The sequence below is a fragment of the Bacteroides sp. 224 genome (assembly GCF_010500995.1).
GTDB lineage: Bacteria > Bacteroidota > Bacteroidia > Bacteroidales > Bacteroidaceae > Bacteroides.
In genome coordinates this window covers 230686-288356 of the sequence record NZ_QVMK01000002.1, presented here as the reverse complement: position 1 = coordinate 288356, position 57671 = coordinate 230686, and the positions used below count along the sequence as shown (strand labels likewise).

Below are 57671 nucleotides of genomic sequence, written 5' to 3'. Positions count from 1 at the left end.
GTAACAGTCCCGAACCCTTCATGCGGGTAGTAGAATAAGGACTATTCCCCACCATAAAATCAAAGAATTGCTTGAGGCGTGGGTATAAGAACTGCAAAGCTTCCCGCGATTGTGTGTTATTCCATAAATCATAGTATGCATACATTTGTATGGGCAGTGGCGTTCCGTGATGAATAAATGCAGATTCGCTTCCTACCGGAGTGGTATAGGCACGGATGCATTCAAAAGCTTTGGTAATGTCGATGTCTATGAGTCCCAAAGCAATAAATCCCGAATCCCATGTATACAGACTGTTCCAGTTTTTACCGGGAGTGAAGTGTCGGATGTACTCTCCTTGTGTATGAACCGGATAAACAATATTAGATAACAAAGCCGATTGTAGCAATTGATGTCCAAATTCATATTTCTTTCCCTCTGTTAATGTCTTCTCTTCAGATTGAGTAGAATCTCCCTCGGCTTGTGAAATGAAATGATCTGGTGTGGCATGAAACGCGCGAATTCCTTCACTAACCTGCTCGGAAGTGCCGGTGCAGATGAGTGCATAGATTGTTTGTTCGGAATGAGGAGCCAATACGATAGGACGTAAAAAAGCATTGGAATAATGCCAGGCTCTATTACCGATTAATCTTGATGAAACATGATCATGCGTCTTTTTGCGGAAGAAGGATTCTAAATTATCATCCAGTACTTCTCGAATCTCAGATTCCGGAAAATTCCAGGCTAAGCCATAGTAATTGTCACATCCCGGATATTTCAATATAAAATCCTGTTTGGCTTTTCCTCGTTTAATTTCAGGAGTAAAGGATAAACCTCTTGGCACTATTTTGAGTTGATCCATTTCTTCTTCCGTACCTACAAAGAAACCATCCAAATCGGTGCTGTGTGTACCTTCGGAGTAAAGTTCTAAAGTGTACTTCCCGGGCTTTGGGCAGGAATAAGGAAGAGAGGCTATCGTATATTCGCCGGTTCCTTTGAGTTCCAGATTGCTCTCAACCATTCCTTTCACCTGAAAGGTAGCTGTCTTGCCTTTAGGGGTATGGTATCTGAATCCAATCCTTCCTTTTTCTTTTCCCGGAAGGATGTTTACCTCATAAACCACTTTGTCGCCTTTATCTTTTCCGAATCCTTTGCCCAACACAAAACCACCGAGAGATTGTGACGTTTTCATCTCGTTTCTTTTCCATCCGTCGTACACCAAATTATATTGGGGCGATTTCCGTACAGTTTCATTAGATACATAATCAGTAGCTTTGTACCATTGTAGTGCCGTATCTTCGGAAATTTTGAATTGAGGTTGTTCGGATTCATAATCCAAATAAGCCATCAAGTTAAGCACCAGATTCTGGTTGGCAGTTGTATTATTCACGCAACGCATGCCTACCAACGTGCGATGTTCGTCTAATATATAATAGGTGACATCTGTAAATACACGATCTTTCCATTCCATTTCATAGCGATAGGTAATGCGATTCATGGCTGCATTGATATCCCATGGATAGTAAGAAGACTCAAACAGCACATGTGGTATAAGTTGGCGATTGCGGTAGTAGCCCGGCATTACCGAAAAGTCAAAACGCATACCCGCTTGTATGTTCGGTATGTGAGAAATCCCCGCATAACGTTTGGAATAAGGTCCCCATACTTGTAAAGTGGTAATATCATGACTGTTGTTAAAACAGGAAGGGGGAATCGTTTCTTTTCCGAAGGCAGATGTTGCCTGGAAAAGAATGATTAGAAGAATTAATAAAGGTTGTTTAGTTTTCATATAGTGTGTATAAAAGTTGGTTGTAGCAAACTTAGATAAAAATTTACTATTTATAAGCGAGTCTGATAAAAGAATAGCTTATTTTATGCAAACAAGACCAACAATATGTATCTTCATAAAAAAGTTTCAACTCAATTCTTATGAATCAATACTGTGGTCTTGATGTACACAAAGATATTTTGGAGATTATAACTGACGAGTATAATAATTAAACTAAAATGTGACTTGTTTAAAATAGGGTCAGACCTAATGCTTCAAAAGGTCGGACTTAATGAGGCATTAGGTCCGACCTAAAAAATGCCCCCACAAATAACTGTTTTTACTGCAATTTAGCACTTCCACAATGCAGTTTTGGTTTCTACTATTTAATATTAAACGAATTGTTCAGGTAAATGCTGATTTTACTTCTGTTAAGAACAAAACAAACTGTTCAATAAAAGCAAAATATTGTTCAAAACAAGTGTAGAAAAGCGCTTTCCAGCCCCTCTCCTGTGCGTTTTTATAGGTTGAAGTGAGTTTGGGACTAATCTTCCATTTATTGACCTATTTTTATCATTATTAATATATGAAAACCCCTACATTTGTTTAACCCAATTGGGCTGGTATATAGTTTTTCAGGTTTAAATATCATTTGGTAGAAAGAATACAGAGTATTAGTATACGGTGAAAGACGGTTTGAAGGATAACACTTTTATGTATTGAAACACACTAAGTCTTACTTAAATCTATCATGTATAGTGAATAGCAAATTAACTAAAAGAAACCTTCAAAGGAATAGCACAATGTGCTTATTGATGGCAGGACTAATCCTAATCCTGTCTTGTGGTTCAGACAATGATGATCCGAACGGTGGAACCGGAAATGCAACCAACTTGTATTTACAGATTCAACCCAGTGGATTGAATGTGGTGGAAGTCTCCAGCAGAGAAGATAGTCACGTAGTTCCTCTCCAAGTAAAGGTGATAGGAAATGGCACTCATTCGGACTTTACGGCTCAAATAAACTCATGGACGGAGGATGATCTGGTAGCTTATAATAATAAGGAGAAGAAATCTTATGCACTTCTACCATCATCTTTATACTCCCTTAGTTCTAAAGAACTGGCTTTTAAGCAGGGAGAAACTGTGGTAGATGTGGAGATTAAATTCGCTCCCTCTAATGTGTTTAATGAATTTAAGAAACATGGATCCGAGTATGTAATAGCATTGAAACTTACTTGTGATAAACTGAAAATCAGAGATAGACAGGGAGATATTCTTTTGCCTATTTCTTTTGATTATCCTATCATTCATTTCGCAACCTCCGTTGCAGAGGTAAGTGTGACTAAAGATCAGGTACCTGTTACTATTAATACCGTTTTTGACTTTAAGGAGAACGGGAAAGCAATAACAAATCCATGGAATTTTGCCTGCAAGTTTAGTGTTCCGGCTAATGCCGAAGAACTGGTTGCTGCCTACAATCAAAGTTATAAAACCTCTTGCCAACTTTTGCCTGCAAATAATTACGATTTAGGTGAAGGCGCTTCTTTCCAAACAGGCAACAATCAAGGCACCGGAGAAATAACCATTAAGCGTGAAGGATTAGCCGTTGTGAGTTATCTGTTGCCTTTAAAATTAGACGAATGTTCAAATGAAGGAGTGGTTTGTCGCGACGAAATATGCTATCTTCAGGTAGGCAAAACCTATAGCAATCCGATTATAACTGATAAGAGTGTGCCCGATCCTTGTGTGATTCGTGCTAATGACGGTTACTTCTACTTATATGCTACTCATACCGATAAATACTGGATGCCTATTTACCGTTCAAAGGATTTGGTGAATTGGGAGTATTTACGAACAGCATTTACTAACGCCACCAAACCAACTCTACCAGGTGGAGGATCGTTTTGGGCTCCGGAAATTAAATATATCAATGGAAAATATGTACTCTATTTTTCTTGGGCTAAAATGAATGGAGCAGATGTTAGTTATACGGCTGTGGCAACATCGGATAGTCCTTTAGGGCCTTTCGTGCCCAGTATAGAATTGATAGGTAATGCCGAATTTGGCTCGAATGCTATCGATCAGTTCTACTATGAGGAGGATGGAAAGAAATATATGTTCTTCGGAAGCTTCAAAGGCATCTTTGTGGTAGAACTGGCCGACGACGGTCTTTCTGTGAAACGCGACATCAATGGAAAACCCGTTTTGAAGAAGCAGGTATGCGGAAACGCTTTCGAGGGTACCAATATATATAAAAAGGATGGCTATTACTATCTGTTTGCCTCTATAGGCAGTTGCTGTGCAGGTGTAAACAGTAGTTATAAAGTAGTGGTAGGTCGTTCCACAAATTTGTTAGGCCCTTATTTAGACAAAACCGGAAAAGACATGCTCAATAATGCCTGGGAACTTGTATTGGAGGGCGATGGGCAAAAATGGATCGGTCCCGGTCACAATGCAGAAATTATCCGGGACGACGAAGGCACTGACTGGATGATTTATCACAGTTATGTGAAGAAAAACAATGCAGTAGGAGGTCGCTTAGGCATGCTGGATCGCTTGCATTGGAGTGCTGATGGTTGGCCAACTATAAAGAAGTGTGTGCCATCCAGTTCGGATTTGATTCCTGTGTTTTATGATTAAACTAATTCTAATGAAAACAAATAATAATTTAATGAGAATTGCATTTATTAATTTTAAAATCAATGTATTATGAAAATGAAAACAAGAAATCATGGTTGGCGATTCCTGTTGGGAACGTTAGCATTGGTTAGTTTCTGCTTCGTGGGTTGCAGTGATGATAACGAAAAAGGGGAAGCACCTTTTGATCCGGGGAAACCGGTGGTTATCTCTGACTTTACGCCTAAAGAAGGTGGCTTAAATAGTCGTTTAGTTATCTATGGAGATAATTTTGGAAATGATGTATCTAAAGTGAAGGTAAGAATTGGTGGAAAGGAATCTGTAGTAATTGGTGTAAAAAATCAAAGTTTACATTGTTTTATTCCAGCCAAAGCATTTGATGGTGATATTGAAATTACGATCCTAAACGATCAAGGAGAAGAATTGGCTTATGCGGAAGCTGCCGAAAAATTTGTGTACCAAAAAAATGTGTTGGTAACGACTTTTCTTGGAACTACTTATGAGAATAATACAAAGTATGATGTAAAGGATGGACCTTTTGATGATTGTGGTGGGTTTGATCAGATGGGATGGATGGTTTTTGATCCGAATGATCCTGATATGTTATATATATGTGGAAATACCTCAAAAAAACATCGTATAGTCAATTTTAAAACAGAAAGAGTGGAATCCATTAAATTTTCTGGAGATGCAGCTGACGATTGTAATGTTTTTGAATTTTCTAAGAAAGGGGAACTTGTTGTCGTTAGAAATGCTACTAAGGATGGAATAAAGGGCATATTCTTTTATAACGGACAAGGTTATCAGAATCTAACAAAGGCTCTTAATGCCCGTGGTTGCAGAGCTGCTGCTACCCATCCTATCAATGGGGAAATTTATACTACCCGATATGATAAAGGTTGGATTGGTCGATATGATCCGGAAACTGATGTGTATGAACCGAGTAAACTACCTTTGCCTTACTCTTCTATTCAGGCTTGGCTTATGATTCACCCTACCGGGAAATATATGTATATGACAACAGGAGAAAGAAATGCTATATTCCGAAGTAATTATGACGAGGAAAATAAAACATTCACTGCACCTTATCTGGCTTGTGGGAAATATGACAAAGATACGAAAGATTGGAAAGATGATGTTGGTGGTAATGCACGTCTTCGTATCCCAAGACAAGGTTGCTTTGTGAAAAATCCAAAGTATGCAGGTAAGGAAGATGAGTATGATTTTTATTTCTGTGACAGAGATAATCATTGTATTCGTATTCTGACACCAGAAGGTAAGGTAAATACATTTGCCGGACGACCGAATGGAGATGGTACCAAAGGATATAACGATGGGGCATTACGTACGGAAGCCCGTTTTAATGAACCGGTATGTATTGTTTATGATGAAAAAAGGGAATGCTTCTATGTAGGAGATAATCTAAATCGTCGTATTCGTAAAATTGCCTTAGAAGAATAATAAATGATTAACACACATTATATGATGAGAAATTTTCTATTAACATGTATGTTACTGTTGGGTCTTGCTGTCAATGTGTTGGCGCAGGAGTACATTACAGTAACAGGAATCGTGACCGATACGAATAAGGAACCCATGATCGGTGTGAATGTATCTGTAGCAGATATGCCAGGGATGGGAGCAATTACAGATATAAATGGTAAATATTCTATCAAAATGCCGTCATATCGCACATTGGTATTTACCTATATTGGATTTGATAAGCAGGAGGTATTGGTAAAAGAGCAACGGGTGATGAATGTTGTGATGAAAGAGTCCGAAGCTAATATTATTGATGAAGTGGTAATTACTGGTACAGGAGCCCAAAAGAAGATTGCAGTAACCGGAGCGGTTACTAATGTAAATGTAGAAGAACTGAAGAGTTCTCCAAGTAGCTCAATGGCTAATGCTTTGGCAGGGGTGGTTCCCGGTATTCATGCAATGCAATCAAATGGTCGTCCGGGTACAGTATCTGAGTTTTGGATACGTAGTATTGCTACTTTTGGAGGAAATAGCTCGGCGTTAGTGCTGGTTGATGGTTTTGAGCGGGATTTGAATGAAGTGAGTGTAGAAGATGTGGCATCGTTTACTGTATTGAAAGATGCCTCAGCTACTGCTATCTATGGTAGTAAAGGTGCTAATGGAGTTATTTTGATCAATACGCATCGGGGAAAAGAGGGGAAAATTAATATCAATGTTAAGGTAGAAGGATTTTACAATACCTTAACAAAACTTCCGGATTTTGCAGATGGTTATAAGTATGCTTCTCTGGCTAATGAGGCGAGAATCACTCGTAATCAGGAACCAATTTATCGACCGGAAGAATTGGAAATTTTCCGATTGGGGCTTGACCAAGATTTGTATCCGACCGTAGATTGGATGGATATGATGTTGCGTGATGGAGCTTGGAGCTCTCGTGCTACTTTAAATATGCAAGGTGGGGGTAAAACAGCCCGTTATTATGTGGGTGGAAGTTATCAAGATGACCAAGGTATGTATAAAGTAGATAAAGCGATGAAGGATTATAATACCAATACCAATTTCCGCAAATGGACTTATCGTATGAATGTGGATATTGATATTACTCGTACTACCTTATTGAAAGTTGGTATTTCCGGTTCGTTGAGGAAACAAAATGATCCAGGTACAGGAACAGATAATATTTGGAAAGCATTAATGGCATATAGTCCGATCATGTTACCTTACGAATTTTCGGATGGAAAAGTACCTGCTTGGGTGAAAGAGGATAAAAACGATCCTTCGAAAGCATATTATGGTATCAACCCTTGGACACAGGCTACACAAACCGGATATAATGAAAGCTGGAAAAATAGTATTCAGACTAATGTGGTGCTGGAACAAGACTTGAAATTTGTTACAAAAGGATTAAAATTTATTGGTCGCTTTGGATATGATACCTATAATGATAACTGGATTAAACGTATTAAGTATCCTGAAATGTTTAATGCGGAAAAATCTCGGGAGTCAAATGGTGATATCCTTTATACAAAAATGTTTGAGGAAAGAAAAATGACTCAAAGTGCTTCGGGCTCTGGAGAGCGCAAGGAATTTTTGGAAGCAGAATTACATTATGATCGAGGAATTGCAGACCATCGTTTCGGAGCTGTTGTGAAATATACCCAGTCTTCGAAGGTTCAGACACAGAATATCGGATCGGAAATTAAAAATGGCATTGCTCGTCGGAACCAAGGGGTAGCAGGACGCGTTAATTATAATTGGAAATATCGATATTTTATTGATTTTAATTTTGGATATAATGGTTCTGAAAATTTCCATAAGGATCACCGTTTTGGCTTTTTCCCAGCTCTTTCCGGAGCATGGAATCTGGCAGAAGAGGATTTTATTAAAAACAATCTACCTTGGATGAACATGTTTAAAATTCGTTACTCTTGGGGCAAAACAGGGAATGACGATTTAAGAAATAATAATAATGATCCGGTTCGTTTCCCTTACTTGTATACTTTGGAAAGAATGTATGAAAGAGATGACAATGGAAATTTAAAAGATGGCAAATATACAGATACTGGTGGTTATCAATTTGCAGATAATGGATATGGTCGATATTATAAAGGATTGCGTTATTCACAATTAGCTTCTCAAGATGTTTCATGGGAAATTTCTACGAAACAGGACTTAGGTATTGACTTTAGCCTATTTGATGATAAGATTTCGGGATCTGTGGATTACTTTCATGAAAAACGTACAGGTATTTATATGGAACGTAGGTTCTTACCTTGGATTGTTGGCTTATCGGCAGTAAATACAAAAAATGCAGTACAGCATCCTTGGGGAAATGTGGGTAAAGTGAAAGCAGAAGGTTTTGATGGAAATATCGCTTTGAAACATAAAGTGGGCAATGTGAACCTGACCATCCGTGGTAATATGACTTATGGTAAGAATAAGATTTTGGATCGTGATGAAGAAAACTCTGTTTATGGGTATAAACAACAAGCAGGGCATCGCGTGAATCAAGCTATGGGTTTGATTGCATTGGGCTTGTTCAAAGATTACGACGAGATCCGCAACTGGCCAACACAGTATGGAGATGTAATGCCGGGTGATATTAAGTACAAAGATATTAATGGAGACGGTAAAATTAACGATGATGATAAAGTGGCGATTGGTGCAACTACCAAACCTAACTTAACGTATGGTTTTGGGCTATCTGCCCGTTGGAAAGATCTGGATGCAAGTGTGCATTTTCAGGGAGTAGGCAAATCGAGCTTTTTTATTGATGGCAAATCGGTTTATATGTTCTCGAGTGGTAATGCTTGGGGAAATGTATTAGACGAAATGACTGATAATCGTTGGATTTTGGGCGAAAACGAAGATCCTAATGCAAAATATCCACGTTTAACCTATGGTAATAATGAAAATAATAACCGCAACTCTACATTTTGGTTAAGAGATGGCTCTTATCTTCGTTTAAAAACCATAGATGTAGGTTATTCCTTACCAAAAGCATTAGTGAATAAATTCTACCTGAATAAAGTACGTTTCTTCTTTATTGGTACCAACTTGCTTACATTCTCTAAATTTAAGCTTTGGGATCCGGAAATGGGAAGCTCGAATGGAGAAAAATATCCACTTAGCAAAACCTTCTCTGTGGGTGTATCAGTTAATCTATAATAAGATAAATATATGAAAAAGATAATAATAATTTTATCCTTTGTGGCAGGATTAGGCTTTTCGTTAACCGGGTGTTCCGATTACTTAGATTCTGATTATCTGTTTGATGAACGTTTGTCCATAGAGGATGTGTTTACTAGTAAAGATTACACCAATGAGTGGATAGCCCGTGCTTATTCTTATTTGGCAAGTAATCATCTTCAAGATGTTTGTAGTAAAAAAAGCATGCCTTTTAATTTTGCCGATGATATGTATTTTGGTGATGAATCTGATGGATACAAAAAATGGAAAAGCGGACAATACTCCGAAACAGGAGTACTTGGCTCTAACAATCAGAGCGAGATGGTTTGGAAAAACGCTTATCAAGGTATTCGTCAAGTTTCTATCTTTCTGAATAATATTGATTTGAATAAAGAGTTCACCAAAGAAGAAATTGACGACTTCAAAGGGCAGGCTCATTTTCTGAAAGCCTATTTCTATTGGTTTATGCTACGTTTATATGGCCCAATACCTCTTCTCCCAGATGAGGGGCTTGATTATATGGATTCGTATGATAACTTGGCTTATCCCAGAAGCTCGTATGATGAATGTGTGGAATACATAACTGGTGAGTTGGTAAAAGCAGCAAATCTATTACCTCTTTCTCGATCTATACAAGATATAGCACGTCCTACGCGGGGAGCTGCTCTGAGCTTACGTGCAAAAGTATATTTGTTTGGTGCGAGCCCATTATATAATGGAAAAACCCCAAAAATGGCAGCTGATGCTTTGGTGAATAAAGATGGAAAGCGCTTGTTACCGGAAGCATACGATGAGTCGAAATGGGCGAAAGCCGCAGCCGCAGCGAAAGATGTGATGGATATGAATTACTATGAGCTATACACAGCTCCTCGTAGAGATATAGCTATTGATCCGTTTGCTTATCCTGCAACAATTACTCCCCCGGCTGATGGCGATTTCTCGGAGCATGCTTGGCCAAATGGTTGGAAAGACATTGATCCATTTGAATCTTATCGTTCTTTATTTAATGGGGAAATAGCTGCCAATGACAATCCGGAATTGATTTTTACTCGTGGTCAGAATCAGGGAGGAGAAAATATGAAAGTATTAGTTATGCATCAGCTGCCTCGTAAAGCTGCCGGTGGTTATAATTCGCATGGTATGACACAAAAACAGTGTGATGCCTATTATATGAATGATGGAAGTGATTGCCCGGGGATGAATGATATGTATGTAGGGCAAAGTGGATATGAGGGACGCACCAATGTACTTCCACGTCCGGCAGACTTTGTTGCAGCAGCAGACTTAGCTAACTATCCGGAATTGGGTCCTCAAGGGACTGGCGTTTCTAAACAATATGTACAGCGTGAACCACGTTTTTATGCTTCAGTAGCTTACAATGGAAGTACATGGAACTTACGAAATTATAAAAATGATGCTGATCATGAAGAAGAACCAAATGTGCAGATATTCTATTATAGAGGTGGAGGTCATGATGGATATAAAACTTCCACTTATTGGCTGCGTACTGGTATTGGTATAAAAAAGTATGTGCATCCGGATGATATCAGCTATACACATAAAACGGCTTATGATGTCAGTCGAATTAAATTTAAAGCAGACCCGGCAATTCGTTATGGAGAAATATTATTGATTTATGCGGAAGCTTTGAATGAATTAACTGGTACCCATAGTATTCCCTCTTGGGATGGTAGTAAAACGCATTCCATAAGTCGTAGTGTGGATGAAATGAAAAAAGGTATTCGGCCTATTCGTATTCGTGCCGGAGTACCTGACTATAGTGCAGATGAGTATGGTAATATGGATAAATTCCGTATAAAGCTGAAACGTGAACGTCAGATCGAGCTTTTTGCAGAAGGACATCGTTATTTTGACTTAAGACGCTGGATGGATGCTCCAGTGGAGGAAGCCACTCCGGTATATGGTTGTAATGCGTTGGCTACAGAATCAATGAAAGTGCAGTTCCATACACCTGTTATGTGTACAGATTTGCCAACTATTTTTGCAGAAAAAATGTGGTTCTGGCCCATTAATCATACAGAGCTTAAACATAATATCAATCTGATTCAAAACCCAGGTTGGACAAATCCTGAATAAAACATTAAGCGATTGAAAAGATGAAAAATATATATTATCTATTTTTAAGTGTGATGGTAGCTATAGCCTTTACATCATGCAATAATGAATGGGAAGATGAACAATATGTACACACGGTTTCTTTCAAAGCCAATCCAAATTCCCAGGGAGTAACAGAAGCGTATGTTCGTTATAAACCCGGAGGGGTGGTAAGGTATGATCTGCCAATGATTCTCAGTGGGTCTACTATGAATAACCAGAATTTGACAGTGAAAGTCGATTTGGATCCGGATACTTTGGCTGCATTGAATAAAGAGATATACGGACATCGTGAAGAACTTTATTTTGTTCAGTTGGATAAGAAATATTACGATATGCCGGAAACAATCGAATTTCCAGTGGGAGAATGTGCCACTACTTTTCCTATTGATTTTAAATTGTCAGGGGAGTTAGATCAGGCAGATAAATTTGTACTTCCATTACAAATTGTAGATAATCCGTCATTGGGTTATCAGGCTAATCCCCGTAAGCATTATCGGAGGGCTATGATGCGTCTTACTCCTTTCAATGATTACTCGGGTACTTATGATGCAGCTCAATATAAAATTTATATTGATTCTGATACAAGTACTCCTTTAACGATATCATCTACACGGGCATTTGTTGTAGATGAAAGAACTGTCTTTATTTATGCAGGAGTAAGGGATATCGACTATTTGGACCGTAAGTTATATAAGATTTTTATAGAATTTGCCGAAGATAAGGAAGATAAAAGATTGAAAATTTATACAGATAATCCAAACATTGAGTTAAATGTAGATGCACAATCTCCAGCCTATTATACGATGATAGACGAAATGGATGAACTGAAACCATATTTAAAGAAAGTCTATATTATGATTAATCTGAAGTATTCGTTTGTGGACTATACCACTATACCGGGTCAGAAGATCAAATATACAGTAGATGGTTCTTTGGCAATGCAACGTAACCTCAACACCCTCATCCCTGATGAAGATCAACAAATACAATGGTAAAATAAAGTTTGTTTTTATTTAAACTAACCCGAAAAGGAGGATTTGCCAATCCGGTAAATCCTCCTTAAACCAAGAATTATGAACGACATACCACGATACAAATTATTGAGGGGTGCCTGCTTTCTGGCAGGCATCCTTTTATTTTTTGCCTGTAGCACCGACTCATCGGAGAATAATACACCTCCCGGCGGTGAAGATGGACCCAAAACAGAAACACCTATGGAATCTGTTTCTGAACTTACAGCCAAAGAAACTAAGAAAGCCAATGAACTCCAGTTGGATTGGAAGAACCCAACCAATGCAGTATTGATAGAAATTTCATATATGTTGGAAGAAGGAAATAAAACTCCCATAATAACCAATGTACGAGTACAGGGCGAAAAGAACAGTACCTATACGCTTAAGTTACCGGAATATGCAACCTATCGGATTGGAGCGATAGCCATTGATAATTACGGAAAACGATCAAAAGAAGTAGTCATCTCTGCTACTCCGGCTAAAGAAGATGCTAAAGAACCGGTTGTTATTGTAGAAAGTAAACTGCCAATAGCCGATCCATATATACTCTATTGGGAAGGAAAATATTACGCTTATGGTACCCGTGTAAATGGTTTCGAAGTCTATATATCCGAAGATCTGAAACATTGGAAACGAAATGCAAATAAGGCATTAGCACCGGAAAGTTCCTGGGGTACCAAATGGTTCTGGGCGCCCGAAGTGTATTATGTGAAATCGAAAAACTTATTTTATATGTTCTATTCTGTGGAAGAACATATCTGCGTGGCAACGGCCATCTCTCCCGAAGGACCATTTATACAGCACGAAAAGAAACCTATTGTAGCAAACGAAAAAGGAATTGATACTTCGCTTTTTATTGATGAGGATGGCAAGGCTTATCTCTACTATGTGCGATTCACAGGTGGAAATGTGATTTGGGTGGCCGAGATGAATGATGATTTGACCGGCATAAAAACCGAAACGCTGACTAAATGTATCAGTGCTTCCGATGCTTGGGAGAAAAAACAAGGAACCATTGCCGAAGGTCCCTCTTTGCTGAAAATAGGGAAAACTTACTACCTGATTTATTCTGCAAATCACTATGAAAGTAAAGATTATGCGGTAGGCTATGCAACGGCAAGTTCGCCCAAAGGACCTTGGACAAAATATACCGGAAATCCGATCTTACGTAGAGACAAGGATGCCGCTAAATCGTTGGGATTGGTCGGTACCGGGCATGGAGCACCTTTTATTTGTGCAGATGGTAACTATAAATATATCTTTCATGCACATGGAAGCGAAACCAGTGTAGGACCTCGTACCTCTTATATAAGTAACTTTAATATCTCGAATCAGGGGGTGATTAGTATCACCGGAGAAACGATTGCACCGGTCAGAGTTGAATAATCAAACCCTATAAAAACAAATACCATGAAGTGTGTGAGCAGAGTCTATTTCCTTTTATTTCTTTTATTTATCTTGGGAGCTACATGGAGTAGCTGTTCCGATAAAGATGAAGCACCTGCGCCTCCTGCCCCGCAAGAGCCGGGTAATGTGGAAAAAGAAAAATACACCTATTCCTATTCTCTGAAGGAAGGTAATTATAATATGCCAACGGCAGGTACTATTTCTCCTGAATATAACGATTCTCCAGAAGGACAGGAAATTAGTAACTTGGTAGATGGAGACTGGAATTCCTCTTTTTATACTCCTAATCCTACCTTCTCAATGTTATGGAAAGGGAAAGAACCGGTGGTGGTACGTTATTATTCGATAATGGCAACCGGAAATAAAGAAGGAAATGCACCGACTGCCTGGTCTCTGTATGGATCGAATGATAATATAAAATGGATAGAATTGGATAATAGAGTCAGGCAGGAATTTGAAAAATCAGAGAAGAAGTTACTTTCCATACTTAATGAAGAAGCCTATTCCTACTATAAATTGACGATTCACCATAACAAGGGTGGAGAAGGCATAGAGATGCAAGAATGGATGTTGCAAACCAAACGAACCATTGATACCCCTTTATTAACTAACTTTCCGGCAGGAAGTACGCCTAAAGAGATTGGTAAGCGTTTGGGAAATCTTTTTGCTAAAGGAAAACATAACGGGAAGACGCTCGGTTATGCCGAAACATTTACCTGGAGCGGTGCTTTGAAGTATGCACAAGTAATGAAAGATGATGCATTGCTCAAACCTTTGAAAGATGGTTTTGAGTCTTTCTTTACAACAGACAAGAACTATCTGCCTGCTATGGATCATGTGGATCGTAATATGTTCGGTAGCCTTCCGCTGACCTTGTATTTGATAACCGAAGATAAACGGTATCGAGAGATGGGAATGCCTTATGCCGACTCTCAATGGGTGGCGCCGGATAACGCAAGTGCCAATGCAAAATCGTGGGCACAAAAAGGATATAGTTGGCAGACACGCCTGTGGATAGATGATATGTATATGATTACCATCATACAAACGCATGCCTATAAAGCTACAGGCAACTTGGCGTATGTGGTTCGCGCAGCCAAAGAAATGGTGTTGTATCTGGATGAATTACAACGCCCTAACGGGTTGTTCTATCATGCGCCGGATGTTCCGTATTTCTGGGGACGCGGAAACGGATGGATGGCAGCGGGTATGGCAGAGGTGCTTCGTTATTTGCCCGAGTCAAGCCCTTATTACCAACGTATTTTGCAAGGTTTCCAAACTATGATGGCCAGTCTCAAGGAATACCAAACCAGTGAGGGCATGTGGAGACAGTTAATAGATAAATCGGACTGTTGGATAGAAACCTCCGGAACGGCTATGTTTACGTATGCCTTTATCACAGGTGTAAAGTATGGATGGCTGCCGATGAAAGAATATGGTGAAGCTGCTCGCAAAGCGTGGTTGACAATGCTTACTTACATCAACTCGAACGATAAAGTAAGAGAAGTGTGTGTAGGCACCAACAAAAAGAATGATTTACAGTATTATTATGATCGTCCCCGAAATACAGGCGATTATCATGGGCAGGCTTCTTATCTTTGGTGTACGGTGGCCCTTTTAGAGAAGTAATGAGACTAATCTCTCATTTATTGACCAATTTCTTATATTTTGAATAAGAGTAAATCTTTATTTTTGCTTCTGGACTAAGACAATTTTATAATCATAATGCTTGAATATGTACAGTGTAATCAAACCTCTTTTTTGCTTGCTGCTATTGTTCCTATATTCTATAGGAGCAGTAGGGCAAACCAATGTGAATGAAACCCAAAAACCGGAACGTCTTTACCTCGATTCCGACATCACCCACCAGGGCAACTACCGGTGGAAAATGATAAAAGCAGGCGATGTTTCTGCCTCCGGCGAAAAGATTTCTCTTTCCGGTTATGGCACCGAAAGTTGGCTGCCTGCCATTGTGCCCGGTACCGTTTTAAACTCATTGGTGTACAATCAAAAATATCCGGAGCCTTATTACGGAATAAATAATAAAATAGAATCGAAATTGATACCCGATATTTCGGAAACCGGGCGTGACTTTTATACTTATTGGTTCCGTACCGATTTCACTGTACCTGAATCCTTTAAGGGAAAAACTGTGTGGTTGCAGGTAGATGGTATTAACTACCGGGCAGAAGTCTGGGTGAATGGCAATCTGCTAAGCACCATTAACGGAATGTTTTTGCAGGATTATATTGATGTAACGGCTTTTGTTAAGGTAGGAAAGGAAAATGGATTAGCCATCAAAGTGTATCCCGTAGATGTTCCCGGCAGTCCTAAACCTAAGTCCTGGGGAGCTGTTGGCGAGTTTCAGAACGGTGGAAACGGTAATATCGGCTTAAATACCACTATGTTGATGAGCGTAGGTTGGGATTTTACCTTTATGGATGGTATTCGCGACCGTAATACAGGTATCTGGAAAAACATCTCTCTCTATGCTACGGGCAGAGTGGCGTTGCGTCATCCTTTTGTAAAATCCGAATTGCGTAAACCGGGGTACGACCAGGCAAGCGAGACTGTATCTGTAGAAATTATCAACCCATCTACCAACAATCGCGTGGTTCAATGCAAGGTAAAAGGGGAGATTCTGGGAGAGAATATCACATTCGAAAAGACCTTTCCTGTAAAACGTGGTGAAGAAAAGCTTGCAGTTTTCTCTCCAAAGGAGTTTCCACAGCTCGTTATAGATGCTCCTAAACTGTGGTGGCCCGTTTATAAAGGACCGCAGAACTTGTACGACCTGAAACTGACAGTATCTGTGGATGGTGTAGCCTGTGATTCCGTACAAACCCGATTCGGTATTCGGGAGATTACTTCCGATACAAAAACTCCCGATAAATCGCGTGTCTTTTATGTAAATGGCAAACGATTGTTTATTCGTGGTACCAACTGGATACCCGAAGCTATGCTCAGAACCTCCAATGAACGTACGTATGCCGAGTTGAGATACACCCGTCAGTCCGGAATCAATTTGGTAAGAATGTGGGGAGGTGGTATTGCGGAGTCCGATTACTTCTTCCAACAGTGTGATGAACTTGGATTATTGGTATGGCAGGAATTCTGGATGACCGGAGATACACGTCACCCTCATGATAAAGGTTTGTACTTGAGCAATGTAGAGTCTACGATAAAACGTATTCGTAATCATCCTTCATTGGCTTATTATGTAGCTTCTAATGAGAGTACGGAAACAACCGGAACTCCCGAATTAGTGAAAAAGTTAGATGGTACTCTTGGTTACCAAATGCAGTCCGAATGTGATGGTGTACACGATGGTAGTCCTTATAAACAGGTAAATCCGATGCAGCACTACGAGAATACAGCTTCTCCGAGGGGGAGTCGTGTAGACGGCTTCAATCCGGAATATGGTGCGCCTACCCTTCCAACCGTAGAAATCCTTCGGGAGATGATGGATGAGAAAGACCTTTGGCCTATCAATAAAGAAGTGTGGGACTACTTGGATGGCAATGGCTTCCACCTGATGAGTACCATGTACACAGACCTGGTGAACAACTATGGGAAATCTTCTTCCATTGATGAGTTCGCGAAGAAAGGACAATTGTTAGGTGCAATCAATTCTAAAAGTATTTGGGAAGTATGGAACTACAACAAGTTGGATTATGGAGATCGCTTCTGCTCCGGGCTTTTATTCTGGTACCACAACTGTCCGGTAAAACAGGTATCTTCCCGCATGTGGGATTGGTCTTTGGAGCCTACTGCATCGCTTTATCACACAGCCAATTCGTTGGAACCTTTGCATGCTCAGTTCGATTATCTGAAGAATACGGTATCTGTGGTGAATGATTATTATCAATCTTTCAACAACTATAAAGTAACAGCACAGGTGTACGATATTAATAGCCGGAAGGTATTCGAAGAGTCTGCTACCGTTAACCTGCCGGAAGATGGGGTAGCCAACGATGCATTAACCATTCGCTTCCCTGAAAACATCTCTCAAGTACACTTTATTAAGTTGACGTTGAAAGATGAAAAAGGGAAAGAAGTATCTTCTAACTTCTATTGGCGTTCCAACGATAAGTACGAAGGTAAGAATACCCTGACCGGTCCGGCGGCATCAGGTTTCGAAGACTTGAGTAAGCTGAAACAAGCCAACGTAAAACTGTCTTATAAAGTAAGGGAAGATGCAGATAATTACTTTGTGGATATTGCATTGAGAAATACATCTAATCAGATTGCTTTCTTTAATCAGTTGCAGTTCCTGAATGGAAAGAAGAGTCCGATACGTCCGTCGTTCTATACCGATAACTTCTTCTCGATGATGCCGGGTGAAAAGAAAACAGTAACCATTGAAACGGCTAAAGGGAAATTGAAAGACGGAGCCATGCTGGTGCTGAAAGGGTGGAATGTAGATAGTCAGGAATATAAACTCAAGAAATAAAATGAAATTAAAGTTTATAATAACACTACTGACAGCAACTCTTCTTTGCCAAGTACAAGCGCAAGACTGGGCGATAGGACCTTTTATTCGTCCGGAGGGAGTGAACCCCGTTATTTCACCTCGCTCTACCGAATTCTATTGCCCCATGCAAAAGAAATTAATGAAGTGGGAAGAGAGTGACACCTTCAATCCGGGGGCTACCGTAAAAGATGGAAAGATTGTGGTGCTTTACCGGGCCGAAGATAACTCCGGGCAAGGAATTGGCAAAAGAACCTCTCGCATTGGTTATGCCGAGAGTAAAGATGGAGTTACCATGACAAGAATGGAAAGCCCTGTGCTCTTTCCTGCCGATGATGAATTTGTAGACATTGAATGGCCGGGTGGTTGCGAAGACCCCCGCGTAGCCATGACCGAAGACGGACTGTATGTGATGCTTTATACTGCTTGGAATCGCCAGAAACCGCGTTTAGCTGTTGCCACTTCCAGAGATTTGAAGAACTGGACCAAGCATGGACTTGCTTTTGCAAAGGCATACAATGGACGCTTTACCAAAATAGCCAGTAAATCGGCCTCCTTACTAACCAAAATGAAGAAAGATAAGTTGGTAATTGATAAAGTAGATGGTAAGTACTTCATGTATTGGGGAGAGTATGCCGTTCATGCAGCTACCTCCGATAACCTGACAGACTGGTACCCGGTATTGGATGAAAAGAATGAATTAAAGAAATTAGTCACCCCACGCAAAGGGCATTTCGATTGTATAATGACCGAATGTGGTCCTCCTGCTGTTCGTACCAAAAATGGCATTATATTGATGTATAACGGAAAGAACGCAGGGGCAAACAGAGACATGAGTCTACCATCCGGAGCATATTGTGCAGGACAGGTATTGTTCGACAACAACGACCCTTATAAAGTACTGGATCGTTTGGAAAAACCTTTCTTTGTGCCCGAAGCTCCTTTTGAAAGAAGCGGACAGTATAAGGACGGAACCGTATTTATAGAAGGGCTTGCTTATCACAAAAAGAAACTATATCTCTATTATGGTTGTGCCGATTCGCAATTAGGTGTAGCTGTAAGCAAAGACGTTAAGAAATTGAAGATTAAATAAAACGCATACCACCATACAAATCAAAGAATAATTATTAAGTAGATGCTCATAATTAGTTGTATGATACCCCCTCCGCCCTTCGGGCACCTCCCCCTTGCAGGGGAGGAGTCGATGCCGCAGGAATTCCTCCCCTGCAAGGGGGAGGTGCCCGAAGGGCGGAGGGGGTATTTTATAAATTAATTATGAATACCTACTTAAACAAATAAACCAATATATTATGAATAAGAAACTTCTTCTCCTACTATTCCTTTTACCCTTCCAACTGTTGATTGCTCAAAAGAGTCAACTTAAAAACTTCCCCGAGGGTTCTACTCCCGAAGAGATAGGCAAACGAATGGCATATCGGTTCCTAACCGAGAACCACGCCCTTCATATTGGGAAATGGATTGGCTATCCGGAAACATTCTATTGGAACGGTTCTCTCAGGTATGCGGAACTGGCAAAAGATAAACCATTAGTTAAACTTCTACAAGCTCGGTTTGAGCATTTGTTCACTACCGAAAAGGCCTTTTTGCCTATTATGAACCATGTAGATGTAAACATGTTCGGTAGCTTGCCCCTTGAGCTGTACCGGGTAACCAAAGATGAGCGTTATAAAACATTGGGATTACCATACGCCGATACCCAATGGCAAGTACCCGCCGAGGCTAACGCCAAAGAAAAAGAATGGGATGCTAAAGGATACTCCTGGCAAACCCGTTTGTGGATTGATGATATGTATATGATTACCATTGTGCAGACCAGAGCCTATAAAGTAACCAACGATCCGAAATACATTGACCGTGCAGCCCGCGAAATGGTGATGTACCTGGATGAACTGCAACGTCCGAACGGTCTTTTCTACCATGCGCCGGATGTGCCTTACTACTGGGGGCGCGGAAACGGATGGATGGCCGCCGGTATGACCGAACTGCTACAATGTCTACCCAAGAATCATAAAGACCGTCCTCGTATTTTGGAAGGTTACCTAAAGATGATGGAAAGCCTGAAGAAGTATCAGAACCCCGAAGGAATCTGGAATCAGCTGATTGATAAGTCCGATTGTTGGTCGGAAACATCCGGCTCGGCCATGTTTACTTTCGCATTTATTAAAGGGGTTAAGAACGGTTGGTTAGATGCTAAAGAATATGCACCTGCCGCTCGCAAAGCATGGATTGCCTTAACTACTTATCTTAATGAGAAAGGACAGGTAAGAGAGGTTTGTGTGGGAACCAACAAGAAGAATGAAGAGAAATATTATTATGATAGACCCCGTCGCACAGGCGACTATCACGGACAAGGTCCTTACCTTTGGTGTGTGGGTGCGCTTTTGGAAAAGTAATTGAGTACTAACAGAATCAGATATGTTGATTCGTATAAAGAGATCTATATGAATATAAAATGTTTACTTTGCGGAGTGTTTCTTATAACACATACCATCACTGCCGGGGCTTCTCATCCTGTGTCGGAGCGTATTTCCGCATCTATTTCTTTGAAGGTGCCGGGCAATCAGGCGAAGCAATATCCATTGACTCTCCAAAAGTCTCTGAATGATAACACGTATTATCTGGAAACCTCAGAGAAAATTCCGGTGACCATCTCTCAGAGTTTAGAGAAAGATAATGGGAAGTTGCGAACAACTGTGTCTGTAACAGCCACGGAAGATATCTACTTCAATTTCAGCCAATTGCTGGCTACAGGCTTCCGGCACGATGATTGTCAATTTTATATGCCCGGGTTCTGGTATCGTCGTAATCTGCGTTCGCCCAAGTCTGCTCCATCGTTCCATACATCGGATAGCTGGATTGTTCGCGAAGATAGGCTAAGCGCACCCCTTACCGGAATTTTCAGTGAGAATGGTAAACAGTTTATCACAGTAAATCGGGTAGATCCCTTTATGACTTGTGCCCTTTCTACACACCGAGAAGGAGAAATTATTCTTTCCGGCGACAATTCTTTAGGATTTACCGGATTCGAGAATAAGAATGGAGTAGCCGCACTTTCTTTTGGATTTCCTTACCACGAAGCCCCCAAAAGCTACATCCGCAAATTAACACTGGCTCCAGAAGTAACCGCTTTCCAGTACTTGAAGAAAGGCGAGAGCATTCTGTTGACTTGGGAAATCTTTGAAGGCAAGGCAGATGATTATTCGGATTTTGTGCGTCGCACCTGGGAATATTGTTATGATACATACAGTCCAAAGCCTGTGAATACTCCTTATTCCATTCCGAATATGAAGGAAACACTGAGCCAATACTTTGTGAACAGCTTGGTAGATAAGCATCCTTTGGTTTATAACTCGGGTGCGCATCTTCATATAGATCAGTGTGCACAGAATGGCCGCGCCGAAGTTGGCTTTATCGGTCGTGTACTTCTCAACGCTTTCAATGCGCTTGAATATGGAATGGAAACAAACCGGGACGAATTGAAAGCAAACAGCTATAAAGTATTTGATAGTTACCTGAAACACGGCTTTACCAATGCCGGCTTCTTTAAAGAATGGGTGAACTTCGATAATAATAACTCCGAAGAGTCGGTGCTTAGCATCCGTCGCCAGTCCGAAGGAGTGTACGCCATGTTCCATTTCCTTACTTATGAGAAAGAGCACGGACGTCGCCACCCCGAATGGGAGCAACGCCTGAAGAAAATGCTGGATATGTTCATGCAATTGCAAAACGCCGATGGCAGCTTCCCTCGTAAGTTCCGCGACGACTTTACCATTGTTGATAAAAGCGGCGGTAGTACCCCTTCTGCCACCTTGCCTTTGGTGATGGGATATAAATACTTCAAAGATAAGCGCTACCTGGCAAGTGCCAAACGCACGGCCGATTACTTAGAGAAAGAACTGATTTCCAAAGCAGACTATTTCTCGTCCACCCTCGATGCGAATTGCGAAGATAAAGAAGCTTCTCTGTATGCAGCAACAGCCACTTACTACCTTGCTTTAATTACAAAGGGAGAAGAGCAAAAGCATTATGCCGACTTAACCAAGAAGGCTTCTTATTTCGCTCTTTCTTGGTACTACGTATGGGATGTTCCTTTTGCTCCCGGACAAATGTTAGGTGATATAGGTTTAAAGACTCGCGGTTGGGGGAATGTATCCGTAGAGAATAACCATATCGATGTCTTTATTTTTGAGTTTGCTGATGTACTCCGTTGGTTGTCGAAAGAATACAAAGAACCTCGCTTCTCTGAATTTGCCGAAGTAATATCAACCTCAATGCGTCAGTTACTTCCTCACGAAGGACATTTATGTGGCATTGCAAAAACCGGTTACTATCCGGAAGTAGTGCAACATACCATCTGGGATTACGGAAAGAACGGTAAAGGATATTATAACGATATCTTTGCACCGGGATGGACGGTTGCTTCTTTATGGGAACTATTCACACCGGGACGTGCGGAAGTTTTCTTAGCAAAATAAGTGTAGCTATTAAAATTTATATTTCTGAACCGCAGAGTTGCGCGGAGTTACGCAAAGTTTAAATTTCTTAGGGTATTAAAAGTTAAAACTCTGCGTTAATCTGCGTAACTCTGCGGTTCAAACCTTATCATTACTCAAAGAATAGAATGAATTCAAGAAGAGATTTTTTAAAGAAAGCCGGTCTGCTTGGTGCAGCCTTTGCAGTTCCTGCGCTGAGTGTACAAGGAGAAACGGCTCAATCTGCGATTCGTTTAAAAAACTCGAAGATTGCAGTAGATGATCAATGGGATGTAATTGTAGTAGGTGGTGGTCCCGGTGGATGTGCCGCTGCTATCTCGGCAGCCAGAGAAGGAGCAAAGACCTTGCTGATTGAAGCCATGGGGCAACTTGGTGGCATGGGAACGGCAGGGATGGTTCCGGCATGGTGCCCGTTTTCCGATGGAGAGAAAATTATCTATAGAGGTTTGGCTGAGAAGATATTCAATGCCTCTAAAGCCGGAGTACCCCATGAACGAAAAGATAAATTAAGCTGGGTGCATATAAACCCGGAGCATTTAATGAGGGTATATGACCGCATGGTGGCCGAGTCCGGCGCACAAGTGCTTTTCTTTTCGCGAGTAGCCGCGGTGGAGATGGCTGCTAATGATAAAGTAGACGCCATTGTGGTAGCTAATAAATCCGGACTTGTAGCCTTCAAAGCCAAAGTCTTTATTGATGCAACCGGCGATGGTGATTTAGCCGCCTGGGCAGGTGCTCCATTCAAAAGAGGAGACGACAAAGGACAAGTGCAAAGCTCTACCTTATGTTTCTCTTTTGCTAATGTGGATACTTATAACTATTTGAATGGCCCTTCTTTGCATACAAGTAATAAGAATGGCCCTATCTATAAAGCATTAGCCTCCGGCAAGTACCCGCTACTGGATAAACATTTGTGCAGCAACCTGATAGGCCCGGATGTAGTACAGTTTAACGCCGGACATCTGGATAATGTCGATTCTACCGATCCTTGGGCTACCACCCGTGCCATGGCTACGGGTAGAGAGATTGCCGAACAATACCTGGAAGCCATGAAGGAGTTTCAACCCAAAACATTTGGCAGTGCCTTCTTGGTAAAAACAGCCTCTTTATTAGGAGTGAGAGACAGTCGCCGCATTGAGGGAGATTATACCTTCACCGTAGAAGACTGGTTGGCACGCAAATCCTTTGACGATGAAATAGGGCGTAACAGTTATTATATTGATGTGCATAAACCCGGTCATAAAGAAACACGCTACAAGAAAGGAGAATCTCACGGAATCCCTTACCGCTGCATGACCCCCAAAGGGCTGAAAAACGTATTGACTGCCGGACGTTGTATCTCAACCGACGAAGAAGCTTTCGGAAGTTTGCGTGTAATGCCTCCTTGTTTGGTAACAGGTGAAGCGGCTGGTATGGCTGCCGTACATGCCATGAAGCAGACAAAGAATGATGTTCACAAGATTGATGTGAAGCATTTGCGTAAAAGATTGAAGGAGGAGGGGCAGTATTTCTTGTAGTCTTCTACCCAGCCCAATTCTCCCTATCCAGATTCCGATAGCTAATTGCTTCTCCCAAGTGGTGACTCTTTATGTGTTCGCTACCTTCCAGGTCGGCAATGGTGCGCGAAACCTTCAATATTCTATCATAAGCCCGTGCTGAGAGATTGAGCCTTTCCATAGCGGTTTTTAAGAGGCTCAATCCTTGGTTGTCGGGTTGGGCAAATTCAGCCAGTAGCTTACTGGTCATTTGTGCATTGCAATGGATGCCCGGGTAATTGGCAAAACGCTTTTCCTGAATCTGTCGGGCAGCTATTACGCGTTGGCGAATGGCTTCACTGCTCTCTGCCTTGCGTTTATCCGATATTTCTTCGAAGGCTACAGGAACAATCTCTGCCTGTATGTCGATACGATCGAGTAGGGGACCGGAGATGCGGTTGAGGTATTTCTGAACCTGTCCTGTAGAACAAACACAAGCTCTTGTAGGATGATTGTAGTAACCGCAAGGGCAAGGATTCATAGAAGCTATCAGCATAAAGCTGGCAGGATACTCCACCGTCCATTTTACGCGAGAGATGGTAATGTTCCGATCTTCCAAAGGTTGGCGAAGCACTTCCAGTACGGTTCTGTTGAACTCGGCTAATTCATCCAAAAAGAGTACTCCATTATGAGCCAGACTAATTTCTCCGGGCTGAGGATAATTACCTCCACCCACTAATGCCACTGACGATATGGTGTGATGAGGATCTCTGAAAGGACGTTTGGTGATTAAAGATGAGTTACGCCCCAACTTCCCTGCTACAGAATGTATTTTGGTAGTTTCGAGGCTCTCGCTCAAAGAAAGTGGGGGTAATATAGAAGGCAAGCGTTTGGCCATCATTGACTTTCCGCTTCCCGGCGCACCAATCATAATCAGGTTATGTCCTCCGGCAGCGGCTACCTCCAAGGCACGCTTTACGTTTTCTTGTCCTTTTACTTCTGCAAAGTCGAAATCAAAAATGTTCTGTTGGGCAAAGAACTCTTCGCGTGTATTCACAATGGTTTCTTGCAGTTCCATCTCGTTGTTTAGGAAAGAAACCACCTCCTTGATGTTGGATACACCATACACTTTCAGGTTGTTGACTACGGCCGCTTCGCGGGCATTCTGTTGAGGAATGATAATGCCTTCGAAACCTTCTTCGCGTGCTTTAATAGCAATGGGAAGTGCCCCTTTGATGGGTTGTATGCTTCCGTCGAGGCTTAACTCTCCCATAATAAGGTAGCGCGAAAGTTTATCGGAAGCAATTGTTTCGTTCGCAGCAAGCATCCCCATAGCCAATGGCAGGTCGTATGCAGCCCCTTCCTTGCGGATGTCGGCAGGTGCCATGTTGATGGTTAAATTGCTGGTAGGCATTTTGAAGTTATTTACCTGTAAGGCTGATATAATTCTTCGGTGACTTTCTTTTACTGCCGAATCCGGTAACCCTACCAGGTAAAACATACAACCTCTGGAACTATTTACTTCGATAGTTATAATAGTGGCGTCGACCCCTTGAACGGCTGCGCCGAAAACCTTAATGAGCATAGTAATATTTGTCTTTTGTTTGCACAGGCAAGAATGGAGCGAGAAGGCTTATTTCTTGCTTTTCTTTTTAGCTTTCTCTCTTTCCTCTTCTTTCTTCCTTTCTATCTCCACTAACTCTTTGATCTTTTGGGTTAGCTCTTCTCCCTGAATACCGCGTGCAATAACGTTGCCTTCTACACTGATAAGTATATTATAAGGTATAGTGGTTATAGAGTAACTTTTAACGGCGGAATTATCCCATCCTTCAAAATCGCATACTTGTTGCCATTCTAATGTATCGGCTTTGATGGTCTCTTTCCAGGCTGTTTTGTCAAGATCCAGAGATATGCCGACCATAGCCAGCTTGTCATCTAACTCTTTCTGTTTATTCTTCCCTTTTTTAGTGTAGCTTTTATATAGCTGGCGCAGTTCTGCATTCGATGTTTTGCAGGAGTCGCACCAGGTAGCCCAGAAGCTAAGTAGTAACACCTTTCCCCGATAGCCATAACGGTTTATCTTTTCGCCTTCCGAATCTGTTAAAGTGAAATTGGGGGCTGTGCTAAGCAGAACACTCTTTTCTGTTTCATCAATCAGCGCTTTGATTTTTCCTATATAGGGCTTGTCTTGCAATTCTCCATAGAGAACAGAGATTAGTTCTTTTATCTTTTTTGTGTCGAAAGAGTCCTTTTGAATGAAGTACTTGTCTAATAAGTAAATAGATGGAAGAGAGGCTTTGTGCGTACGGATAAATTCTTCCGCTTTCCTTTCAATAAGGCTATCCGGCTGCTCGTTTATGGGAGCGAGTGATTGATAAAATCCGGTTAGTTCTTCGTTCTGGCTGTTTCCTTTTACTTCCGGGATGGGGGAGATGTTAAGATCTCCTTTGATCTCTATTTTACCCCCCTTGTTCAGGTAGATTGGGTATTCATTTTGATAATCCAATACCAACATGGTTTGCAGTAGCGTATCCATGGGCATGGTGTATGAGAATTTGCCGTCTTTTACAGGGATTTTCTCTATGAAGTTGCCTAATTCATCGTTCGCGTAAAGCAACAATGTATCTTTGTTAATACCATTGATGGTACCTTCGATAGATACGGTGTCGGGTGTTTTACTACATCCGAAGAGTGATATGGCAGTGATTAATAGCGTATAAAGTCTTTTCATCTTACTGAAACTTTTTGCGAAAGTAGGGATATTTTCTTAGAGGACAAAATGATTAAATAGATATTCATAATTAGTTTTTGTTTTGAGTTATAGGGGAATGGATACGCGGAAAACGCGGAATGAGCGGAAACACGCGGAATTCTTTTTTTCTTGCGGCATAAGGACGAAAATATACCTTCCGCGTTCATCCGCTCCTTCTGCGTGTTCCGCGTATCTATATTAATCTGTCACTATGCACAATCATTGCTGGGAGGATATACAAAAAAAGAGTCGGCAACATCTTGCCGACCCTCTTTTCAAATAAAAAGCAAATATCTTTTTCAGAAGCTTATTTTAAAAGACCTAAGAAATCTGAGTTAGCGATATATTTAATGAACTCAAGATCTGTAGCTGCTTTCTTAGCTAATGAGTTGTCTTTTAGGATAGCACTTTTCAGGCTGCTGATTACCATTGAAGTGTTGTTTGTTCTTGCACCTAAAATAGCCATTAAATAATCTGTGTAAGCGTCAGGAGTAGCAACGTTTGTAAGTGTAGTTTTAGCTTTGTTGTAGTCTTTAGACAGGATTTGAGCTAAAGCAGCACTGTTAGTATTGGTGTTGCTGAAAGCGTTTACAGCTTTGTCGTACTGACCTTGTGCAACGTACAGGTTACCTAATGATTCGTTCAATTCGGCAGCACCCGAAGCTTTACCTAACAATGATTCGGCAGTACCTTTATCACCTTTAGCAAGGGCGATAAGTCCTAAGTTCATGTTAACTTCAGAAGCAGCAGAGTTAATGTTTGCAGCTTTTTTGAAGAGTGATTCAGCTTTCACTAAGTCGCCGGCTTGGTAAGCAAGTTTACCTAAGTTGTTGTAAGCACGGTGATCGTTAGGGAATTGTTGAGTTGCTTTAGTATAGATCGCATTTTGTTGAGCAGCATCTTTAGTTAAAGTTGCAGCATAAAGAAGTTCTTCAAGGTTCAACTCTTTAGGGTTAGAAGCAGCTAAGTTGCTGATTTCTGCATCAGATTTACCAATGATGTTATAGTTCAAAGTCAAGCGAGAACGTCTCAATTGAGGAAGAATTTCGTCTGCCAAAGTTTTGTAAACAGAAGAGATGTTTTTGATTTCTCTTTCTCTTTGTTCCGGATCTTTGTACATAGAAAGAACGCGAAGGATCAATTCTTTATCTTGAACATTTGATTTAGAAACCAATTCTTGGAATCCTTCCCAGTCTTGAGCTGTGTATTTAGCATCTAAAGCAGCATCAATTTTCGATTTCTTCAACTCGTTTTTCATGTACTTAGCTGTGTTTCCTTCGCGGCTTTCAGCAAGTTTGCTATTCAAACTTACACCACCATCGGGAGAAGCATAAGCAGATACTTCGATGTTGTCGATTTTTTTGTTAGGAGCTTCATTAACTTCAGCAATAACTTTTTTCAGTTCTTTGATGCTTGCAGAGTTCAATTCGCTTGAACGCAAGTTAGCTTGTTGAATCAAGAACATGATGTTAGCTTGATGAGCTTCTTTGATGATACGTTGGAAAGCATCTTGTCCGGTAGCAGGAGTAGCGCTTCCTAAAGTGTTGCCAAGTAATTCAGAAGTAGAAATTACACCATCTGCAATTTTAACGGCAGGGATAGAAACAGATTTGTTTCCTACTTTTGCTTTGAACTCAAGGTATAGCTCCGATTTAGCCATTTCGGGCACATAGTCGAAGTTAGCTTTCATGGTATAGTTACCTCCCATTTTGTAAGAGATGGTTTGATAGTTGTTTTCAACTTTCTCGCCTTGGAATACTGCGGTTTGTCCTTTTGCTTCGCCGCCTTTCCATTTCAATACAGGAGTTACTTCTACAATGGCTTTCTTGTTTAAGAATTTTTCCGGGAACTTTCCGTTGATAGTTACAGGAACCTTTCCGCCTACAGCTTCCAGAACTTGCGGATTCGTGGTGAAATAATCTGAAGATAATTCACCCATTTTGTTGCTACATGATGAAAGTGCAACAACCACTGTAAGAAGAAGTGGTAAATACAGTTTCTTGATCATCTCTTAAATTTAAAATTAAACGTTTATAATTGAACTATTTCTTCGTGCTCAAAAGCCCTTTTCCCTTAGGGCTACAAAATTACGCAAATATATTGATTCTTTAAAAGAAAATGTTAAATCAGGACTTAAAATTTTCATAAAGACATTCAAAAAAAGGTTTTTTAGGAGAAGTTTCGGTGTGGAGGCGACATTTTCACTTCTGATGCCGCCTGTTTGGTGCTTATTGCCGGTAGTAAAATGATGGTTGCATTTGCCCGAAATGATAGTAGCATTTGTGGTTGAAGACAGTAGCATTTTCTCTTGGCAGCAGTGCCTGAATTAAATTTTTCTTTTTTTTCTTTTTTGTTGTTCTCTATCATCATCAGTAGATTACTTCTTCTTTATATATTGTTATAAGGTCGCTATAACGAACGCTATAAATTCGCAGTGCTTGTTTTTTGAATTGAAACCTTCGATTATTCCCCATTTCATCGGCATTTTATCTTGTTTTTAGGCAAGGTAAGAGGACTTTTTCATGAGAGCGTTTCTTTTCATTTTTGAATGAAAACCGAAAATCGAAAGTGAATCGTGAAAAATGCAGCATCATAACTATTCACTTTTTACTATTCACTCTTCACTCAAAACAAACACTATTCCCTTAGGCGATACTTGATATTTCTCGGGTGATGCTCTATAATCTCATTGCGAAGCATATTTCGATCAATGTGCGTATAAATCTCGGTAGTTGCAATCGATTCATGTCCCAGCATGCTTTGTATTGCCCTTAAATTGGCACCTCCTTCTAAAAGATGTGTGGCAAATGAATGTCGAAAAGTATGCGGACTTATGTTCTTGGTTACATTTGCCTGTTGGGCAAGCTCCTTTATAAAGTGAAAAACCATAATCCGCGAGATGTTTTTCCCCCGTTTGCTGATGAATAAATAATCCTCATAGTCTTTCTTGATAAGCGTTTGGTTGCGATCCATGAAATACAAATCTATTTCTCTGATGGCTTTGGGAGAGATAGGAACTAACCGTTGCTTGCTTCCTTTTCCCTCTACTTTAATGAATCCTTCGTCTAAGTACAGATCAGAAATCTTTAGGTTGCAAAGTTCGGATACTCGCAGCCCACAGCTATAAAGTGTTTCTAATATGGCGCGGTTGCGTTGCCCCTCTTTTTTGCTTAAATCAATGGCGGCTATAATGGCATCTATCTCTTCTAACGATAATACCTCCGGCAGTTTGAATCCGATTTTAGGTCCTTCGAGCAATTCGGAGGGATCTGCCTCTATGTAATCTGCCATAATCAGGAAGTTAAAGAACGACTTGACCCCGGAGATAATACGGGCTTGGGAGCGGGCATGAATCCCAATATCGTGTAAGCCGGCAGCAAATTGTTGTAAATCCTCCAGTGTTACTTCTAAAATAGATATGTTTGCCGGCTGAAGAAAGGCTAATAGCTTATCTAAATCATGGTCATAAGCATCCAGTGTGTTTTTCGATAGAGACTTTTCAAGCTTAAGGTATTGTTGGTACTTCCTTACAATTTGCTGGGTTATATCCTTATTTGCTTCTTTTTTATTATTTTTCATACTTTTTTCTTACCTTTGCAACTTGAAATAATGTTCTTTGAACAAAGGTATTAAAAACAATTCGGTTGTGAGTATGGATAACGTGAATCTATTGATTGTAAATGGCCCTAATTTGAATTTGTTAGGAAAACGAGAGCCATCTATCTATGGAGATCAGAGTATTGAAGAATATCTGGAAAACATGTTGCAACAGTATCCTGAGGTGAACGTTACCTATTTCCAATCAAACTCAGAGGGAGCACTCATCGATAAGATACATGAGTGCGGTTTTGATGTTGATGGCATTATTCTGAACGCAGGAGCATATACTCATACTTCCATAGCATTGCATGACGCTATACGGGCGGTGCCTGCTCCGGTTGTAGAAGTGCATATTTCCAATGTACATGCAAGAGAATCTTTCAGGCATGTTTCAATGATTTCGGCTGCCTGTAAAGGAGTGATATGCGGATTTGGTTTAAACTCTTATCGCTTAGCCATTGAGGCATTAATAAATAGATGAATAGATAGTTTTTTTAGGTTTAAATTATATTAAGGTAACTTGTTAATTTTATGAAGAAGCATACTAAGATAGTAGCTACTATTTCCGATCAACGTTGTGAAGTTAGTTTTATTTCAAAGCTTTATGAGGCAGGTATGAACGTGGTTCGTATGAACTCTGCTCATATAGAGAGAGAAGGGTTTGACCGTATTATTAATAATGTGCGGACCGTTTCTAACCAATTGGCCATCTTAATGGATACCAAAGGACCTGAAATAAGAACCACCGTATGTCAGGAACCTATATTGTTTAATATAGGAGACAAAGTGAAAATGGTAGGCGACCCGACAGTGGAAACTACACACGAATGCATCGCCGTTTCTTATTCCGATTTTGTGAAAGATGTAGAAGTAGGAGGTCATGTTTTAATTGACGATGGCGACCTTGATCTGCTTATCTTAGATCGTTTGGACGATCACCTTATTTGCGAAGTGCAAAACTTGGCTACTTTGGGCAGCCGTAAGAGTGTGAATGTGCCGGGCATGCGTATCAACCTACCTTCTTTAACCGAAAGAGATAAGAAGAACATCTTGTATGCTATTGAAAAAGACATTGATTTCATTGCCCACTCTTTTGTTAGAACCAAACAAGACATCCTTGATATACAAGAAATACTGGATGCTCATAACAGCGAAATAAAAATCATTGCTAAGATAGAAAACCAAGAAGGAGTTGATAATATCGATGAAATTTTGGAAGCTGCTTATGGAGTAATGATTGCCCGTGGAGATCTTGGTATTGAAATACCTCAGCAAAAGATACCCGGTATTCAGCGTAAACTTATTAAGAAATGTATCCTGGCAAAACGCCCGGTGATTGTAGCCACACAAATGCTGCACACCATGATTAATAATCCTCGCCCAACCCGTGCGGAGGTTACGGATATTGCCAATGCTATTTATTATCGTACAGATGCGCTTATGTTAAGTGGCGAAACGGCTTACGGTAAATATCCGGTAGAAGCACTTCGTACCATGGCGCAAATTGCAGAGCAGGCAGAAAAAGATAAATTAGAAGAAAATGACATCCGTGTACCACTGGGAGACGATGCAGATGTAACGGCTTTCCTTGCCAAGCAAGCTGTAAAAGCGTCTAACAAAGTAAAGATACGTGCCATTATTACCGATAGCTTTACCGGGCGTACGGCTCGCTATGTGGCTGCTTTCCGTGGTAAGAATCCGGTTTTGGCCATTTGCTACAAAGAAAAAACAATGCGTTTACTGGCATTATCTTATGGCGTACTTCCTATCTTCCAGGAAGAGAAAGACAATGCAAGAAGCTACTTCTTCTCGGCATTAAGAATGCTGATTGAAAGCAAGCGTGTAACCGGAGGAGATATGTTTGCCTATTTAAGTGGTAGTTTTGGCGAAGGTGGTGGAACTACTTTCCTCGAAATCAATAAGGTAGATACAGTGTTAAACAACGCCAACAATTACTCATTACCCACTTTTACTTCCCGATAAATGACTAAGGACGAATGGCTGGATTCATATATTTTGCAGCATATTGATCCGGAAAGTGAATACCTGAAAGCCCTGTATCGTGATACGCACGTTAACTTACTGCGTCCACGTATGGCTTCGGGGCACTTGCAAGGGCGAATGCTTAAAATGTTTGTCGAAATGATTCGTCCGAAGCAAGTACTCGAAATAGGAACCTACAGCGGCTACTCAGCTCTTTGTTTGGCCGAAGGGCTGAAAGAAGGAGCCATGTTGCACACCTTCGAAATTAATGATGAACAGGAGGACTTTACCCGGCCTTGGTTGGAGAATTCTCCTTTTGCCGATAAAATTACCTTTTATATAGGCGATGCATTGAAGGTAGTTCCGGAACTGGGCATTACCTTCGATCTGGCTTTTGTAGATGGCGATAAGCGTAAATACGTGGAGTACTACGAAATGGTACTCGAATATCTATCTCCCGGAGGATACATCGTTGCCGACAACACATTGTGGGATGGGCATGTGCTTGAAACACCTCACCCCACAGACCTGCAAACAATCGGGATAAAAAGATTCAATGATTATGTAGCAGCCGATAAACGTGTGGAGAAAGTAATACTTCCCCTACGAGATGGCTTGACAATTATAAGAAAGGTTTAAGTTTATAGTTTTTAAGTTTATAGTTTTTGAGTTTGTAGTTTATAGGTTTAGTAGTTATTTACTATCTTTATCGGCTGAATTTGAAACATCTATATAAACTCATAAACTATAAACTCCAAACTCCAAACTTTAAACTTAAAACTCTAAAATGGAAACAACCAGACAAAATAGAATTGCCCGTTTGCTGCAAAAAGAATTAGGAGATATCTTTTTATTGCAAACGAAAGCAATGCCGGGCACATTGGTGTCGGTAAGTGTAGTGCGTATCAGCCCTGATATGAGTATCGCCAGAGTATATCTTAGTATATTCCCTTCCGAGAAAAGTGAGGAACTGATAAAGAACATCAATGATAATACTAAATCTATTCGTTACGAACTGGGTGCAAGGGTAAGGCATCAATTGCGTATTATTCCCGAACTGAAGTTCTTTGTGGATGATTCGCTTGATTATTTAGAAAAGATAGATTCGCTTCTTAAGTAAGTTCTAAGTAATGAACCTTTCCTTTTATATTGCCCGCCGCTATCTTTTCTCTAAAAAGAAGCATAATGCAATAAACATTATTTCGGGTGTATCCGTATGCGGGGTAGCACTTGCTACTTTGGCTTTGGTGTGTACACTTTCCGTATTTAATGGTTTTCAGGATATGGTGGCAAGCTTCTTTACGGCTTTCGATCCTGAATTGAAAATAACAGCCCGTCAAGGAAAGGTGTTTGATGCGCAGGATGAATCTATTCAAGCCTTGCGTTCTCTTCCCGAAATAGCCGTTTTCTCCGAAACGCTGGAAGAGAATGCTATGGTGCAATACAAAGACCGGCAGGCGATGGCAGTTATTAAAGGGGTATCCGATAACTTTAATCAACTAACGGAGATCGACAGTATTCTCTATGGGCGTGGCAACTTCTTGCTGACGGATTCTGTGGTAGACTATGCTGTGATGGGGGTTGAACTGGTTCAGGCGTTAGGCACAGGCGTTCAATTTGTTGATCCGCTGAAAGTATATACACCCAAACGAAATACAAAGATAAACATGGCCAATCCGGCTTCTTCCTTTCATGAAGATTACTTGTTTTCGCCCGGGTGTGTGTTTGTTGTGAATCAGCAAAAGTATGATAAACAATACGTTCTAACTTCTCTTTCTTTTGCCCGCCGGGTGTTTGATTATGATACGGAGGTATCTGCCATCGAATTGAAGTTGCAACCAACCGCCGGTGTTGCTTCAACAAAGGCAAAGATCGAAAAGATGCTGGGAGAATCGTTTGTTGTAAGCAATCGTTATGAACAGCAAGCAGACGTTTATCGTATGATGGAGATTGAAAAACTGATCTCTTATATATTCCTTTCCTTTATCTTAATGGTTGCCTGTTTTAATGTAATAGGTTCTCTTTCCATGCTAATTATCGATAAAAGAGAAGATGTGCAGACTCTTCGTAGTTTGGGCGCCAATGATAAACTGGTATCTCGTATCTTTTTTGTAGAAGGTTGCATGATCTCCTTCTTCGGTGCCTTGGCAGGAATTGTTTTAGGGCTGGTGTTTTGCCTTATCCAGCAGGAGTTTGGCTTGATAACTTTGAATGCCACAGGGGGGAGTTTTCTTATCGATGCTTATCCGGTAAGTGTGCATGCTTCGGACGTGTTGCTAATATTTATCACAGTGCTGGTAATGGGTGTTTTATCTGTTTGGTGGCCGGTGAAGTATTTGAGTAAAAGGCTGGGGTAAAAACGAAATATTTGCTTCTAAATACCTTTGAGTGTGAAAAAAAAGCTATATTTGCAGCCTTGTAGATTAAGGAAATTAATTAAAAGGTAATAATATAAAAATCAAACTAAAATGCAAAACAAAGGATTTGTTAAAGTTTTTGCTGTATTACTCACTTTGGTTTGTGCCTTCTATCTGTCTTTCTCGTTCGTAACGAGTCACTATGCTAAAAAAGCGAAAGACTATGCGAATGGTGATGCGCAGAAAGAACAATCCTACATGGATTCTCTGGCAAACACAAAAGTATGGTTGGGTAACTACACGCTGAAACAATGTCGTGAGATGGAGATAGGTTTAGGCCTTGACCTTAAGGGTGGTATGAATGTAATTCTTGAAGTATCTGTAGCCGATGTAGTAAAAGCATTGGCCGATAACAAGCAAGACGAATCATTCAATAAAGCGTTGGCTTCTGCAAAAACGCTTCAGGCTACCAGTCAGGATGACTTCGTGTCTCTATTTGTGAAAGAATATAAGAAATTGGCTCCTGAGGCAAAACTGTCAGAACTTTTTGCTACTCAAAAGCTGAAAGATAAAGTCACTCAGAGATCAACAGACGCTGAAATTGAAGACGTGCTAAGAAGCGAAATCAAATCGGCAATAGATAACTCATACAACGTTTTACGTACACGTATCGACCGTTTCGGTGTGGTTCAACCTAACATCCAAAGATTGGAAGACAGAATGGGCCGTATCAGAGTGGAACTTCCGGGTATTAAAGAACCGGAACGTGTGAGAAAGCTCCTTCAAGGATCAGCTAATCTTGAATTCTGGGAAACCTTTAATGCAAGCGAAGTAACTCCATACATGCAAGTTGCCGATTCTAAATTGCGCACTATTCTTTCTCGTGATGAAGAAGTAACAGAACAACCTGCCGAAGAACAACAACCGGTTGCTCAGGAAACTGCTGCATCTGCTACATCTGCAAGAGATAGCTTGTTGGCTTCTGTTATTCAAGACAAATCTACTGAAACAGAAAATGTAGACCGCGAACAATTGAAGAAGAACTATCCTTTGATGTCTATTCTTCAGTTGAACTCAGAAGGTAGAGGTCCCGTTATTGGTTGGGCTAACTACAGAGACACCGCAGATATCAACAAATATCTTGCTATGAAGGAAATTGCTTCCGAATTCCCAAGAGAACTTCGCTTGAAATGGGGCGTTTCACCAATTGCCAATGATCCTGCCGGTCAAACTTTCGAATTGTATGCTATCAAATCTACCGAACGTAGCGGAAGAGCTCCGTTGGAAGGTGATGTAATTGATGATGCTAACAATGACTTCGACCAATTCAATAAACCTGCTGTAAGCATGGTGATGAATACAGAAGGTTCAAGAAAATGGGCGTTATTAACAAAACAAAATATAGAAAGGTCTATTGCTATTGTACTGGACGGTTATGTATATTCTGCTCCTAACGTAAACAATGAAATTACCGGAGGTCGTTCGCAGATTACCGGTCACTTTACTCCTGAAGAAGCAAAAGACTTAGCAAACGTGTTGAAGTCGGGTAAAATGCCTGCTCCTGCACACATTGTACAAGAAGATATTATCGGCCCTTCTCTTGGTCAGGCGTCTATTGATGCCGGTATTATCTCGTTTGTAGTAGCTTTGATACTATTGATGATCTTCATGTGCTCTATCTATGGCTTTGTACCGGGTATGATTGCCAATGGAGCGTTAATTATCAATATGTTCTTCACAATGGGTGTTCTGGCTTCTTTCCAGGCTGCACTTACAATGTCGGGTATTGCCGGTATGGTGCTTGCGCTGGGTATGGCTGTGGATGCTAACGTACTTATCTACGAACGTACTAAAGAAGAGTTGAGAGCAGGTAAACCTGTGAAGAAAGCGCTTGCTGATGGTTATTCAAATGCGTTCTCTGCAATCTTCGACTCGAACTTTACTTCATTAATTACCGGTATTATCCTGTTTAACTTTGGTACAGGACCTATCCGTGGTTTTGCTACTACATTAATGATCGGTATCTTGATTTCGTTCTTTACAGCAGTGTTCTTAACTCGTTTGGTGTACGAACACTTCATGAATAAAGATAAACTTCTGAATCTGACCTTTACTTCGGCTATCTCAAGAAAGATGTTCGTTAATTCGAATTACGACTTCATGGGAAGAAATAAGAAGTTCCTTACCATATTTGGTGTAATAGCTATTGTTTGTGTTGTATTCTTGGTTACTCGTGGTTTGAGTCAAAGTATTGACTTTACAGGTGGACGTGACTATAAAGTGCAATTCGAACAACAAGTAGAACCGGAACAAGTAAGAGAGTTGTTGGCTAACAGCTTCGAAGGTGCCAATGTTTCTGTAATTGCTATTGGTACAGACAAGAAAACTGTGCGAATCAGTACAAACTACCGTATCGATGAAAATGAAAACTCAGTAGATTCTGAGATTGAGGCTTATATGTATGAGTCGTTGAAACCTCTGTTGACACAGAATATCTCATTAGATACTTTCATCGATCGCGAAAACCATACAGGTGGTAGTATTGTTAGTTCTGCAAAAGTAGGACCAAGTATTGCGGATGATATTAAGACTTCTGCATTCTGGTCGGTATTGCTTTCGTTGATTGCTATTGGTTTATACATCCTGATTCGTTTCCGTAATATATCTTTCAGTATCGGTTCTGTAGTAGCTTTAACAAGCGATACCTTGCTGATCTTAGGTGCGTATGCAATGTTGTGGGGAATCCTTCCATTCTCGTTGGAAGTTGACCAAACATTCATTGGTGCTATTCTGACAGCTATCGGTTACTCTATCAATGATAAGGTAGTAATCTTTGACCGTGTACGTGAATATTTAGGATTATATCCAAAACGCAGCACTAAGCTATTGTTTAACGAATCATTGAATACTACATTGAATCGTACCATCAATACTTCATTAAGTACATTAATCGTGTTGTTGTGTATCTTTGTATTGGGTGGTGATGCAATCCGTAGCTTTGCTTTTGCAATGATCTTGGGTGTGGTGTTTGGTACACTGTCGTCTCTGTTCATTGCTTCTCCGATTGCTTATATGCTGATGGGCAAAAAGAAGCATACCGAAGAGTAAATCATTCTATTTAATAAATAATAAGAGAGACTGTTGGTGAAAACTGGTAGTCTCTCTTTTATTTTATTTATTTTTGCGATCGGTGAATCTTTAACAAGCAAGAGTATGAGCATTTTTAGTAAGTTTCCCCGCACCTTTTGGGTAGCCAACACGATCGAATTATTTGAACGTTGGGCTTGGTATGGTTTTTTTATGTTATTCGCCAACTATCTGACCGGTTCTTCGGATTTGGGAGGATTGGAATTCTCTCAAAGTCAAAAAGGATTGATTATGGGTGTGGGCACAGGGATTCTTTACTTCTTGCCAGTGTTAACCGGAGCCATTGCCGACCGTTATGGATATAAAAAGGTATTGGCATTGGCATTTGCCATTTATGCTTCTGCATTTCTGCTTTTTCCTCAGGTGTCTTCTTTTGCTGCGGTATTCATGATGTATATTTACCTTGCTTTGGGAGCTGCTTTATTTAAACCTGTTATCTCTGCTACAATAGCCAAAACCACTACAGAAGAAACATCTTCCATCGGTTTTGGCATTTTTTATATGATGGTAAATATCGGTGCCTTCTTCGGCCCATTGATAACATTATTATTTAAAGGAGACAGCAAGTATATTTTCTATATATCAGCAGCAATTATCATGGTGAATTTCCTGCTGTTGATATTTTATAAGGAACCTGGAAGAGAAACAAAGAAAGCCGAAGGAAGTCTCCTGCACACATTTGGAGAAATATTTCGTAATATGGGCAGCATCTTTAAGGATGCTAAGTTCTTGATCTTCCTTGTGATAGTTGCCGGTTTCTGGACCATGTATAACCAACTCTTCTTCACACTCCCTGTATTTATCTCTCAATGGGTGGATACAAGTGTACTTTATCATTTCTTTGATACCTATATTCCGTTTGTGAGTGCTAATTATAGTCCGGCTCCCGGTGTATTAGATTCCGAGTTTATTACGAATATGGATGCTCTCTATATTATTGTTTTCCAAATCATGGTATCTACCATTGTGATGAAATGGAAACCGCTTCGCTCCATGATGAGCGGCTTTTTGGTTTGTGCCATTGGTATGGCGTTGACACTCGTTTCGCAGAATGTATTGTTCACGATGGTTGCTATTCTTATTTTTGCCATTGGAGAGATGGCCGGATCGCCTAAGATTACAGAATATATTGGTCGTATTGCACCTAAAGATAAAAAGGCACTCTATATGGGCTATTCCTTTATACCGGTATTTCTGGGGAATGTTTTTGCCGGATTTATCTCTGGGAATGTCTATCAGATAATGTCCGACAAAGTAATGATTACAGAGAAATATGTGGTAGATAAAGGCTTGCACATCCCCGCAGGGCTTAGCACCAATGCGTATTTTGAGGAAGTGGCTCGTCAGGTAAACTTGACTCCGCAGGAATTAACAAATTTACTTTGGGATACATATAATCCATCCAGTATGTGGATGGTGATACTTGCAATTGGTGTAATCGCAGCATTTGCGCTATTCATTTATGATAAGGTAACTACTAAGAGTGAAGCGTAATTATCCACCTTTCAAACAATACAACTATGACTAACTGGATTACGATTATTACATTTATCTACCCTCATGAAGCTCATATCGCAAAGGGGGTATTGGAATCTGAAGGAATTGACGTTTTCATAAAAGATGAGATGACAGCTCAGGTGAATAACTTCTACTCCACAGCTATTGGAGGAGTGAAATTGTTAGTTAATGAAGAGCAACGGGAAAGGGCGTTGCAAATATTAGAGGAAGCAGGCTATATTAAAACACCTGAGGATAGTGCTGAACCCGAGTCTAAAGAGTTCTTTGGTGTTAAGTATAGCCATACTTGTCCATACTGCAATTCTCAGAATGTAATGAAAGAAAGGCAGCCCAGTTATACGATGATTCTTTCTATATTGTTTTTTATGATACCAATTCCTTTTCTTAGAAGAAGATATCATTGTTTTGATTGCGACCAGAACTGGAGAGTAAGAAAGTAATGTGTGCCGGAATCTAATTCCTTTTTTGAGGAACATTGAAACTTCTCCGATATTCGGTAGGTGTACTATTGGTATACGATTTGAATATTCGGTTGAAATAAGAAATGTTATCTATCGACAAATCAAAGGCAATCTCTCTAATCGACATATCGGTGGTTAGCAATAGCAATTGAGCTTTCTCCATCTTCTTGGCATTAATGTATCGGAGAGGAGTGGTATTCATCTCTTTCTTAAAGATGCGTATCAAATGATCTTCTGTTATATATACCAACCCAGCTAACTGACCTACAGATATATCCTTATCTGTATTTTCATGAATAAACTTCAGGCATTTGGTAATCCGTTCGTCTTTATGGCGGGTTTTTATTTTGGCAAACTCAAAGAACTTAGCCATGAATTGTTGCAAAATGGCCCGGGTTTCTATACCTGTGTGCATAGGCAACTTATTGTTATCGGCAATGAGTTGTGAGAATGTGGGTATGTTATCATAGAGCGTGGGGTCTAATTGCTGAAGATGCCTGTCCGGATTAATATCTAATAAACGTTGACTTAACAATAAATCCAGATTGCTTGCTTCCAACTCAAAAGGAAATTCATATTTATCGAAGATAGATTCCCGGTTAAGTACCTTCTCGTAGAAATGAATGTAATAGTGAGAAAAGTATCCATTACATTCATTATGATGTAAGGTAAAAGGAGGAGTAAGATATAGGTGATTGGGTTTAAGTATGATTGTGCGGTTTCCAATAAGTGTTTTTGCCTCGCCTTCTTTTATATAATAAAGACGGGCAAATGGACTGTATACATCCTTCCAGTTCCAGTTGGCATTCATCTCGGTAAATCCTACATTAAGTAGAAGCAGGCTAAGATTATCAGGAGTATTTCCCATGAGCTGTTTTATCGTTTTTATGCCAGAATATTGGTATACAAATCTACATAAAAAATGCGATCTATAATTGAATAGAGTCAAAATAATAGTGAACACAGAGACACAAAGACGCAGAGATCTGTTAAAACTCTGTGCCTTTGTGCCTTTGTGTTCAACTTGAAATCGAAAAAGTGTTATCCCTTCGCCGAAATAATGCAAATGATTCTTAAAGCAATATCATATCTTTGACATACAATCTTAAATCACTAAATATATTAGTCATGAAGGTAAACAGGTTTCAAGGTCAATGGCCTAAAATAGGGATTCGTCCTACAATTGACGGACGTCAGGGTGGCGTTCGCGAAGGACTGGAAGAAAAAACAATGAACTTGGCACGTGCCGTTGCCGAGCTTATTTCTTCGAATCTGAAAAACGGAGATGGAAGTCCGGTAGAGTGTGTAATTGCCGATGGAACTATTGGCCGTGTAGCCGAGAGTGCAGCTTGTGCAGCTAAATTCGAACGCGAAGGAGTAGGAAGTACCATTACAGTTACCTCTTGTTGGTGTTATGGTGCCGAAACAATGGATATGAATCCTCATTACCCAAAAGCTGTTTGGGGATTTAATGGTACTGAACGTCCGGGAGCTGTATATTTAGCCGCGGTTCTTGCCGGACACGCTCAAAAAGGATTACCTGCGTTTGGCATTTACGGTCATGATGTACAAGATATAACTGATAATACAATTCCGGCAGATGTAGCAGAAAAGATTCTTCGCTTTGCACGCTCAGCTCAGGCTGTGGCTGTGATGCGTGGCAAGTCTTATTTGTCTGTAGGTAGTGTATCAATGGGGATTGCCGGATCGATTGTGGATACTGCTTTCTTCCAGGATTACTTGGGTATGCGCAATGAATCGGTAGATTCTATGGAAGTTCTTCGCCGCATCGAGCAAAACATCTACGATGAGGAAGAATTCAAAAAAGCGATGGAATGGACGAAGAAGTACTGTAAACCTAATGAAGGTACAGACTATAACCGTCCTGAAAAACAAAAGAGCCGCGCAGAGAAAGACAGCGATTGGGAATTTGTTGTAAAAATGACTCTGATCATTCGCGACTTAATGCAAGGTAACCCCAAATTACTTGAAAAAGGTTTTAAAGAAGAAGCACTGGGACACAACGCGATTGTTGCAGGATTCCAAGGACAACGCCAATGGACAGACTTCCTGCCTAATGGAGACTTCTCTGAAGCCCTTCTTAATACTTCATTCGATTGGAACGGTATTCGTGAGGCTTATGTAGTAGCTACCGAAAATGATGCTTGCAATGGTGTAGCCATGCTTTTCGGCCATCTGCTGACTAATACTGCTCAAATATTCTCCGATGTACGTACATACTGGAGCCCCGAGGCTGTAGAACGTGTAACCGGCAAGAAACTGGAAGGTAAAGCTGCTAATGGTGTTATTCATCTGATTAACTCCGGAGCAACTACCTTAGACGGAACAGGTCGTCAATCTAAAGACGGAGAACCTGTGATGAAGCCTTTCTGGGAAATCAGTGAAAAGGAAATGGAAGATTGCTTGGCTGCTACCACTTGGTTCCCGGCAGATCGTGATTATTTCCGTGGTGGAGGTTTCTCTTCTAACTTCCTTTCTAAAGGAGGTATGCCTGTAACAATGTCTCGTTTGAACTTGGTGAAAGGACTTGGCCCCGTACTTCAAATTGCTGAAGGATGGACGGTAGATTTAGATCCTGAAGTACATCAAGCATTAAATGTTCGTACAGATAAAACTTGGCCTACTACCTGGTTTGCTCCAAGATTGAATGACAAACCTGCATTCAAAGATGTATATTCGGTAATGAATAACTGGGGAGCCAATCATGGCGCAATTAGCTATGGACATATCGGACAAGATCTGATAACAATGGCTTCTATATTGCGTATCCCTGTTTGTATGCATAATGTGGAAGAATCAGAAATCTTCCGTCCGTCTGCATGGAATGCATTCGGCATGGATAAAGAAGGTTCAGACTACAGAGCATGTCAAACTTACGGGCCGATTTATAAATAAGCAATATAATGAATCATTATAAGGATACAACTTGCACTGTTTAACAGTGAGAATCTAATCCTATGAAAAACGTGTACTTAGCAGTGGACTTTGGGGGTGGAAGCGGCCGTGTAATGGCGGGTTCCATCGCCGGAGACCGATTAATGCTTGAGGAAATCTATCGCTTTCCCAATCGCCAAATCAAATTAGGATATCATATTTACTGGGATTTCTTAGCTTTGTTCGAAGAAATGAAGACAGGGCTAAAGAAGGCAGTACAAGCCGGCTATAAGATAGAAGGCATAGCTGTAGATACCTGGGGAGTAGATTTCGGCTTTATAGATAAAGATGGCAACCTTGTAGGAAATCCGGTATGTTACCGCGATCCGCGAACGGATGGTTTGCCTGATGAAGTTTTTACCCTGATTAATGAAACTGCGCATTATGCCGATACCGGTATTCAGGTGATGCCTATTAATACGCTTTTTCAATTATACAGCTTAAAGAAAGCCAATAGCAAGCAACTGGATATAGCCGATAAGCTTCTTTTTATGCCCGACCTTTTTAGCTATTTCCTTACAGAAGAAGCAACCAATGAATACTGTATTGCTTCTACCTCCGAAATGCTGAATGCCTGCGAAGGCGAATGGTCTTACAAACTGATTGAACAGTTAGGACTTCCTGCATCTATCTTTGGAAAGATAATTAAGCCCGGCACCATACGCGGACAATTGAAAAAAGAAGTAGCCGAAGAAATCGGTTTAAACTATCCGGTAGATGTAATTGCCGTTGGCTCACACGATACAGCAAGTGCTGTGATTGCCGTACCTTCCTTAACAAAAGACGCCGCATTTCTTAGCTCCGGAACCTGGTCTTTATTGGGTATTGAGGTAGATGAACCTATTCTTACCGAAGAAGCCCGCTTAGGCGGATTTACCAATGAAGGCGGAGTAAACGGAAAAATTCGCTTTCTTCAAAATATTACAGGGTTGTGGATTTTGCAACGCTTGATGGCCGAATGGAAAGCCCGTGGAGTGGAATGTGACTTTGACTCATTGATTGAAGCCGCCATTCAATCTCCCTGCCGTACCATTATTCCCGTAGATGATGTTTCTTTTCAGAATCCTTCTTCTATGGAGGAGGCGGTAGTTCGTTATTGCGAAGCCCATAATTTATACGTTCCCCAAACTCCGGGAGAATTTATGCGATGCGTAACCGAATCACTGGCCTATCGGTATAAGCAAGGCGTAGATCAGATGAATAAATGCCTGCCTGCTCCCATAAAGCAATTGCACATCATTGGTGGAGGGTGTCAGAATAAACTTTTAAACCAATTGACGGCCAATTATTTGGGCATTCCGGTACAAGCCGGTCCGGTGGAAGCTACTGCCATGGGAAATATCTTAGTGCAGGCTTTAGCCAAGAAAGAGATATTTTCTGTTCGTGAATTAAAAGATATTGTGATAAATAGTGTTATCTTGCAAACTTATTATCCAAGTTCATAAACCAATAAACTAAAGACCGTAAAATAATGAAAAACACTAAACAACCCTTATTGAGTAAAGACGGAGTTAATTACCTGATACCATTTATTCTGATTACTTTCTGCTTTGCCCTTTGGGGATTTGCTAATGATATTACCAACCCAATGGTAAAGGCATTCTCGAAAATATTCCGAATGAGCGTAACAGATGGCGCTTTAGTGCAGGTTGCCTTTTATGGTGGATATTTTGCTATGGCCTTTCCGGCTGCCATCTTTATTCGTAAATACTCTTATAAAGCAGGTATACTGTTGGGATTAGGGCTTTATGCAATCGGTGCTTTTCTCTTTTTCCCGGCTAAGATGACCGGCGAATACTATCCTTTCCTTTTAGCGTATTTCATCCTGACTTGTGGACTTTCCTTTCTGGAAACCAGTGCCAACCCCTACATTCTTTCGATGGGAACGGAGGAAACGGCAACCAGACGTTTAAATATGGCGCAATCTTTTAACCCAATGGGCTCTTTGTTAGGAATGTATGTAGCCATGAATTTTATTCAGGCAAAGTTAGACCCTATGGAAACAGCCGACCGTGCCAACCTTTCCGATGCGGAATTTGCTGTACTTAAAGAATCGGATTTAAGTGTACTGATTACTCCCTATCTGATTATTGGGCTCATTATTTTAGGTATGTTCTTATTAATCCGCTTTGCAAAGATGCCTAAAAATGCAGATCAGTCTCATTCTATAAACTTCGGTCCTACCCTCAAGAGAATCTTCTCTCTGGCACGTTATCGCGAAGGAGTGGTTGCTCAATTCTTCTATGTAGGTGCACAGATTATGTGCTGGACATTCATTATTCAGTACGGTACCCGTATTTTTATGGAGCAGGGAATGGGAGAAAAGGCTGCGGAAGTACTTTCGCAAAGATATAACATCATTGCCATGATTATATTCTGCGTGAGTCGCTTTATCTGTACTTTCTTATTGCGCTATCTTAATCCCGGTAAACTGTTGCTGATACTTTCCATCGCTGCGGGAGTGTTAACAATCGGAGTAATCGGATTTCAGGATATATATGGCCTGTATTGCCTGGTGGGTGTTTCTGCCTGTATGTCTTTAATGTTTCCTACTATCTATGGCATTGCCTTGGAAGGCTTAGGCGAAGATGCTAAATTCGGAGCAGCCGGATTAATTATGGCCATACTTGGTGGCTCCATATTGCCTCCTCTGCAAGCCTCTATTATTGATACTCAAACAGTTTGGGGAATGCCTGCTGTTAATGTATCTTTTATTCTGCCATTCATTTGTTTCGTAGTGGTGGCGATTTATGGATACCGTTCGTTTATAGGTTATAAACAGTCGAAGAATTAATTAGAATATTCTCCCTAATAAAGACAGGTGGCTTAGCGTTGGTTGATACCAAAGGCTAAGCCACCTTATAACATTTACAACGGAAATCCGTGGAGCAATAATGCTATTTCAGACCTTCATTTTACAAACCGTAAAGCGATATCGCGGTCTTTAGCTCTGTCGCTTTCGGGAGCATCTATGGTTAAAAGAGAAATATTAATAGCGCCGTAGAAGTGAAAATAAAATGCGCCGGAATCAAACTTGACTCCAACGCATTCATGCTACTACTATTAATCAACAAACTATTAAGCTTTAGGTTATTATAGGTCTTAAACTTTTAAATTTTTGCGAGTCTCGTTAGAGTAAGAACAGCGCTGAAGGATTCTTTTGCAGCCTTTAGGCGTCTCGTTGATCTTTTGTTTGGACGTTTACGTCCTTTTCCGTTGCTGGGTTGAATCTGTCTTGCAGCTTTTGTGCTTACTCTACCGGTTACAGCGGACTCGACTTCTGCTTATTAAAACTAAAAATTAAATCATCATTTCTCATTTTTGTTTAAAGAATAAACACCAGAACTTTCAGATTGTTCACTTCTATATAAAAAAGAGTTTAAATTCTTTGTTCTTTATTTAATTTAGAAAATATCATGTACATTTGTTTGTAAATAGATAAAATATGAGCATCGAATTAGGTAAATTCAATACATTACAGGTGGTGAAGACGGTAGACTTCGGTCTTTATTTGGATGGAGATGACCAGGGAGAGATTTTATTGCCCTCTCGCTATGTGCCCGAAGGAGTCGAAGTAGGAGAGTGGTTGGAGGTATTTCTATACCTTGATAGTGAAGAACGACTGATTGCAACTACCCTTACCCCATTTGTGCAAGTTGGTGAATTTGCCTGCTTGGAGGTTTCGTGGGTAAATGAGTTTGGAGCTTTTCTGAATTGGGGGTTAATGAAAGATTTGTTTGTTCCCTTCCGCGAGCAGAAGATGAAGATGCAAGTGGGCAAGAAGTATGTGATCCATGCACATCTTGATGAAGAAAGCTACCGTATTGTAGGCTCTGCCAAAGTGGAACGTTATCTTTCAACAGAAGAACCTACTTACCAATCGGGTGATGAGGTAGATATTCTGATCTGGCAGAAAACGGATCTTGGTTTTAAAGCCATCATAGATAATCAATTTGGCGGACTTCTGTACGACAGCGAAATATTCCAAACCCTATATACTGGAGATAAACTGAAAGCTTACATCAAACAAGTACGCCCTGATGGTAAAATCGACCTGATACTGCAAAAGCCCGGACTGGAAAAGGTGGGAGACTTTTCGCAAACATTGCTGCAATACATTAAAGATCAGGGAGGAAGTACTCCATTTAATGATAAAAGCGATGCCGACGATATTTACGCAACATTTGGAGTAAGCAAGAAAACATTCAAGAAAGCGGTAGGCGATTTATATAAGAAACGGTTGATTGTAATAAACCCTGGCGGCCTTAAGTTGGTATAAGTGATAGGGAAATCCCTATGCATGTTTAGAGAGATACATTAGGATGGGGAGTTTTCTCATCCTAATTTTGTTGTAGAGAGAAATAAAGAAAGTAATAACTCTTAAAAACCGAAGTTATGAAACGAATGATGATTATACTATTTGCCATCGGAATGACAGTATCAAGCTGTACCACAACAACCGTGGCCGCCATGAGTACTAACGATATACGCGTAGAAACTCGCTTCCTTACAGATAAAATGGCTTATGAATTGAATATGAGTACCATGCAATATAACGACGTGTACGAAATCAACTACGATTTTGCTTACTCTGTAGGTTATTTGATGGACGATGTGCTTCGCGGAGAAGCTTGGGCAATGGATCGTTATTATCAAATGCTCGACATCCGGAATGACGACTTGCGTTGGGTATTGAGTGCCGGTCAGTATCGTAGATTTATTGGTGTTGAATACTTCTATCGCCCCATTTATGTAACAGGCAACAGATGGCAGTTTAGAGTATATGCTCACTATTCTAACCATCACCACTTCTATTACGACAAGCCACATCATTATACTTCTTATAGAGGTGGGCATTACCGTACACAACACAATAATGTAAGCTATTACCGTGGACGCTACAGACATGATGTTTACGGAGGTGCATACAGTGTAAGACGTGATAATGTATATACAACAAACCGTAGATCGGACTTTGGCTCGGTAAAAGTACGCCCCAATAGCGCACGTCAATCAAGTAATACCAATACTTCACGTAGAAGCGAGTCAACTACTTCGCGGTCGTCTTCTCAACGGAATAGTAATAATGTAAGTACATCGCCAAGTAGGAATAGCTCATCTAATTCGTCGGGTAGAACAAGCTCTTCTCGTTCAAATAGTAGCTCTTCTTCGGATAATAACAAGAATACAACTACTCGCCCAAGTAGTAACTCTTCGTCTTCTTCGAACAGCAACAGGTCATCAAGTAGAAGTAATAGTTCTGTAAACTCATCAAGAAGTTCATCGGGCGGCAGTAGCAGCAGGAGTACAGGAGGTGGTTCTTCGCGCTCTTCTTCAAGCAGTAGCTCTTCGCGCTCAAGTAGTGGTTCAAGAAGATAATAATAAAAATATATAGCTGACTTAACTAGACTTACTGTTTCTTTTCAGCCGGAATTGTGCAATCCTCACGCACAGTTCCGGCTTTCTTTATTATGTAGCGTTCTTATCATAGCATAAGAATATGTTTAAAGCCCTGACCTTAAAAAAATACTCCACTATTACTCTCGAATCCAAATTAAAACTTAAATTTGTACTATCAAACACACTTTGGCAAAACTGTTTCCATAATCTTATTGAATTGCTATAGTGTATGGAAGAATTGGATTCAATTCTTGAGGGTATATAGTGTACAGCTTTGTGCTGTGTTCCTTGCACTATACATAAAAGTAAATACTATCATTAGGGAACTGATAGATTTAGATTAAACTTATAGCAATGAAGAAAATCAAATTAATGTCTGCTTTATTGATAGCGGTTTTATGCATTGGATTTATTTCCTGTTCGGATGATGATGATAAAGTAAAATCATTAGTTGTAGGAGTTTGGCACTACAAAAGTGCTACAGCATGGCAATATCCGTTAGGCTTTCCGGAAAAGGTAGAGGTTGAGGATGATCCGGAAGGTGAAAAAGACGAATGGAAAGCAACTATTGTATTCAAAGAAGACGGAACAGGCGAATTGCGGAAGCAAAATGAAGAATCCCCACATTTATTTGTTTGGATAATGGCTAACGATACTGTATTGATCGATGACTTGCCTAATGTTCCTGTAGAAGACAATAGATATGCAATTCGCATGCTAACTACATCATCTTTATCATTTGAAGGTGCGATGGATTATACAGATCCCGAAGACAGCAAGCAGTATAGAAGAGGTTTTGAATGGCGGTTTAAGAGATAATGATGAAAGTTCCGTGCGGTCGCGCTTCCGCACGGTGCTATCTAATCCAAATACATTTCCCGGAAGCGTTCTATATCTACTCCCAACTTCTGAGTCAGGTAATTTTCCGGAGTACCATATAACTCTTTTATCTTATTGATGCCTGCTTCTAAAAACTCTTTCTTCACGGTAAGTACAGCTTCCATTTGCGGATTTTTTCGAATATCTTCCGCGTACTTCTCTTTTAAGTAAATGTTCGAAGCCAGGTAGTTTTCATAAATCATTTCCTCATTCACTCCCAAAGCAAAAAGTATAAGGGCGGCTCCCATACCTGTACGGTCTTTGCCGGCGGTGCAATGGAAAATTACAGGTACTTTGCTTTCATCTTGTAAGATAGAGAAGAATTCTTTGTATTGGTTGATAAATGTACTGTCAGATACCAGATACTCATTAATGGTTATCATAACCTTTTCCAGATTGAGGCTTCCACTTTTTGCTATGTCTTGTAGCTCTAAAATATTTCCCGGGTGAATTGATAGAGGATATGCATTCTTTACGGAAGCCGGCAAAATGTCTGGTGCATTATCTATTTCCATTTGCCCTCTAAAGTCCACAACAGAAATAATAGGAATAGAAGATAAATAGCGAAGATCGGCCTCTGTTAATTGGTGCAACTCATCTGTGCGTATAAATTTGCCCCATTTAACATGGTGACCATCTTGTGTGCGAATACCTCCTAAGTCTCTGAAGTTAAAGCCGCCCGTCATGGGCAAATGAGTTTCGGCCAGAATACCTTTTCCTTTTTCTGTGTTGAGCTGAAAATAATAACGAATGGAATCGTTGATGTTAACCGGATAAGTTCCAGTCTTGTCTCCTTTTAAAATAGGTTGGGAAAAATCGATAGACTCTACTTGTTTGCCTGCGTATAGGCTCCATGAGCCTTCTGTGTCGATAGTAAGAAAGCAGGCTTTAGATTCTTTATCTCGGTATATCCGGGCTATGTCCGAAATCTCTTCTCCTTCATAAATACCTTGTTTCATATTCTCTTTTTGTGTACAAGAAGTAAATGCCATAATTATTGTTGATAGTATAATATAATAAGTCTTCATCTGAATGGAATTTTGATGGTGAGAGGCAAAAATACTTATAATTGATTGAACAGAGGAACCTGGAGGGTATAAAATAAGCTAAAAGCTCGGTGATTAAAAGAAAAACCGACTTGTTCTTATACTTAAATAATGCGGTTCTTGTGGAATGACATGTGCTTTGGCTGCTTATCATCTCCCAACGATTGTTGGATTTTGCCACGGCCGTAACAAGGTTTTTCCACGGCCGTAACGAGATTCTGCCGCGGCCGCAACAAGATTTTGCTACGGCCGTAACAAAACTTTGCCGCGGCCGTGGCAAACCGCCATAAGGAGCGTTATATAAAATAAGAAAAGGCACCCGGAAGTGGAAGCCTCCCAAATGCCTTATTCTTTCAATGTAGCGGGACCGAGAATTGAACTCGGGACCTCATGATTATGAATCATGCGCTCTAACCATCTGAGCTATCCCGCCATCGTTTCTGATTGCGGGTGCAAAGATATAGCTTTTTCTGAAATCTCCAAAACTTTTCTATTTATTTTCTGTTTATCATAATAAAAAACACAAAGTGTACGATTTATACTTTGTAATTTAAAAAAAGTATTTATATTGGCACACGGAATAAAAAGAAATCAACTATGAAAAGAGAAAAAGTTCACTTAGAATACATGCTGAATGCAACGGCTAAAAACATTATCTGGTCGTCTATCAGCACACCGTCGGGGTTGGAAAGTTGGTTTGCCGACAAGGTAATATCGAATGATAAAATAGTGTCTTTTTATTGGGGGAAAACCGAACGAAGAGATGCAGAAATTATTGCTATAAGAGCCTTCTCGTATATTCGTTTCCGTTGGTTAGATGATGAAAACGAACGTGAATATTTCGAAATACGAATGAGCAACAATGAGCTTACAAACGACTATGTGATTGAAATCACCGACTTTACCGACACAGATGAAGTTAATGATTTAAAAGAATTATGGGATTCGCAGATAGATACGTTAAGGAGGACTTGCGGCTTCTGACTTTTTGTGCTAATTTTGCACCCTATAATTCGATACATAAATAAATGCTTCGCATAAAAAAGTTAGATATCTTTATTGTAAAGAGCTTTGGATTGCTTTTTATAGGGACATTTTTCATTTGTCTCTTCATCTTTATGATGCAGTTCCTTTGGCGCTATGTGGATGAACTGGTAGGCAAGGGATTGGAAATGGATATTCTGGCGCAATTTTTTTACTACTCTGCATTGAGCTTGGTGCCGGCATCATTACCACTTGCTATTTTGCTGGCATCACTAATTACCTTTGGAAACTTTGGCGAACGATATGAGTTGCTTGCCATGAAAGCTGCCGGAATCTCGTTATTGCAGATTATGCGTCCGCTTATTGTGATGGTTACTATTCTTTGTGGCATTTCATTTTTGTTTCAGAATGTAATTGGTCCGCATGCCCAATTAAAGCTCTATACATTAATTTATTCGATGAAGCAGGCTTCTCCCGAATTGGAGATTCCCGAAGGAGTGTTTTATGATGGAGTGCCTGGGTATAATATAAAGGTACATAAGAAAGACCGGAAAACGGGGATGCTTAACGACGTTCTGATTTACGACCTGAAAGAAGGGTTTGACAATGCCAGTATTATAAATGCTGAATCCGGCAAACTGGAAATGACTGCAGACAAAAAACACCTATATCTTCATCTTTATAATGGAGAAATGTTCCAGAGTCAGAAGCCCAGAGCCAATAAAGCCGAGAATGTACCCTACCGAACAGAAACTTTTCGCGAAAAGCATACTATCATAGAGTTTGATTCCGAGTTTAATATGGCAGACGAAAGCATCATGAGTACCCAGGCTTCCAGCAAAAGCATGGGAATGCTTGAAACTACCATCGACTCTGTTGCTGTAGTGAATGATAGTATCGGGCGCAGTTACTTTAACGCAGCTATCGAAGGCGTTTATCAACCTATGCGACTCAATAATAAAGAAGATTCGCTTAAATTTGAAACCGCACGAATTGAAGAATACAATGTTGATAGCTTGTTTGATAGTTCCACACTCTCCCAAAAACAGAAAGTTATAAATATGGCAACAAGTCGTGCCGAAAGTCAGCGGAGCGACTGGATGATGAAAAGCATCACCGTAAAAAACAATGATTATAGTATTCGACGGCATAAAACAGAATGGCATCGTAAAATAACTGTGGCCATATCTTGTTTGCTTTTCTTCTTTATCGGAGCACCCTTGGGGGCTATTATTCGTAAGGGAGGATTGGGGATGCCCGTGGTAGTGTCCGTCGTACTCTTTATTTTCTATTATGTAATAGATAATATGGGGTATAAAATGGCGCGCGACGGAAAGTGGATGATGTTTGTGGGAATGTGGCTGAGTACATTTATTTTGGCTGTACTTGGTGTATTCTTTACCTATAAATCGAATAAGGATTCTGTGGTATTCAATGGAGATGTTTACGCCGAATGGTTTAAGCGAGTAGTAGGTATTCGCAGTGTAAGGCATCTGTTTAGAAAGGATGTGATCATCAATGATCCTGATTACTGGAGAATACCGAGAGACTTAGACATGCTTTCCGAAAATTGCCAGCAATATATGTATACTCATAAGCTGACACAGGCGCCTAATTATTTTAAACTTTGGGTAACAGAACATATCGATGAAGATATTAAATGCATAAACCTTAAACTGGATTCTTTGGTGGATGAACTGTCGAATTCTCGTTCGGTACATATACTTAATGCGTTGAGCAGTTATCCGATTATTCCGGTTTCTGCACATTCCAAGCCTTTTAAACAGCAATGGTTAAATATACTTTCGGGAGTAATTTTCCCCATTGGACTGTTTTTCTATTTTAGGATATGGACGTTCAGAATTCGTTTGCAGAAAGATCTCGAACAGGTGATTAAAACAAATGAGGCCATAAAGACTCTTATAATGGAAAATGAAAATGAGCATGAAAGAATTTAAGTTGAATACAATAGAAGAAGCTATTGCAGATTTCAGAGAGGGGAAATTCCTTATTGTAGTAGATGATGAGGATCGTGAGAATGAAGGAGACTTTATTATTGCCGCAGAGAAAATAACACCGGAAGCGGTGAATTTTATGATAACAAACGGGCGCGGTGTACTGTGTGCTCCTATTACCGAAGAGCGTTGCGAGGAATTGGAACTTGAAATGCAAGCAGCTGCCAATACCTCTATTTATGAAACACCGTTTACCGTAACAGTCGATTTGTTGAAAGGCTGTACCACCGGGGTGTCCATGCACGATCGTGCTGCTACCATACGCGCTTTAGCCGATCCTAAAACAGAACCGGCAGATTTAGGTCGCCCGGGACATTTGAATCCGTTGCGCGCTCGCTCCAGAGGTGTACTTCGCAGAGCAGGGCATACAGAAGCAACAGTCGATTTAGCCAGATTGGCCGGCCTTTATCCGGCAGGTGCATTAATAGAGATCATCAATGAGGATGGTACAATGGCACGTTTGCCACAATTAATGGAAGTTTCCAAGAAATATGATATTAAAATAATCTCTATCAAAGACCTGATTGCTTATCGTCTTCGCATGGAATCCATTGTAGAGAAGGGTGTAGAGGTTGATATGCCTACTCAATATGGACATTTTCGCCTGATTCCGTTTAAACAAAAATCAAATGGAATGGAACATGTAGCCTTGATTAAAGGAACATGGGCAAAAGATGAACCTATTCTGGTGCGTGTACACTCTTCTTGTATGACGGGTGATATCTTCGGCTCTTGCCGCTGTGAATGTGGAGAGCAATTGCACAAAGCCATGAAGATGATTGAAGAAGAAGGCAAAGGTGTGGTGGTGTATATGAATCAGGAAGGTCGTGGTATCGGACTGATGAATAAAATGGCTGCCTATAAGCTTCAGGAAGAAGGACTCGATACAGTAGATGCCAATTTGCATTTAGGCTTTGATGCCGATGAGCGCGACTACGGAGTAGGAGCTCATATCCTTAGAGAAATAGGGGTAACCAAAATGAAATTAATGTCGAATAATCCGGTGAAACGCGTAGGGCTCGAAGCTTATGGCTTGGAGATTACAGAAAACGTACCCATTGAAATAACACCCAATAAGTATAACGAACGTTATCTTAGAACAAAGAAAGAAAGAATGGGTCATACGCTTCATTTTAACAAGTAATTAGTGGATTTGCTTTCATATATTGAAAATAATCGTTTATTTTGCATCAAATATAGAAAAGTAATCCTATTAATTAAAACAAAATGAATCAGTTATCCGATCGTTTGAACAGTTTGTCTCCTTCGGAGACGCTTGCGATGTCGCAGAAGAGCAATGAGTTGAAAGCTCAGGGCATCGATGTGATTAATTTGAGTGTAGGCGAGCCCGACTTCAATACACCCGACCACATTAAAGAAGCTGCGAAGAAAGCCGTTGATGACAATTACTCTCGTTATTCACCCGTACCGGGATACCCGGCTTTACGCGAAGCTATTGTGAAGAAACTGAAACAGGAAAACGATTTGGATTATACAGCTGCACAAATTCTTTGTTCAAACGGAGCAAAACAATCAGTATGTAATGTACTGATGGCTCTTGTTGGTCCGGGAGATGAAGTGATTATTCCGGCTCCTTACTGGGTAAGCTACCCCGAAATGGTAAAACTGGCAGAAGGCAAAAGTGTGATTGTTACTGCCGGTATTGAGCAAGATTTTAAAATCACTCCCGCTCAGTTGGAAGCAGCTATTACTCCTAAAAGTAAAGCGTTGATTCTTTGCTCGCCTTCTAACCCTACAGGTTCTGTATATACTAAAGAAGAACTTCAAGGATTGGCGGCGGTGTTGGCAAAATATCCCAATATAATCATCATAGCTGATGAAATCTATGAGCATATCAACTACATTGGCAAACATCAAAGCATCGCTCAGTTCCCGGAAGTGCGCGATCGGGTAGTGATTGTAAATGGAGTTTCTAAAGCGTATGCGATGACCGGATGGAGAATCGGTTTCATTGCCGGTCCTCAATGGTTGGTGTCTGCTTGCAATAAATTGCAGGGTCAATATACCTCGGGTCCTTGTTCGGTATCTCAAAAAGCTGCTGAGGCTGCATACGTAGGTACTCAAAAGCCTGTGGCAGAAATGCGCGAAGCCTTTGAACGTCGTCGTAGCCTGATTGTGAAACTTGCTAAAGAAATTCCCGGATTTGAAGTAAATGTACCTCAAGGTGCTTTCTACCTGTTCCCTAAATGTGATTCATACTTTGGTAAGTCGGCAGGAGATCGCAGAATTAATGATGCAGGAGATTTGGCTATGTACTTACTGGAAGTAGGGCATGTGGCTTGTGTGGGAGGTGCGGCATTTGGTGCGCCTGAATGTATCCGTATGAGTTATGCCACTTCGGATGAAAATATTGTTGAAGCTATGCGTCGTATCAAGGAAGCATTGGCTCAATTAAATTAAGATATTTCAACTGGTTCTTCTCAAGGGTTTCTTCCTTGGAATAATAAAGGGCTGCTTCCTGAGGAAACAGCCCTTTGTATTTATCTCTGCTTGATAGTTTGATTAAGCAGGATGAATTGCTTCAGAAGGACATGTGTCGGCACAAGTACCACAATCTGTACATGCATCTGCATTGATTGAATAGATATCACCTTCCGAGATTGCTTCTACCGGACATTCGTCGATACAAGAACCGCAAGCAATACAATCGTCATTAATTACGTAAGCCATTTTTTCAAGATTTAATTATTAGTACTAATTATGTAACACAAAAATAAAGCTTTTATTCGGCTTTGCTATCTCTACATAGCAAAATTATCTTAATTTGTAATGTTTCTAAATAGTTACGAGTTACATGTTACAGGTTACAAGTGGGTTATGAATACATTTTTCCTCTTGTAAACGGTAACTTGTAACTCGTAACTTGTAACTCATAACTTAAAAAGCACTATTTTTGTACTTCAATAAACTATAAGTGGTATGCCTTTAAATTTACCCGACAGACTTCCTGCCATAGAGCTTTTGAAAGAAGAGAATATCTTCGTGATTGATAATTCCCGTGCTACACAACAGGATATCAGACCCCTGCGAATTGTCATTCTTAATTTGATGCCTCTGAAGATTACTACGGAGACAGATTTGATTCGTTTGTTGTCGAATACTCCTCTTCAGGTAGAAATAACGTTTATGAAGATGAAAAGTCATACTTCAAAGAATACTCCTGTGGAGCACATGCAGGCTTTCTACACCGATTTTGACCAGATACGCGGACAGAAATATGATGGCCTGATTATTACCGGAGCACCTGTGGAGCAAATGGAGTTTGAGGAAGTAAACTATTGGCAAGAGATTACAGAAATCTTTGACTGGTCTCGTACGCATGTTACGTCTACTTTCTATATCTGTTGGGCTGCGCAAGCCGGGTTATATTATCATTATGGAGTGCCTAAATATCCACTTGATAAAAAGATGTTCGGTGTGTTTGAGCATACACCATTAGATCCGTTGCTACCTATTTTCCGTGGTTTTGATGATGTGTTCTATGTACCTCACAGCCGACATACGGAGATACGCAAGGAAGATATACTAAAGAATCCGGAGGTTACTTTACTTTCCGAATCGGAGGATTCCGGCGTATACATGGCTATGGCAAGAAACGGACGTGAGTTTTTTGTAACCGGGCATTCGGAATATTCTCCTTTTACATTAGATACGGAATATCGTCGCGACCTTGATAAAGGACTTCCTATTGATATGCCTCAGAATTATTACAAGCATAATAATCCGGCTGAAGGACCTTTGGTGCGTTGGCGTGGGCATGCCAATTTGCTTTTTTCTAATTGGTTGAACTATTACGTATATCAAGAAACCCCATTCAATATCAACGATATTAAATGATAAAACAACGAAAGATAGAGTTATTGGCTCCTGCCAAAAACCTGGAATGTGGCATAGCAGCCATCGATCATGGTGCAGATGCAGTGTATATTGGTGCTCCTAAGTTTGGAGCACGAGCTGCGGCGGTTAATTCCTTGGAAGATATTACTGCATTAGTCAACCATGCTCATTTATATAATGCGCGTGTGTATGTTACGGTTAATACAATTCTGAAAGAAGAAGAACTGCCGGAGACAGAGCAGATGATTTGGGCGCTTTATAGAATAGGTGTAGATGCCTTGATTGTACAAGATATGGGTATTACACAGTTAAATATTCCCCCCATTCCCTTGCATGGAAGTACCCAGATGGATAATCGTACCCCGGAAAAGGTTAAGTTCCTGGCAGATTGCGGATTTCGGCAAGTAGTGCTGGCTCGTGAGCTTTCATTAGATGAAATTCGGCGTATTCATGAAGCTACGCCTGTGCCTTTGGAAGTCTTTGTGCACGGTGCTTTGTGTGTGAGCTATAGCGGACAGTGTTATGTAAGTCAGGCTTGTTTCGGAAGAAGTGCCAACCGCGGAGCGTGTGCCCAATTCTGTCGCCTGCCTTTTACCTTGCTCGATGCTGACAATAAAGCCATTTCTCGTGAAAAACATTACCTCTCTTTGAAAGATCTGAATCA

40 protein-coding genes and 1 tRNA gene (2 of these 41 only partly in view) are annotated in these 57671 nt (G+C 40.5%); 32 read left to right on the top strand and 9 right to left on the bottom strand.

All coding sequences use genetic code 11. The features are described from left to right. Positions 1–1765, bottom strand: the 5' portion of a protein-coding gene (locus D0T60_RS02540) for an MGH1-like glycoside hydrolase domain-containing protein (RefSeq protein WP_163216570.1). It extends 983 nt beyond the left edge of the window; only the first 1765 of its 2748 coding nucleotides appear in the window; the start codon lies at positions 1763–1765; its stop codon lies off the left edge, out of view. A gap of 794 nt (positions 1766–2559) precedes the next feature. On the opposite strand from D0T60_RS02540, the gene D0T60_RS02535 reads away from it, so the two are divergent. From D0T60_RS02535 to D0T60_RS02480, 12 genes are all read left to right on the top strand, one after another. After that, complete coding sequence (locus D0T60_RS02535) at positions 2560–4386, top strand: family 43 glycosylhydrolase (RefSeq protein WP_239059481.1); 1827 nt, start codon at positions 2560–2562, stop codon at positions 4384–4386. 69 nt (positions 4387–4455) lie between these two features. Continuing rightward, positions 4456–5844 carry an IPT/TIG domain-containing protein gene (locus D0T60_RS02530; RefSeq protein WP_239059480.1) on the top strand — a complete coding sequence of 463 codons (1389 nt, stop codon included), beginning with the start codon at positions 4456–4458 and terminating at the stop codon, positions 5842–5844. 24 nt (positions 5845–5868) lie between these two features. After that, the gene (locus tag D0T60_RS02525; RefSeq protein ID WP_370524365.1) at positions 5869–9033 is read left to right on the top strand and encodes a SusC/RagA family TonB-linked outer membrane protein; all 3165 of its coding nucleotides are present in this window, start codon (positions 5869–5871) and stop codon (positions 9031–9033) included. A gap of 12 nt (positions 9034–9045) precedes the next feature. Then, on the top strand, positions 9046–11151 hold the full coding sequence (locus D0T60_RS02520; protein ID WP_163216567.1) for a RagB/SusD family nutrient uptake outer membrane protein: 2106 nt from the start codon (positions 9046–9048) through the stop codon (positions 11149–11151). A 20-nt stretch (positions 11152–11171) separates the two neighbouring features. After that, the gene (locus D0T60_RS02515) at positions 11172–12167 is read left to right on the top strand and encodes a DUF4973 domain-containing protein (RefSeq protein WP_163216566.1); all 996 of its coding nucleotides are present in this window, start codon (positions 11172–11174) and stop codon (positions 12165–12167) included. Between the two features lie 480 nt (positions 12168–12647). After that, positions 12648–13571 (top strand): glycoside hydrolase family 43 protein, encoded by a 924-nt coding sequence (locus D0T60_RS02510; RefSeq protein ID WP_163216602.1) that lies wholly within the window; start codon positions 12648–12650, stop codon positions 13569–13571. A gap of 576 nt (positions 13572–14147) precedes the next feature. Next, entirely contained in the window at positions 14148–15221 is a 1074-nt protein-coding gene (locus D0T60_RS02505; protein ID WP_163216601.1) for a glycoside hydrolase family 105 protein, read from the top strand. A 106-nt stretch (positions 15222–15327) separates the two neighbouring features. After that, entirely contained in the window at positions 15328–18045 is a 2718-nt protein-coding gene (locus D0T60_RS02500; RefSeq protein ID WP_163216565.1) for a glycosyl hydrolase 2 galactose-binding domain-containing protein, read from the top strand. Position 18046: 1 nt separating this feature from the next. After that, entirely contained in the window at positions 18047–19156 is a 1110-nt protein-coding gene (locus D0T60_RS02495) for a glycoside hydrolase family 130 protein (RefSeq protein ID WP_163216564.1), read from the top strand. A gap of 217 nt (positions 19157–19373) precedes the next feature. Continuing rightward, positions 19374–20477 carry a glycoside hydrolase family 105 protein gene (locus tag D0T60_RS02490; RefSeq protein ID WP_163216563.1) on the top strand — a complete coding sequence of 368 codons (1104 nt, stop codon included), beginning with the start codon at positions 19374–19376 and terminating at the stop codon, positions 20475–20477. A gap of 48 nt (positions 20478–20525) precedes the next feature. Further along, positions 20526–22559, top strand: a complete 2034-nt coding sequence (locus D0T60_RS02485; protein ID WP_163216562.1) for a hypothetical protein — start codon at positions 20526–20528, stop codon at positions 22557–22559. 146 nt (positions 22560–22705) lie between these two features. Further along, positions 22706–24094, top strand: a complete 1389-nt coding sequence (locus D0T60_RS02480) for an FAD-dependent oxidoreductase (protein WP_163216561.1) — start codon at positions 22706–22708, stop codon at positions 24092–24094. 4 nt (positions 24095–24098) lie between these two features. On the opposite strand, the gene D0T60_RS02475 is transcribed toward D0T60_RS02480, so the two are convergent. The 4 genes from D0T60_RS02475 to xerD all read right to left on the bottom strand — a co-directional run bounded on the left by D0T60_RS02475 (position 24099) and on the right by xerD (position 30383). Further along, on the bottom strand, positions 24099–25637 hold the full coding sequence (locus D0T60_RS02475; protein ID WP_163216560.1) for a YifB family Mg chelatase-like AAA ATPase: 1539 nt from the start codon (positions 25635–25637) through the stop codon (positions 24099–24101). A 48-nt stretch (positions 25638–25685) separates the two neighbouring features. Continuing rightward, positions 25686–26783, bottom strand: coding sequence for a TlpA disulfide reductase family protein (locus D0T60_RS02470; RefSeq protein WP_163216559.1), 1098 nt, complete (start codon positions 26781–26783; stop codon positions 25686–25688). A 328-nt stretch (positions 26784–27111) separates the two neighbouring features. Continuing rightward, positions 27112–28812 (bottom strand): tetratricopeptide repeat protein, encoded by a 1701-nt coding sequence (locus D0T60_RS02465; protein WP_163216558.1) that lies wholly within the window; start codon positions 28810–28812, stop codon positions 27112–27114. Positions 28813–29441: 629 nt separating this feature from the next. Continuing rightward, a complete protein-coding gene (gene xerD, locus D0T60_RS02460) occupies positions 29442–30383 on the bottom strand; it encodes a site-specific tyrosine recombinase XerD (protein ID WP_163216557.1) in 942 nt (313 codons plus the stop codon). A 73-nt stretch (positions 30384–30456) separates the two neighbouring features. Here xerD and aroQ point away from each other — a divergent pair, with 73 nt between their 5' ends. From aroQ to D0T60_RS02420, 8 genes are all read left to right on the top strand, one after another. Continuing rightward, positions 30457–30885 (top strand): type II 3-dehydroquinate dehydratase, encoded by a 429-nt coding sequence (gene aroQ, locus D0T60_RS02455; RefSeq protein WP_163216600.1) that lies wholly within the window; start codon positions 30457–30459, stop codon positions 30883–30885. 50 nt (positions 30886–30935) lie between these two features. Next, a complete protein-coding gene (pyk, locus tag D0T60_RS02450; RefSeq protein WP_163216556.1) occupies positions 30936–32387 on the top strand; it encodes a pyruvate kinase in 1452 nt (483 codons plus the stop codon). Continuing rightward, positions 32388–33026, top strand: a complete 639-nt coding sequence (locus D0T60_RS02445; RefSeq protein ID WP_163216555.1) for an O-methyltransferase — start codon at positions 32388–32390, stop codon at positions 33024–33026. Positions 33027–33174: 148 nt separating this feature from the next. Then, on the top strand, positions 33175–33507 hold the full coding sequence (gene rbfA, locus D0T60_RS02440; protein ID WP_163216554.1) for a 30S ribosome-binding factor RbfA: 333 nt from the start codon (positions 33175–33177) through the stop codon (positions 33505–33507). A 10-nt stretch (positions 33508–33517) separates the two neighbouring features. Continuing rightward, positions 33518–34744, top strand: coding sequence for an FtsX-like permease family protein (locus D0T60_RS02435; RefSeq protein ID WP_163216553.1), 1227 nt, complete (start codon positions 33518–33520; stop codon positions 34742–34744). A 111-nt stretch (positions 34745–34855) separates the two neighbouring features. Further along, the gene (secDF, locus tag D0T60_RS02430; protein ID WP_163216552.1) at positions 34856–37852 is read left to right on the top strand and encodes a protein translocase subunit SecDF; all 2997 of its coding nucleotides are present in this window, start codon (positions 34856–34858) and stop codon (positions 37850–37852) included. A 105-nt stretch (positions 37853–37957) separates the two neighbouring features. Next, complete coding sequence (locus D0T60_RS02425) at positions 37958–39385, top strand: MFS transporter (RefSeq protein ID WP_163216551.1); 1428 nt, start codon at positions 37958–37960, stop codon at positions 39383–39385. Between the two features lie 26 nt (positions 39386–39411). Further along, positions 39412–39849 (top strand): DUF2007 domain-containing protein, encoded by a 438-nt coding sequence (locus D0T60_RS02420; RefSeq protein WP_163216550.1) that lies wholly within the window; start codon positions 39412–39414, stop codon positions 39847–39849. 13 nt (positions 39850–39862) lie between these two features. On the opposite strand, the gene D0T60_RS02415 is transcribed toward D0T60_RS02420, so the two are convergent. Beyond that, positions 39863–40738, bottom strand: coding sequence for an AraC family transcriptional regulator (locus D0T60_RS02415; RefSeq protein WP_163216549.1), 876 nt, complete (start codon positions 40736–40738; stop codon positions 39863–39865). Between the two features lie 260 nt (positions 40739–40998). Between D0T60_RS02415 and fucI the strand changes: the two genes are divergently transcribed. The 6 genes from fucI to D0T60_RS02385 all read left to right on the top strand — a co-directional run bounded on the left by fucI (position 40999) and on the right by D0T60_RS02385 (position 49044). Next, a complete protein-coding gene (gene fucI, locus D0T60_RS02410; RefSeq protein ID WP_163216548.1) occupies positions 40999–42786 on the top strand; it encodes an L-fucose isomerase in 1788 nt (595 codons plus the stop codon). Positions 42787–42848: 62 nt separating this feature from the next. After that, positions 42849–44270, top strand: coding sequence for a rhamnulokinase family protein (locus D0T60_RS02405; RefSeq protein ID WP_163216547.1), 1422 nt, complete (start codon positions 42849–42851; stop codon positions 44268–44270). A 26-nt stretch (positions 44271–44296) separates the two neighbouring features. Next, on the top strand, positions 44297–45619 hold the full coding sequence (gene fucP, locus D0T60_RS02400; RefSeq protein ID WP_163216546.1) for an L-fucose:H+ symporter permease: 1323 nt from the start codon (positions 44297–44299) through the stop codon (positions 45617–45619). Between the two features lie 651 nt (positions 45620–46270). Further along, a complete protein-coding gene (locus D0T60_RS02395; RefSeq protein ID WP_163216545.1) occupies positions 46271–47104 on the top strand; it encodes a S1 RNA-binding domain-containing protein in 834 nt (277 codons plus the stop codon). A gap of 116 nt (positions 47105–47220) precedes the next feature. Then, complete coding sequence (locus D0T60_RS02390) at positions 47221–48204, top strand: hypothetical protein (RefSeq protein ID WP_163216544.1); 984 nt, start codon at positions 47221–47223, stop codon at positions 48202–48204. 375 nt (positions 48205–48579) lie between these two features. Beyond that, a complete protein-coding gene (locus D0T60_RS02385; protein WP_163216543.1) occupies positions 48580–49044 on the top strand; it encodes a hypothetical protein in 465 nt (154 codons plus the stop codon). A gap of 41 nt (positions 49045–49085) precedes the next feature. Here the strand turns inward: D0T60_RS02385 and D0T60_RS02380 are convergent, their stop codons facing one another. Together D0T60_RS02380 and D0T60_RS02375 are read right to left on the bottom strand one after the other, a co-directional pair. Next, positions 49086–50132, bottom strand: coding sequence for a tyrosine-protein phosphatase (locus tag D0T60_RS02380; RefSeq protein WP_163216542.1), 1047 nt, complete (start codon positions 50130–50132; stop codon positions 49086–49088). Between the two features lie 377 nt (positions 50133–50509). Further along, positions 50510–50583: transfer RNA gene (locus D0T60_RS02375), tRNA-Met, on the bottom strand. Positions 50584–50747: 164 nt separating this feature from the next. Here D0T60_RS02375 and D0T60_RS02370 point away from each other — a divergent pair. The 4 genes from D0T60_RS02370 to D0T60_RS02355 all read left to right on the top strand — a co-directional run bounded on the left by D0T60_RS02370 (position 50748) and on the right by D0T60_RS02355 (position 55570). Then, positions 50748–51134, top strand: a complete 387-nt coding sequence (locus tag D0T60_RS02370) for an START-like domain-containing protein (RefSeq protein WP_163216541.1) — start codon at positions 50748–50750, stop codon at positions 51132–51134. Between the two features lie 44 nt (positions 51135–51178). Continuing rightward, positions 51179–53092, top strand: coding sequence for an LptF/LptG family permease (locus D0T60_RS02365; RefSeq protein WP_163216540.1), 1914 nt, complete (start codon positions 51179–51181; stop codon positions 53090–53092). Next, a complete protein-coding gene (locus D0T60_RS02360; RefSeq protein ID WP_163216539.1) occupies positions 53079–54293 on the top strand; it encodes a bifunctional 3,4-dihydroxy-2-butanone-4-phosphate synthase/GTP cyclohydrolase II in 1215 nt (404 codons plus the stop codon). Before D0T60_RS02365 ends, D0T60_RS02360 begins: the two co-directional genes overlap by 14 nt. An 83-nt stretch (positions 54294–54376) precedes the next feature. After that, positions 54377–55570: a pyridoxal phosphate-dependent aminotransferase gene (locus tag D0T60_RS02355; RefSeq protein ID WP_163216538.1), complete on the top strand. Its 1194-nt coding sequence runs from the start codon at positions 54377–54379 to the stop codon at positions 55568–55570. A gap of 102 nt (positions 55571–55672) precedes the next feature. Here D0T60_RS02355 and D0T60_RS02350 read toward each other — a convergent pair whose 3' ends face one another. Next, positions 55673–55840: a DUF362 domain-containing protein gene (locus tag D0T60_RS02350; RefSeq protein WP_163216537.1), complete on the bottom strand. Its 168-nt coding sequence runs from the start codon at positions 55838–55840 to the stop codon at positions 55673–55675. 249 nt (positions 55841–56089) lie between these two features. On the opposite strand from D0T60_RS02350, the gene metA reads away from it, so the two are divergent. After that, entirely contained in the window at positions 56090–57007 is a 918-nt protein-coding gene (metA, locus tag D0T60_RS02345; RefSeq protein WP_163216536.1) for a homoserine O-succinyltransferase, read from the top strand. Next, a protein-coding gene (locus D0T60_RS02340; RefSeq protein WP_163216535.1) for a U32 family peptidase crosses the window boundary here: on the top strand, positions 57004–57671 show its start. Its footprint extends 1156 nt past the window's final position; 668 of the gene's 1824 nt are visible here — the first part of the coding sequence; the start codon lies at positions 57004–57006; its stop codon lies off the right edge, out of view. The genes metA and D0T60_RS02340 overlap by 4 nt, the downstream gene beginning before the upstream one ends.

Excerpts from the sequence above, each read along its gene's own strand:
- xerD (WP_163216557.1), bottom strand. The coding sequence starts at position 30,383 with ATGAAAAATAATAAAAAAGAAGCAAATAAGGATATAACCCAGCAAATT.
- D0T60_RS02370 (WP_163216541.1), top strand. The coding sequence starts at position 50,748 with ATGAAAAGAGAAAAAGTTCACTTAGAATACATGCTGAATGCAACGGCT.
- D0T60_RS02405 (WP_163216547.1), top strand. The coding sequence starts at position 42,849 with ATGAAAAACGTGTACTTAGCAGTGGACTTTGGGGGTGGAAGCGGCCGT.
- D0T60_RS02415 (WP_163216549.1), bottom strand. The coding sequence starts at position 40,738 with ATGGGAAATACTCCTGATAATCTTAGCCTGCTTCTACTTAATGTAGGA.
- D0T60_RS02495 (WP_163216564.1), top strand. The coding sequence starts at position 18,047 with ATGAAATTAAAGTTTATAATAACACTACTGACAGCAACTCTTCTTTGC.
- D0T60_RS02380 (WP_163216542.1), bottom strand. The coding sequence starts at position 50,132 with ATGAAGACTTATTATATTATACTATCAACAATAATTATGGCATTTACT.
- D0T60_RS02525 (WP_370524365.1), top strand. The coding sequence starts at position 5,869 with ATGAGAAATTTTCTATTAACATGTATGTTACTGTTGGGTCTTGCTGTC.
- fucP (WP_163216546.1), top strand. The coding sequence starts at position 44,297 with ATGAAAAACACTAAACAACCCTTATTGAGTAAAGACGGAGTTAATTAC.
- D0T60_RS02490 (WP_163216563.1), top strand. The coding sequence starts at position 19,374 with ATGAATAAGAAACTTCTTCTCCTACTATTCCTTTTACCCTTCCAACTG.
- D0T60_RS02385 (WP_163216543.1), top strand. The coding sequence starts at position 48,580 with ATGAAGAAAATCAAATTAATGTCTGCTTTATTGATAGCGGTTTTATGC.
- pyk (WP_163216556.1), top strand. The coding sequence starts at position 30,936 with ATGAAGAAGCATACTAAGATAGTAGCTACTATTTCCGATCAACGTTGT.
- D0T60_RS02390 (WP_163216544.1), top strand. The coding sequence starts at position 47,221 with ATGAAACGAATGATGATTATACTATTTGCCATCGGAATGACAGTATCA.
- D0T60_RS02395 (WP_163216545.1), top strand. The coding sequence starts at position 46,271 with ATGAGCATCGAATTAGGTAAATTCAATACATTACAGGTGGTGAAGACG.
- D0T60_RS02505 (WP_163216601.1), top strand. The coding sequence starts at position 14,148 with ATGCAAGAATGGATGTTGCAAACCAAACGAACCATTGATACCCCTTTA.
- D0T60_RS02530 (WP_239059480.1), top strand. The coding sequence starts at position 4,456 with ATGAAAATGAAAACAAGAAATCATGGTTGGCGATTCCTGTTGGGAACG.
- D0T60_RS02465 (WP_163216558.1), bottom strand. The coding sequence starts at position 28,812 with ATGATCAAGAAACTGTATTTACCACTTCTTCTTACAGTGGTTGTTGCA.
- D0T60_RS02485 (WP_163216562.1), top strand. The coding sequence starts at position 20,526 with ATGAATATAAAATGTTTACTTTGCGGAGTGTTTCTTATAACACATACC.
- D0T60_RS02500 (WP_163216565.1), top strand. The coding sequence starts at position 15,328 with ATGTACAGTGTAATCAAACCTCTTTTTTGCTTGCTGCTATTGTTCCTA.
- fucI (WP_163216548.1), top strand. The coding sequence starts at position 40,999 with ATGAAGGTAAACAGGTTTCAAGGTCAATGGCCTAAAATAGGGATTCGT.
- D0T60_RS02535 (WP_239059481.1), top strand. The coding sequence starts at position 2,560 with ATGGCAGGACTAATCCTAATCCTGTCTTGTGGTTCAGACAATGATGAT.
- rbfA (WP_163216554.1), top strand. The coding sequence starts at position 33,175 with ATGGAAACAACCAGACAAAATAGAATTGCCCGTTTGCTGCAAAAAGAA.
- D0T60_RS02350 (WP_163216537.1), bottom strand. The coding sequence starts at position 55,840 with ATGGCTTACGTAATTAATGACGATTGTATTGCTTGCGGTTCTTGTATC.
- D0T60_RS02515 (WP_163216566.1), top strand. The coding sequence starts at position 11,172 with ATGAAAAATATATATTATCTATTTTTAAGTGTGATGGTAGCTATAGCC.
- D0T60_RS02365 (WP_163216540.1), top strand. The coding sequence starts at position 51,179 with ATGCTTCGCATAAAAAAGTTAGATATCTTTATTGTAAAGAGCTTTGGA.
- D0T60_RS02435 (WP_163216553.1), top strand. The coding sequence starts at position 33,518 with ATGAACCTTTCCTTTTATATTGCCCGCCGCTATCTTTTCTCTAAAAAG.
- metA (WP_163216536.1), top strand. The coding sequence starts at position 56,090 with ATGCCTTTAAATTTACCCGACAGACTTCCTGCCATAGAGCTTTTGAAA.
- D0T60_RS02520 (WP_163216567.1), top strand. The coding sequence starts at position 9,046 with ATGAAAAAGATAATAATAATTTTATCCTTTGTGGCAGGATTAGGCTTT.
- D0T60_RS02480 (WP_163216561.1), top strand. The coding sequence starts at position 22,706 with ATGAATTCAAGAAGAGATTTTTTAAAGAAAGCCGGTCTGCTTGGTGCA.
- D0T60_RS02360 (WP_163216539.1), top strand. The coding sequence starts at position 53,079 with ATGAAAGAATTTAAGTTGAATACAATAGAAGAAGCTATTGCAGATTTC.
- D0T60_RS02355 (WP_163216538.1), top strand. The coding sequence starts at position 54,377 with ATGAATCAGTTATCCGATCGTTTGAACAGTTTGTCTCCTTCGGAGACG.
- D0T60_RS02425 (WP_163216551.1), top strand. The coding sequence starts at position 37,958 with ATGAGCATTTTTAGTAAGTTTCCCCGCACCTTTTGGGTAGCCAACACG.
- secDF (WP_163216552.1), top strand. The coding sequence starts at position 34,856 with ATGCAAAACAAAGGATTTGTTAAAGTTTTTGCTGTATTACTCACTTTG.
- D0T60_RS02470 (WP_163216559.1), bottom strand. The coding sequence starts at position 26,783 with ATGAAAAGACTTTATACGCTATTAATCACTGCCATATCACTCTTCGGA.
- aroQ (WP_163216600.1), top strand. The coding sequence starts at position 30,457 with ATGGATAACGTGAATCTATTGATTGTAAATGGCCCTAATTTGAATTTG.
- D0T60_RS02420 (WP_163216550.1), top strand. The coding sequence starts at position 39,412 with ATGACTAACTGGATTACGATTATTACATTTATCTACCCTCATGAAGCT.
- D0T60_RS02475 (WP_163216560.1), bottom strand. The coding sequence starts at position 25,637 with ATGCTCATTAAGGTTTTCGGCGCAGCCGTTCAAGGGGTCGACGCCACT.
- D0T60_RS02445 (WP_163216555.1), top strand. The coding sequence starts at position 32,388 with ATGACTAAGGACGAATGGCTGGATTCATATATTTTGCAGCATATTGAT.